Source organism: Leisingera sp. ANG-M7, from assembly GCF_000813965.1.
Taxonomy (GTDB): domain Bacteria; phylum Pseudomonadota; class Alphaproteobacteria; order Rhodobacterales; family Rhodobacteraceae; genus Leisingera.
In genome coordinates, this window is the sequence record NZ_JWLI01000013.1 from 1 (window position 1) to 55,768 (window position 55,768).

Genomic DNA, 55,768 nt, shown 5'->3' on the forward strand with positions numbered 1-55,768 from the left:
AAATATGAAACCGTGAATGGCCAGCAGGTGGAGTATTTCGAGGTCACCAACGACAAGGGCGTTGTCTACACCTACCGCGCCCTGGGCGCGATCAATGGGGACACGTCGTCGGGGGATGAATTTGATGCGCTGTTCCGGCGCAAGTTCCTGCTGACGGAGATCCGGGATACGCAACAGACTGCGAATACCGTCACCTACAACTACTTCTTCGCGTCCAAAGCCAATGCGCGGGCGCACCGGCCGGCGTCGGTCACCTATGCCAATGGCTACCAGGTGGTGTTCCGCTACGAGGTACAGTCCGAGCCGGTTGCGTCTTATGCGGTGGGCACGGCGGGCCAGTTCGGGCGGCAGTACTACCGGCTGAAGTCGGTGTTTGTGAAGGATGGGTCGCAAAAGATCCGGGCCTACAAGCTGCAGTATCAGCGCTCTGCGGTGACCCGGGCGCACCAGCTGTCGCGGGTGCGCCTTTACGGCAGCGATTACACGGTGGACGGGAATGACAATATTACCGGCGGCACACAGCAGCCCAGCCCACTGAAGGATCTCGCCTATGCCTCGGATGCGGCGGCGCTCCAGAAGAAGACATACTCAAACACCACTTTCCTCCGCAACGTCCGGGTGTTTGATGCCGACGGCGACAACAGGGATGAATTCGTGGTTCCGACGCGTCATGAACTGATGCCTGAAAAACCTGCAGTTGAGTGCATGATTTCTGATTACCAACGTTATGCGTCTTATCCTGCTCGTCAGTACACGATTTCAAATCAGCAAACTGGAGCATTGACGCAGCAGGCGCCTCACAGCGTATGGGATGATCTGGATATTCTAGAGCCCAATGAAACTGGCAGCCGGTTTGACATACACACTGTTCTCCCGGCGACTGCGGTGTCTGATCAAGCTGTGCTGGCGGCTGAGAAGACCACCCACGTGAGAGATGGTGACATTGTTCGCCCGTCACCTCCATTTCCTGAGTTGCAGTTCTTTGGCCTAAATGGTGCCAATAGTAATTTTAGGGAATTGTCTGCCTATACGTACTTCACCAAAAATGTTGGAAACTTTGATGCTGACGCTGAGTTGGAAGTTCTAATGTTTCCTAGGACTGGCGGGCAGATGCATCTGGTGGATTTGCACCCGGTTACCCAAGACAGTATTATTGGTCAAGGTGCGCCAAGCGCTCACAATCCCAGCGGTCAGAAGATCGATTTGGATGGAGATGGCATGAGCGAGCTCGTGTTTTTGCCATCCAGAGGCAGATACGGTTGGGAGGGAGTGCAAACGGGGTTTTCCGGTCCATATCTCAACGGTGGCACATCACAAGAAACTTGGCTATCGGTAGACTTCAGAGGCAGAGTACCGCACATGACGAACCTGCCGCCAATCGGGCCAGCGATTGCAGATCCGCACAATCCTCTGAACCCTGTTTTCTCAGGCCCTCATGTACCTGTAGACGTGAATGGCGATGGGAAACAGGATCTAGCGTTTGTTTCCGCGTCACTAGTGAACCCCGGGAAACGCGCTATCTTTGTCGCGGTTTCAACAGGTCAGGGGTTTTTATCTCCTGAGGAATGGGTCGATAGCTCGCAAACAGCCGGGCTGCGGGAGATAGCACAATCCAGTGGTTCCTATTCACAATCCTATGTGTCTTCTACTGGAGATGTGAATGGCGATGGTTTGGACGATCTAGTAATCAGCAATCCCTACATCCCTCAGGATCTGAAGTGTGGGAAAGGTATCCCAACTATCAAATACACGCCCATTTTCAGTAACAGCCCTGGCCGTGTTTTCTTGTCGACGGGCACTGGCTTTATTGCGCCTGAGGACAGCGGCATTCCGGAAATCCCGGGTTATGTAGAAACAGGTGACTTCGACGGCAACGGCTTACCGGATTTCATCTCTGAGGACCCGGACAACGGCTCGATCTGGTTCGGTGACGGTGACGTTGCGCACTTGCTGACGGGCCTGACGAATGGCCAGGGCGGCGAGACGGTTGTGGCCTATGCGCCGTCGACGGCGATTGGCAACAACAACAATGATGTGCCCTTCGTGCAGCAGCTGGTTGACAGCATCACTGTGAAAGACGGCCGCGGCCAGTCGCGCAAGACGCGGTTTACTTACGTGAACAACGCCTATGACTACGAGAACCGCCGCCCGCTGGGGTACCGGACGGTGACGGCTTACCTGCCGACGATCCCCGGAGAAAGCGAAGGGCTGCAGGTGGTGACCACCTATCTGAACGGCCACATCGGCGAACGCGGCCGGATCAAGTCTCAGCTGCGCAAGCAGGACGGGACCACCTACTCTCAGGTGATCAACGACTGGAGCGATGTGAATGCGGAGGCGAAAGGCCCTTACCGGGTGACCCGCAGTTCGACCCGCACCAGAACCCGCAGCGGCTCGAAGCTGATCGAGACCATGAAGGCGTTCACTTGGACGGTTTACGGTGCGCCGAAATCGGTAATTGATTACGGCTTCACTAGCGGCGGCACAGATCTGGATCTGTCTGATGACGTCACAACGATGTACTGGTACGAGGTCAATCTTGCGAAGTATCTGGTTTCTTTTCCGGTTCAGAAAAAGGTTATGGCGGGCCGGGATAATACTGGTGACAAGAGCAAGTGGCTTTCGGTGCATCAGTACAAGTATGAAGGTGCTGCAAGCGTTTGGGAAACCACACCCAGCGTGAACCTTGTTAATGTCCGGGATTGGGACGGCGATACTGCTTCCAGCACGAGCCGGTACAGAATAAACAATCAGTATGAATACGATGGCCGGGGTAATGTCACCAAGGAGACGGATGCCGGCGGCAATGCTTCTGTCTTCGCCTACGACACAAAGCGGTATCTGTTCCGGGTGAGGGAGACCAATGCCAAGGGGCATGTGACCGCGACGGCTTGGAACCAGAAGTGCCAGCAGCCGTCGAAAGTCACGGATCCGAACGGGCTGGCGACAACCTACACCTATGACAAGCAGTGCCGGGAGGACTATGCTGCGCTGCCGGGCGGCAACTACGTCGATACCAGGCGCCGGAACCTGGGGGATCCAACGGCCCAGTATATCGAGACGGTCTCACCATCTCCCTCCACGGCTTCAGGCAGCAGCACGCAGATAAGCCGGGAGTATTTCGATGGCCTGGGGCAGGTCTACAAAACCGCGGTGACCGGAACGACTTCCGCGCAAGCGGATATGATCACCACGGTGAAGGGTTTTGATCCGCGGGGCAATTTAAGGTGGGAGAGTATCCCGCTGTCCTTTGCTGATGGCAGCGATGTTTCTGCCATTCCGGCCGGGTCCAAAACCGTCTACAAGTACGATCCGCTGGACCGGGTGATAACCAAGTTTCATCCCGGCGGAGCCAAGGCGACGACGTCCTACGATCATCAAACCATTGGCGGCCTGTCGCATCCGCGAATGATCCTGCGCAGTGAGGAGTGCCCGCCGAGCGGCTTTGCCCCGAACTGCATCGAGGTGCGCCACACCTATGATGCGCGCGGCAACCGGGTGCGGATGGCAATGACGGATCACGAGAGCACCGATGTCGGCGCGTCCGGGATTCACCGGGCAACAATCTACAGCTATGACCTGCTGAACCGCCTGACCGGCGTCACCGACCCGGGCGGTGCCGCCTGGGCCTACACCTATGATGTGCGCGGCAACCGGCTTACCTCTGATGACCCCGGGCTTGGCTATTGGACCATGCGATATGACGCCAACAACAACCTGACCCGCCAGGTGGATGCCAAGGGGCAGGTGATCACCTTCACCTATGACGAGCTGAACCGGGTGACCGAGAAAAAGGTGACCTGGACCGAGGGCGGCAGCCAGGTCAGCGACGTTGTCACCTCGATCTATGATGAGGTCCCGGCGAACGGCTGGAAGACGGGTACCGGCTTCAACACCGGCCAGCTGGTGACCCAGGCGAATGGCGATCACCAGATCGACTACCGCTATGACAGGCAGGGCAATCCCTATTGGGAGCGCCACAAGCTCTTGAACAATGACGATGTATACATAGTTTACCGCAAGTTTCATGAAAGCGGAGCGCTGATCCATTCTGTTTTGCCGAAAGGCACGGGCACAGACAGGGAGGCGACGCCGGACTTCAATTACGATGCCGCTGGCCGGGTAACTGGTTTTGGTAGCTACATCACCAATGTCACCTACAACCTGCGCAACCAGCCGACCTGGACGGATTTCTCCAGCGGCGTGCGCGAGGAGGTGCAGTACAACAACCAGCGCGGCTGGATCAACAAAGTCCGGGTGCATTCGCCCTCAAGCAGCAGCAGCCAGTACCGCGGCCGCCGTACCTATACCCGTTCCGAATCTGGCCGGGTGGTCGAACAATGGGCGGGGAGAGAGACCCAGCGCTTCAACTACTGCTACGACTATGCCGGCCGCCTGCTGGTGGCCGCCGACCTGAACAAGGAGGATCTCACCTGTGCTACCATCGGCAGCTGGAACGGGGAGGGAACACATGCTCAGTTCTTCACTTACCGTTTGGACGGTTCAATGGTGTCGAACAGTGCAATCGGCGGCTACAGCTATGGCGGCCCGGTCAGGCATGCGCCTGCCTCGGTCGCAGGGCAGACCTTCGCTTATGACGCCAACGGCAATATGCTGACGGGCTTGGACGGCAAGGTAATGACCTATGATGGCGAGAACCGGCCGCTGACGGTCTCCAAGGCCGGCAACAGCACCACCTATGTCTATGCTGCCGACGGCACCCGTCTGAAGCGGGTGGAGCAGGTGGATGGGGAAATCACCACCTCGCTCTATGTTGGAGGGGTGGAGATTGTGAACCCCGGCGCCACCGGTCAGGAGGTGCATTGGTACCCGCACCCCAATGTCCGGATGGATTATGCGGACAGCGCGCTGGAAGAGGTGAAGTTCCTGCACCGTGACCAGCTCGACAGCGTCTTTGTCATCACCGATGAGAATGGCGGGCGCGATGCCCAGCGGGACTTCGCGCCGTTCGGCGATGAGACCGAGACGGTGCAGGAGCCGGAAATGGCGGGCTATCCGGAGAAGGAGGACTTCGGCTTCATCGGCGAGCGCGAGGATGAGGCGGCGGGGCTGATGTATCTGAACGCCCGCTACTACGACCCGGAGCTGGCGTCCTTCATCCCGGCCGATGCGCTGGCGGAGGGGGACGGCAATCCTGCCAACTTCAACGCCGCCCCAGCCGAGGCCCCGGCCCAGGCTGCAGCCCAGTAACCGCCCCGCGCCGGGCCGGGGCCTCCCCCGCCCGGCGCAAAGCCCATTGATCAAAAGACCTTCAGGAGAGCAAACATGCTCCGCACCTTGAAAACCCTGCTGCTGACCGCCTTCCTGGCCATATTCGCCACCCAGTCCGCTGCCATGTTCATACAGCCAGATTGGCTGGATACAACAGAGCCAGGCGTAGGAACGAACAGGTACAGTTATTCGTTCAATGACCCTGTTAACCTTCGAGATGACAATGGAAATTTTGCTGTTTTTGGCGCGATAGTGGGTGCTATCGCAGGTGTTGCCGTGCAAGCCGTTTCTGATGCTATAAATGGCGAGGTTAGTAGTGCGGGTGCATATGCTGGAGCCGCTACCGCGGGTGCTATCGCAGGTGCTACAGCAGGATTGGGCACAGCTGCTGCGATTGCCGGGAGTGCAGTTGGTGGAGCGGTAGGAACGGTAGCTGATGCAGTCGTTGACGGTGAGGATGTCACCGCGACGGATGTTGCTGTCGGCACAGTTACCGGTGCGTTAGGAGGGGTTGCAGGACAGGCTGCGGGAAAAGCAGTCAGTAGCGCGGTTGACAACTTGTCACCACATGCAAAGGGCCTAATTGGTGAAAATGTAACGCGTGCAAAAAATCTCGCGCAGGGATATGTTGATACAGGGCGATCAAAAGTGCCGACAGGTGGATTGACACCAACTGGGAAGCCTGCTGCCGCTCATTATGACCATAGAATGACAAATGTTGTCACACAGAGAACAAAGACGGTTGAAAGCAAGTTTAATAATGCAGCTTTAACCAGAAATCAGCGCGCTGCGCAGCAAAATGTTACTGATGACTTTGAAGTTTCTCGGACTACTTCGAAGGACATAGGTAATGCGGCTGCCGCGGAGGTTAGCGGGATTGGCGCTGGTTCAGATACTGATCATGATGAAGACTAAAATGGCGAAAAGAAAACCAGAAAAGAGAGCAGCAAAAATGGCTGCGTTTGAAAGCCTAAAGGCTGGTTTCGAAGCAAGAGTCATACCCGTTTTGCAAGAAGTTGAGTTTGAGAGATCTGTATTTTCATCTCACCACTTCGGAGGTGACAATAGAGAGCCGACATACACATTCATCTCATTGCAAGAAAAAGATTTGTTGGACTTGATTTATTTTCAGATTCGGTCGGATGAACTGTGTATCAAGGTGTATTACAATCGAATTAAGTTCAGTGATGGCCCACGAAGAGTAGATGAATTTCAGGGAAGAACCGGACTGTCGTTATTGCTGATGCCGGTTCGAAAAACGGAGAAGGAAATACATAGATGGCTCCCGATTCCGTTTCTTAAAATCCCAAGAAGCTATGTTGTAACTGATGTTAGGAGTGTGAAAGCGGCTGAAGAAGCCTCTGAAAAAACTATTGCTGAGCTGTGTGGCGACCTAATGAATTTTGACATAATTCGAGCCGAATGGGATGCTGAACATGATCCCGTTGAGGTGGAGTTTGCCACTTTGGCCTAAATCAACACGTTTTCAACTAGACCATCTCTTGTTGCTCTATGCACTCAAAGTTGTCTGAAAGAATTATCGTGTAAGTGCCTTCCAGCCGAGCGCCTCAGCCTTCTGAAACGCATCCCGGTTAACCCGTTGCAACCAAATCAGCTCCGCCCGCTGGTCCTCAGGCACATCCCCAGACCTCGGGAATTTGGAATAAAACTCCGCCTCCAAAATCCGGTAGGCCGCCGTCCCCTTCTTCACCAGCGCATAGGCAAACTGCGGATGGTTCTCCAGCAGCACATCCGCCACCGCCATCGCCTCCCGGTACGCCCCTCGTGCCATCAGACCGTCCAGCACAACCGCGGCAATGACGGCCATTGATTGCTCCGCATCAAGCGGCGCCAGATAGAGCCCGTTGGCCAGCGCCTGATCACTGATTGGCAGCAGGTCGCGGTAATGCTGATCCCGGGCCCGGCCTGCGCCGCTGGTGGCCTCCAGATTGTGCATCACCCCCTGATCGTCGGTGAATTTCACCAGCACATGCAGCGGCGCCAGCGCCGGCGCCATCTCCAGCCCCAGCCGCTGGCCCAGGATGATGAACAGGAACGGCATGGTGATGCAATTGCCGCGCCGGTCCTGCAGGTAGTCGCCCAGCAGCTTGTTCCTCACATCACGGCCATAGGGGTCGTCATGGTCATAGGCAAAGGCGCGCTGTGTGTTCCAGGGCCCGGGTTCGTAGATATAGCGGCGCAGTACTTCCACCTTGGCCCAGGCATCCGCATTATGCGGCAGCATCGCTTGCACTTCGGCTGCCATCCGGTTGATCCCGGCCAATTGCGCCTCAACATCGATGGACGGGTCGATTATACGGTCCACCTCCAGCTTGACCCGCGCCAGATCGGCTGTCTGCATCTCCCGGGCAAAGAGGCGCTGAACGTCTTCAACGGCACCTGCAATGGCAGCGGAGGGAAGCAGTAGAAGCGAAAGGTAGAAAAGAATACGGCGCAACATGCCGCAATCATTAGTGGAAGAGTTGGGCGAAGCAATACCCCTGCTGGCTGAAACGAACCAGCCGCAGAATTGTTTGCTTCGCTGGAACGGAGACGGGCTGAAAGGAGGGGATGAACAGCCTTGCGCTTGCCGCATTTCTGGTCCGGACTTCCTGCGACTTTCCGGTCTTCCTTCAGTGGGGTCGTAAATGCGCTAGGGGCAGGCGATTGACCGAGCTACCCGACTCGACCTACGATGCAGCCATGACTTATGCCTTCCATACGCTGCAACGAATATCCGCCTGATCTGAATTCCAGACAGCGGAAGCGGCGTAGTGCGGGACGGGCCTTATACCCCCTGTAGCTCCAAATCAGAGTGTACCCCCGGGTGCAAATCCCGGCGTTTCCACCAAGATTCATTGGAGGAAAGAGGTATGTCACGAGACGAACTGAGAAGCGCGACCGCGCGAGAGCTCTTGCAGGAGATCAGGTCCCGATTGAGGGAAACACACTCAGATCCCGTCGGCTTCATCTGGTCAAGATTGTTCCCGGACATTCAGTATGAGCCGTCCAACCGGGAACACCGCAAGCTGGTGGAAACAGCAACAGATTGGCTCGAAGCTGAGCTGGCCCTGCTTCATCGCTCGTTGAGCGCAGATCGCCCATTTAGTGTCGATGACGCGATCTCCTTGCTGCGTGACCGCGTGAATTACATCGAAAAATCAATGGCTCGCCCAAAGCGCAGACACTCTGGGAGTGGGCGTGATGACGGTTGAAGAGCGTGTAATCATCAAGATGCTCGTGGCATGGTCCGAAAGCCCCAACTACGCCCGAAGCTGGCTGATAAAGAAGCACGACGCATTCAACGGCAGACGGCCGATTGAACTCTGTAACAGTGGCGAGGTGTTTCGCTTAGCTCGTTACATTCGAGACTTGAAACGCGAAGCTTGGAAGATGTGAACTGTACCGCTGCTATGGGCTACGATAGTTCCGCCTGCCGAGAGGCAATCAGTCCTGGCCGACAAGCATCCCCAAGCAAGGCAAGGCACGGCCTCAACCGGCAGTGCCGCGCTTGGCGTAGACGAGGTTGCCCCCAGCATCGAGGCCTACTCCGCGGCCGAGTGATTGGCGTCGGCCAAAGAATTCCTCTTCAGCTTCCGTCGGATGCCCCATCTTTTTGGTGAATGTATCCAGCCACGTATTCTCCTCGTCATCATGCGGTCGTGTGAAAGCATAATTGCCTTCGAGCACGGTTGAGATGCGAGCGTAGTCGAAACTGCCGGAGCGCTCGATGGCCCGGCCAATTTTCAGCCAGTGGGTGACCTGACCAGTCAATGAGCGGCCATTCAATCGTGCCTCGCGGCGGACCAAGGCCATGATCTCATCAGCAAGTTTCACAGTTTGGGCCATATTCGATACCTGAACTGATTTATGGGCAGCGACAGGTCATCTTAGCCCCAAAAATTGGTCGTCGTCACCCTGGGGAAACTCGGCTGGGGCGGCGGGCGGGAAGCAGGAGTGTAGATGTAGAACACCCGACTTGATCTGCTTGCTCCTAACCGGGAGGCCCTGGTCAGATTTCCACCTCGGTGAGGGCCAGCAGGCGCTCTTTGATGCCAACTTCAATCATACCGGCAGCCTGTAGCAGCTTCTCTGACCACATCGGTCCCTGTTGAAGAGCCTCGTTCCAAACACGCTGAAGTTCATATGGCCGATCTTCGAGCAGCACTTCGATGAGTGCCTGGGCTTGAGCCAAGTCTTTGCGGGCTTCGGCCTGGCTCTGGTCCGTGTCTGTGCGCATGCGAGCTTCAAAAAGCTTATGCACAGCGTAGCGCTCAGGCGCAGGCACATTGACCGGAACACCGATACCGTGGAGGGCAACTGCGTTGACTTTCCCTTTGATGAGGAAACCCAGAAAACCGAGGATCTCGTCATCGCCCTGGATCACATTTCTCTCTGCAACACGGCAACGGCGCTCAGGGCCCGCAAGAGGGCGCAGGATACAGACTGAGAATTCTTCCTGAGTTCCAGAGCCGAGCACATACTTCAGGGATCTCGTTCTGTCGAACGCTTGAGGTGCAAGTCGAAACCTCTCGTCAACAATGTGCAGGTGGGGCAGCAGATCACCCTCAATTGGATCATCGACGTAGATAGAGATTGATTGAGGTTCGGCTGAATCGGAAGCCTGGGTAATTCTCTTGTTGAAACGAACGCCCAGCATTGGACCGTAGGTCTGGAACGCGAGGGTGCCAACGATGACGGCCTGCAGACGGGATACGCCCGCTTCACAGAGAGCCGAAAGAACTTTGCCGCTCATGGCATCTGGCGCCGGCAGCCCTGCTGCTCTCAGCGCGCGGATCATTGAGATGCGGTCCCTGCGAATGCGCTTGAGATCGCGCAACTCATCAACTCGCTGACGCACAGCGCCGGTGTCGGTGCCAAGATAGAGGTCCTTACGTGAACCAGTTCCAACAGGAGAAGTCTTGAAATACCAGTAATCGCGACCTTTCACGGATCGCTTGTATGGCGTGCCGCCAGCTTCGAGCAACTCTGCGTACGAGCCGCCCCAACTTCGGTCGACCACATCAGCATAGAGCGTCTGAAGTGACACGGGCAGCCATTCGGTCAAGGTTTAGCTCCCTGAAACAACGAGATTTACCGACAAAAACAAGAAAGTGTCTGTAACTTTCCAACGGCGAAAGCATGAATGCAAGTACGAAGAGGAGAGATAGTCGGCGGCGACAGCGAGGCGACTAGTATGCTGGGGGTGATTTCTTGATTGGTGTGACCGTTGAGGATGGCTGGCCCTAGCATATCCTTCCTAGTTGCTTCGCTGGTGTCTGGGTGTTCGGCGTCAATTCGAGCCTCAGTGGTGAGGTGCGGTGAAGCTTTTGGGTTGTACTTTGCGACAACTGGTGCACCATGCGTGGAGGTAAACTGCGTCACAGTTGATTCTGGGAAGCTTGCACCACTCATTCGAGCGACAGTTAAGCTGATCGTGCAAAACTATGGGCAAAAAGTGCAAAACTATGCGCAAGTGGCGCGCAATGTTATGGGCGAGTGCCTTGGAAATTTGTCAAGAAAATCAATGAGCGTGACGCAACTTTATGGGCAATCCTACAAAACTTTGTAGGATCGCCCAAAAGCGTGTTTTTGACCCATACTTTTGCGCAAATTGCCCATAGTTTTGGTTCTGGCACACGCTAAGGGGGAGGCAGATACTGAAAGCTGCGAAATCCTCTTGTCAGGGTTGATCACAGGGTTTCTCGCTCTGCTGGCTTTTTCATGATTGTCGTTCTGGTAGCTATAGTCTCCATGAGAGCGGTGAACTGTGGGCTGACGGCTAAAGAAGGTTTCAAGCACAAACAGGCCCTAAAGGACTTCCAGGAAGCCCCGTGCGGCTGAGATAGGACTTTCCCCTCCGCATGGTTGTTTTCTGCCTTCTAAGAGGCGCTAACGGTACTGCGTTGCCAAGCATCCCTCGCAGGTGTAGCAGGGGAGCATCGATGCAATGCAAGCGTTCGAGTCCCGGCTGCCTAAAGGCTGCTGAGCGAGACGCTGCTGCCGTCCGCTGCAGCCGCAACCTGGGTATTGGTCAGCGTCAGCTTCGCGGAGGAAGCGCCCTTTGCAAACTTGGCCGTTTGAAGCAACCAGGTGAGGTTTTACGCTGCGGCGCGGCCCGCCGTTCCGGTCGTTCGCTGCGACTGCGAGGTTTTGCAGCCGGTGAGCTCACACAGTGCGGGACGTTGCTGCCGTTCGCTACAGGCGCAGCCAGGTCAACCCAGCGCGTCCGCTTTGCGCAACAACGCCTCTGGCACGGCCCCGCTTTCGTTCAGGGCCTCCATGATCTCCTCCCATAGCCCCGCCAGCGTCCAGCGCCGGATCTGGCGGTAGACGCTCGACCACTTGCCAAACTCTTCCGGCAGATCGCGCCATGGCGCGCCGGTCCGGGCAATCCAGAATATCCCGTCAAGAACAAGGCGATGATTGGTAGGTTTGCGACCATTCGGGGCGCGGGCAGAATGGATGAAACGCTCAAAGAACGCCCATTCTTCGTTCGTCATTAGGTCTCGTGCCAAGCTGGTCTCCATCGCAGATACCAGCTTGAATCACGTTCAGCGCTGCCTGTGAATCCCTTTTGTCAACACGACCTAGGCTACAGGCTAGTTTATACCATTTGCCTTCTGCAGTTCCCGCACATACCGGGTGATGCCCTTAACGTCGCCATCCGTCAGCCCCTGCTGCGGAGGCATGCTGCCGAATTCCCAGTGGTGCGCCCGCACGCCATTTCGGACAGCCAGCAGGAAGGCAGCGTCGCCATGGTGCGAGGGTTCATAGATCTTATGAACCAGCGGCGGCCCCATGCCGTTGCGCCCCGCAGCATTCTCTCCGTGGCAATCGGCGCAGACCGCGTCAAAGGCGCGCTTGCCGATCAGTGCGGTTTCGCTCAACTCCGGGGGCAGCTGAACCGCCGTGAGCGGGGCGCCGGGCTCCAGAACGGCGCGCTGCGCGGATGCATCCTTCCCACCAGCGCTGCTGTAGACAAAGTAGGCAGCCGCCGCTGAGACGGCTGCGGCGGCTGCGATGGCCAGTTTTTTGTTCATGAGAGTGTCTTTCTTCTTTGCTATTCAAAGGGATCTTGGAGCCGGAACTCGGGCCAGACTGTGCCGCCGGCTTGCGGACGCCGGGCGGCGCTCCCCGCCGGAGCGCGCTGCATAGGACCGGATTTCCTGATAACGGATCCGCACATCCTCGCTTTGCTGATAGAAACGGAACAGATCCTTCAGCGGCGCGGAAAACTCCTTATGCGCGGCCAGCATTGCCACCAGCGCACCCAGCGAGACCCGCTCCTGCAGCACGAAGTAGCCGCCGAGGGAATAGAACAGAAATGGGGTCAGGGCAGTCAGGAAGTTGTTAATGGCCTTGGCCAGAAACTTCAGCCGGTGGATCTGCAGGCGCAGGTCCTGCAGGTGGCGGAAGCTGTGGGCGACCGGCAGCGCGCCCTGCCCTGCATCCCGCATTTGCCGGTCCAGAAGAACGCCAAGCTGGCGCATCGAACGGATGCGCTTGCGGGACACGGCATTCACCTGCCGCTGCAGCCGTGGCACGATGATCAGCTGCAGCGGAAGCACCGTCAGAGCGGCGGCAGCGAGGATCGGGTCCTGCACGAACATGAACAGAAGGATTGTTGCCAGGGTTCCGCCTTGCAGCAGCGGAACCGCCAGCAGTTCAGAGGCAAAGCCGCCGACAGGTTCGGCCTCGGGGCCGAGAACCGGCATGATGGCAGGCTGGCGCTGTGCGGGCTGGTCCCGCCGCCACTGGCGGTAAACTGCAAGGCGGAGACGCCGCACAAACCGTTCCGCCACCCTCCCTTTGCAGATGTTCAGCCAGTATTTATTAAGGCCATTGAGTGAAATTGCGGCCAAGTAGGCACCGCAAAGCAGGAACAGCAGAGAGATTTGTGAAACTTGATATCCCAGCATCATAACCGCGCCGTCCTGGCCTTCGAGGACACGGTTCACGATCTGTTTGGGCAGTTCGAGAGTGAGGTACAGGATCGGCATGGCGGTGAGGCTGAGCAGGACAAGGGCTGCCTGCTGCTTGCCAGTGGTGTGTATGATTTGCCGCGGCAGGCTGGCCCAATTGCCGGCTGTGGTCACCTCCGGAGGGCGAACGGTTGCGGAAGCCGCCTGAAGCCGCCTGCGCAGCAGCAGGGCCGTCTGGACGGCCAGGGTTGCCGCCAGCAGCGCGGGGGCCAGAACCAGCACCAGATGCATCATCGGGTGAAGCCAGGCAGGCGCACTGCTGTCATAGCTGAAACCCAGCGCCGCCGCCGCGTCATGCGCAAGAGTGTGGAATTCAGGCATCATTTCTCAGGTCTGAGTACCGGGAGGCGGGGGGTGCCCGCCTCCCATCCGGGATTACTTCAACGCTGTTACGGTCAGCTTGCCCTTGATCCGCTCGGCAGTGAATTCGATGGCGTCGCCGGCCTTCAGCTGGTCCAGCATTGCGTCGTCGGCGACCCGGAACACCATGGTCATAGCGGGCATGTCCAGGTCCACCAGTTCCTCGTGAATGATGGTGACCTTGCCGGTCTTGGCATCGACCTTTTTGACCGTGCCCGCGGTAAAGGTGCCGCCGCCGTCCGCCAGCACAGCAACCGGCCCATGCATACCGGATTCATAGTGGCCGGGGATCAGGCAAGCGAACTCAAAGGTGCCTTCGTTGGAGAAGGTCCAGACCACTTCGCCGCTGGCACCCGGGTCCAGACGCACCGAGTTCGGGTCGTCATGCTCCATCTCCATCTTGGCCATCATCTCCTTGTGGTGAACATTGCGTTCTGCCGTATCCAGCACGAATTCATGCTCCAGCTCGCCAGCGTTGGTGATCACGAATTTGACCGTCTCACCTTTGCCAAAGGAGAAGCTGGACGGTTCAAACAGCATCTCACCGTCGTCGGTTTCCTTCATGGTGACGGCGACTTCTCGGTCCGCGTGGGCCGCCTCGCCGGGTTTTCCGACCTCCATTTCATCATGGTGGCCGCCGCCGTGAGTGCCGCCGGCAAAGGCCGGAGCCGCGGAAAGAACACCAATAAGGGCTGCATATAGGATCTTGCTCATGACTGTTTCCTCGTCAGATTTGGATGGATTTGGATGGATTTGGATGGATTTGGATGGATTTGGGTGGGGGCCAAAGGGTCAGCCCTTGGCAGATGGTTTCGGGGTAATGCGGGTCTGCGCGTCTTCGGCGCGGGCAAAGTCCGGCAGTTCGCCGGTCCACTCATAGGCCTGGGTGCCGGGCGGGTTTTCGTACCAGCCCGGGTCGCTGTAGTCGTTTGCATCAATGCCCTTGCGCACCTTCACGACCGAGAACATGCCGCCCATTTCCAGCGGTCCGTGCGGGCCCCAGCCCGCCATCATCGGCACGGTGTTGTCGGGCAGCGGCATCGACATTTCGCCCATATCCGCCATGCCAGCGGTGCCCATCGGCATGTATTCGGGCTGCAGATTGCGGATCTGGCCCGTCAGCTTGCGCTTGTCAGTGCCGATGAAGGTCGGGACGTCATGGCCCATCGCGTTCATCGTGTGGTGCGACTTGTGGCAATGGATCGCCCAGTCGCCCGGATGCACCGCGTCGAACTCATAGGCGCGCATGGCGCCGACAGGAATGTCGATCGACACCTCCGGCCAGCGCGCGCTTTCGGGCACCCAGCCGCCATCAGTGCAGGTGACCTCGAAATCATAGCCATGCATGTGGATCGGGTGGTTGGTCATGGTCAGGTTGCCGGTCCTGACCCGTACCCGGTCGCCCTGGTTCACAACCAGTGGGTCGATGTCCGGGAAGATCCGGCTATTCCAGCACCACAGGTTGAAGTCCGTCATCTCCATCACCCGCGGCACATAGGAGCCGGGGTCGATATCAAAGGCGTTGAGCATGATCAGGAAGTCCCGGTCCACCCGCATGAAGTCCGGATCCTTGGGATGCACGATGAACATGCCCATCATCCCCATCGCCATCTGCACCATCTCATCCGCGTGCGGGTGGTACATGAAAGTGCCGGATTTGATCAGGTCGAACTCATAGACAAAGGTCTTGCCCGGCGGGATGCCCGGATGGCTGAGGCCGCCAACCCCGTCCATGCCCGAAGGCAGGATCATCCCGTGCCAATGCACCGAGGTATGTTCGGGCAGCTTGTTGGTCACGAAGATCCGCACCCGGTCGCCCTCCACCGCCTCGATGGTGGGGCCGGTGGATTGGCCGTTATAGCCCCACAGATGGGCAATCATGCCGTCGGCCAGCTCGCGCTCGACAGGTTCGGCGACCAGGTGGAATTCCTTCACCCCGTTGTTCATCCGAAACGGCAGCGTCCAGCCGTTCAGGGTGACCACGGGGTTGTAATCCGGCCCGGTCGCGGGGGACAGCGGCGGCTGGGTTGCTGCGCTGTCCATTGTGGCGGCTTCGGGCAGACCCATGTTGGCGGTCTTGCCCCAGGCCTGGCTGGACACCAGCGCCGCACCCGCGGCGCCGGCCCCAAGCAGTTGACGTCTGTTCATCATCTCATGTGATCCTTTCAATGGCCTGCACCGCCGCCGGCTGCGATTTCATTACTGCCGCCCTGCGGGGCTGATCCTGCGCCGCCGCCGTAGATCGCGGCGCTGACATTTGCCTGGGCCAGCCAGAAATCGCGCTTGGCATTGGCCGCCTCCAGAGAGCCCGCCAGTTTTTCGCGCACGTCGGTCAGCAGCTCGAAAGTGCTGGTGATCATGCCGTTGTAGCTGAGCAGCCCTTCCTCCTCGATTGTCCTGCGCAGCGGCACCAGCACGTCGCGGTAGTGGCGCGCGATCTCATAGGAGGAGTGATAGGCCAGCTCTGCGCTGCGGGCTTCGGAGCGGATATTGACCGCCCGTTCAGCCAATGTGTTGGCCGCCTGCAAATAAGCCAGCTCTGCCTTGCGCATCCGCGCCTTGCCGGTGTCAAAGACCGGAATGGCGAATTCCAGTTCCAGCTGTGGAAGGGTTTCTGTATGGGTTTCCCCATCCTCCCGCTCGCGCTCCGCCTCGGCGCCGGCAATCAGCTCCAGATCGGTAACCAGCCGGGTCCGGTCCGTCAGGCCAAAGGCACGGGCCTGCGCCTCCAGCCCAAGTTTGGCAACCTTCAGATCAACGCGGTTTGCTAGCGCTGCCTTTTCGATCGACGCCACCCGCGGCAGGGATTTCGGCAGGACCGGCAGAGCATCGGGCACATAAAAGCTGGCATCGCTGCCCCACAGGCCCATCAGGCGTGTGAGTTCTTCCTTGGCCAGCTGCGCCTCCAGCCTGGCACGGGCCACTTGCCCCGCGAGCTCTGCATTGAAGGCGAACTCCCGCGCCTGTCCCGCCTTGTTCAGCGCACCGGTCTTGCCAAGCTGGCTGGCCAGCTCGGCCCCGGCTGCAGCCGTCCCGCTGGCCTTGCGCAGATAGCTCAGCCGTTCAAACGCGGCCACGGAATTGATCCAGGCGGCCCGGGTCTGGCCGGCCAGCGCCAATGTATCGTTCACTGCGTTCAGCTGCGCCTGCTGAAACCGCGCCTCAGCCACCGCGATGCGCTGTTTGCGGGTCTTCACGTCCAGCAGGTTCACGGCAATGGTCGATTCCAGCGCCCGGTACAGGCCCAGTTCCGGCGCGCCGATCCCCATCAGGCCGATTGAGACCACGGGGTTTTCCGGCGTCATCTGCTGCCAGACATCAGCTGCCGAAAGGCCAACCGCGGCATAAGACGCTTGCAGACCCTTGTTGTTCAAAAGCGCCGCCTGCACCGCGGTCTCGGCAGAAATTGTCCTGCCACGAACCAGCTGCCGGACTTCCTTGGCCAGCGCTTCGTTCTGAGCCTGTGTCTGGGCAAAGGCCGTGCGTTTGCCGATGGCGGCCGAGGTCTGGCTGGAAACCTCTTCAAATCCGGTCTGCGGACTGGTGTATTTCTCCGGCACCGCGGCCGAACAGGCGGCCAGCACCAGGGGCGACGCCAAGAGTACGCGCCAAGTTTTCGCTGACATCAATGGTTCTCCTGCTGCTCGTTGACACGGCGCCACGACGCCGGGCCGCTTGGCTCGTAAGTTTCAAAACCCGCGAGGGGAGAATGGTAATTCAGGGAGCGGTAAGGTCCGGATTGCGCGGCGGCATTTTGCAAGGCTGAGGTGTCGGGTAGCGCTGCTGGTGTCCTGGCGCACGCCCCTAGCAGCAGGGCGCCCGCCCCGGCCAGAAAGAGAGATTTCATGTGGTGTTCCTGAGGAATATCTGCACGGTTCCTGCATTTGCATGCAGGAGGGTGTTAGTGCCCGTTCAAACGGTTAAGATGCCTCAGGCTTTCGGAGGGCGCAGGAGTGCGGGCTGCCCGCGGGACGGCAGCTGTGAATTTTCCTGTTTCCACTGTACAGGCTCCGCCAGGGAAGTTTTCTCCGGCAAGAAGGTCAGCACTGCATCCGCCATGCAGGAGCCTGAACAGCAGCTCCCGATGTCACCGGTCGGAGAATTATCCTGGCTATGGTGCGCGCCGGTCTGGGCTATGTCATGCCCCGTGCCATGCAAGTCTTCACTGGCGTGGCTCTGACCGGTTTGCAAGACTGAAACGTTGCCGTGATGGCCCGAGATGGTATGCGCGGCGGATGGCAGCGAAAATCCCAGCGCAAGGATCACTGCCAATGCAGCAGTCACCCTGATCAGTTGGAAGATATGTGCCACATAAGCCATGAGATTATTTCTCATGACAGGACCGCCGCGCGTCAAGACGGCAATCATGCATTCCGGGCACAAATTTGCGTTTTTCAGAGACGTTTTTCTTAAGTTTTCTGGTCTGAACGCAACCTGCTTATCGGCCCTGCTAACCTTCCTGTGCAGGAGGGTCGCTGTCAGCCGGGGAGGGTGATTCGGGGGTAAACAGGCCAGCATAGCAGGCAATCCTTCTGCACCGGAAAAGCCGGTTCTGCGGACTTGCAATCTCAGGAGACCTTTCGGTCCTTTCCTGCCGTTCGACCAGCAAGAGAAACGCTGCAGCGCGGCCCGTTAAACCTGACGTTGGCGCGTAGCGCAGCGTTTTCTTGCGGGGCAGATTACCTCAGGGCGATCTCCAAACGGGCGCGAATGGCCCAGACGTGTTTTGGCAGGAACTGCCGCTTCTGTCCGGCAACGCGCCCCTTGTGCCAGGCTGGGCGGCACGCGCGAATGGCGGGTAAATTGGCAATAGGCATGATAGGCCATCCGATCCACCACGCCCTGCCACGACACCAACCCGACGTTGGTGCATAATTCTAACATGCTGACCTAGCAGCGCGGCTAGTTGCAGTTAGATCAACCGAGCGATGAGCTGGGGAATTCTTGGGCCGAGAGTGTAGCTTGGAAGGTAGTGCCCTAGCCCGTGCCAGGATGAACGTCCGCAATTGATGGTTTGGCTGGCAAGCCTCGCACGTGCAACATCCAGCACCGCGCGCCTCATTCGGATGTCCGGTTCGGACTGTCCGCCGTCGTTCACACTGGATCTAGCGCGGCAGATGGCTGGAACGAGCCCAAATGCCAAGCTCTGCGGCACACCGGGACGGCAACTTTGGCAAAGTTCTCGGTTTGCTACATCACGCGTTCCGAAACGATCCCTGAATCATTTAGTTGAAACCAGCCAATAGACTCAGCGCGGCTCTACCCCAAACAAGTTGCGCTCCTTTGCCAGGTAGGCGAGGCGCGCGGTAGATTTGCAGCCGAACTTTTGACGCATCCTCAGGAAGCTGGTTTTCACTGCAGACAAAGAAAGCGAAAACTGCTCCGCGATCTCATCATAGGATAGCTCCTGCTGGATATGCAGCCGCAGCATCTCCAGTTCTTTCTCAGACAGGGACGGCGGCGGAAGCAGCGCGTCGAAAAACTCTGTAACAGTCATACCCAGCGTTCGCATCTCGATATCCGAAAGCTCCCTGTCGTGCCGGGCAACAAACACCATAGATCTTTTTGAACCCGTCAGAGCTGCAAACGCTGCACCATAGACCAAGCCGTACCGCTGAGATTTTTCGAGGATTTGCAGAGGGTCAGGCAGATCGACCGCCGACCAGCGTATGGCTCCTTCATTCTTCAGTGCCCAATTGAAAACAGGATCATGAAGGAAATAATTTTCCCGGTCATACTGTTCCTTCCACTTGTCATGGAAGGAGCATTCAAAGTGTTCGTAACCCATGATTGAAAAGTTGACCATGAGTGTAAAACCCGAAGTGCTTACTTCGTTGATCTCGGATCTGCAGGCCGAAAATGCCTCCGCAATTCTGGTGCTGTTAGCACCGTCAGAGGGCAGATTCGTTGTAATTACGGATTTTGGCATGTCTGACGACCACCTCCAATGATTTGCAACTTTGGTTTCTCCAGTGGTGACCGAGGTTGCATTGCCCGCAACTTAGGTCTCATCTGATGTGACCAGGGTTGCTATTAGCATGCCGCGATCCGGTAGTTCTGGACAACCAAAAAACTACCTCTAGATGTATTTGCTGAGTGGGGAAGATCAAAATGCGTACTGGAGATACACTGATGCGAAACGATAACGCCACCATGGTGGCGGCGCCCCACATGGCGATTGAAACCATGGTTGTCCAGTTCGCGCCCGTGCGGTTGCCAAAGGCGCTGAGAAGTCCCGATCAGGATGTGCTGGACGCTTTTATGTCGTTGCGGAAGAGCGTGTTTGCAGAAGGCAAAAACTGGCGCGTGTGGCTGTCCTGCCAAAGCGATCTGGATCAGTACGATCACTTGGACGCCTATTATATTGTCGCCTTTGATCCTGCCACGAACGAAGCGCTGGCCGGGGCGAGGCTGCTGCGCACAGACCGTGGGGGCCGCCATCCCAGCAGATCCGAAACGACGTACATGGTGCGTGACGCGGTCCGTGGCATGCTTCCAGGGCTGCCCACGGACCTGTGTGATGCCGAACCGCCTTGCGACCCCGCCGTTTGGGAGCTCACCAGGTTTGCATCAAATGGCACAGTGGGAGCAGGGCAGTTGGTGCTTCAGCGGCTACGGACATTCCTGCTGGAACAGGGAGGAGAGCGTTTCGTTTTCCTGTCTCCGCCAGTTGTTGCTCGGCTTGCCAAGTCTTCAGGCTTTGCAAACGTTGTCCCGCTTGGCCCGCTTAGCGGTGATCAAAGCGACAAATACCGCGTGTACTCTGCTGACGTTTCCCAACCAAGGAAACAAGAAGCGTGAAACACTTTCTTTCATGCCGCAGGCAGCGCGGCCGAGACGGCAACTATGGCACCAGGCAACAATCCGAGTAATCCCCCATGTTAAAGACTAGTACTCAGCAATGTGTTTTCGACTGGCGGATTCTGTCCGAACTTCAGGGTGTTCCCAGGGCGTCTCAATTCGTTGCAATGGGCGGCGAAGTCAGGCTGGCAAGCTGGGAACAATCAGCCGAGCCCGAAAACCGGTGGTCTGTTCACTTGCATGGCTATTCAGCACGCGGCGCCACGTTGCGGGATGCGCTGGACAGTTGGATTATGATAGCTGGACTAAGCCCCTTCAGCTTGCCATGAGTATTGGTCCTGCAGTTAATGCGCATTGGCTTGCGTCAATCAGATTGCGGATTACGATGGCGCTCTGGAAGCCATGCTGCGCAGCATTTCTTGCCGCTGTCTTAGGATTTGCCTTTCATCTTTCTCCGGCAAGTGCAGAAGCTGCAGCTCCAATCCCGGAAATCGACCAAAGGGTGCGCGATGTTCTAATGCGCAATCCTGAGATTATCTCAGACATGCGGGCTCTCCTTGAGAAAAGAGATGAAGCTACCAATGGCCTTGAGGATCAGAAGTTGATCGCTTCGCTGGCGAACAAACTGTTTGCTGGTCTTGAGCTGAAGGCACCAACCCTAGTTGAATTTTTGGATTATAACTGCAGCCAGTGCAGGAAGGCCCAGTTGTCCGTGGCTGAATTGAAGGCGCAAGTGCCGGAATTGCAGCGTGTGATAATTTTAGTACCTGTTTTGGGTCCTAGTTCTGAGTTTACTGCTAAGGCCGCATTGGCGCTAAAATCCCTGGAGGGGACAGAGGCTTTTTATGCGTTTTCCAACGCAATGATGAAGGTAGAAGGGCGGGCTACCGCGGTAACTGCCATCCGGGTCATAAGTGGGCTGGGCTATGATGCGGAAGCCGTCGCCACAGCAGTCAGGCAAGGTATCGGAGCAGGCGAGTTGCAATTGGCAGAAAGCTTGGCGGCTGCCCTCAATGCAGCGGATACTCCGTTTTTCGTTGGACCTGGAGGCATTATCCGTGGCCTCGCCTCCGCCAATAGGCTGAAGGCAATCTCGAAAACTGCAAACAGGTAACTGCAAAAAATAGATACGCCAAACAGCTCTATCTGTACCTGAGGAGAACGGTCGGCAGGTCCTGCAGCCCGTGAGATTGTGTCAGGCCAAGCCATGGTCAAACTGGATCGGCCCTTCATGTGATATGCGGCAACGTCTGGACTGAGCCGACTGCAGTAGTGACAAAATCTTGCTACGTGCGCACGCAGCATACCGATCCGCTGCACCGCCGGGTTTCACTTGCTGTATGACAAATGAAAATGCGGATATTCCTGCAGGTTGCCCCGGTTCCGGAGCCGCGAAGACTAACAGCGCGGGCTAACCGCCCGCGCCGCTGAGCGCACCTCAATGACCGTTTGCTCTGCAAACAGCCGGGCTGAGTTACAAATCAATCAGCGCGGCTCCTGACTGGGTCGTCCGGTCACCTGTGATCGCGTCCCGCGTAAAGGCCGAAGACAGCTCGCCAAGTTCTTCGGTAGCGAGCCTGACGTCAACCGCCCCGGCGTTTTCGATCGGCCGCTCCGGGTGGCGCGTTCCCGGAATGGGAACGATCCCCTCTCCCTGTTCCAGCAGCCACGCCAGCGTTACCTGGGCCGGCGTTGCCTGGTGACGGGCTGCGATGGTCCGCAGCAGGTCCACTGTTTCAAGATTCCGCAAGAGCGCTTCGGTGCGTAACGGGGATGGTCCGGTGGAAATCGACTGCGGGCAGGTCATCTGCAGATTGAAGTTTGCCGGTCAGCGCGCCGCGCCTCAGCGGGCTGTAAGGAACAAACCCGATCCCAAGTTCGGTGAGAAGCGGCAGAACCTCTTTCTCCGGGTCCCGGCTCCTAAGCGAATACTCCGACTGGATTGCTGTGACCGGGTGGGTTGCATGTGCGCGGCGGATTGTGTCCGGCGCAACTTCGCAGAGGCCGATGGCACGCACATTCCCTTCGTCAACAAGCCGCACCATTGCGCCCACCGTGCCCTCGATAGGCACATCCGCATTGCGCCGGTGCAGGTAATAGAGATCAATCGTTTCAACCCCAAGCCGGCGCATGGAGGCTTCGCAGGCCGCTGACACATACTCCGGCGAACAGTCGACGGGGCGCGCGTCCGGATCCGCGGACCGGAGGATCCCGAACTTCGTGGCAATTGTCACCCGGTGCCGGCGGTCTTTGAGGAACCCGCCGAGCAGCTCTTCGTTAGCGCCGTGGCCGTAGATGTCGGCGGTATCAAGGAAGTCGATACCGCGTTCGAGCACCGCATCAAGTGTCGCAGGGCTGTGTCCCTCATCGGAGGGACCATAGAATTCGCTCCTGCCCATGCAGCCAAGCCCAAGTGCGGAAACAGTCGGGCCTTTCCGGCCGAGAGTGCGCCGTTTCATGATTTTTCCTTTCTTGTACGGGCCACCGGGGCGCCTGCGTCAGCAGCCACTGCCGGGTGGTGGGACAATATGTGGCGGGCTGGAAAGGGCTGCGCGGCCTGACCAGGATCAGGTGGAGGCGATCGCGCGCATGCCCGGCCCTAAAGTTGGGGAGCAGGTTTTATCTGTGGGGGGGCTGCCTGAAGCGGCCTCGAACTTGCAGTTCATTGGTGCGCCAAGTCCGCACCCGTTCGGAATGGTTGCGCTGGCTAGCGGGCGGGGCCAAGCCGCTCTTTTGCTGCCGCAGCCACCGCCCGTCCCAGGGCATCATGCATTTGGGCCGTTATGTGGACACGATCGATGCTGTCGATTGTGACGGCTTCGGAAGCATCGAATACATCAAGGCCAGAGGCAGCCCCTGCCGCAATGATGGATGCCGACACAGCGCGGCGCCGCTCTTGCGACCCCTCGGTGACGCCGGAAATCGGCGTGGCGGAGGTATCCCCGATGGCAGGCGGTGCGACTACCAGGATAGATGGGGCAGGGTAGGAAGTGGCGACCCCGCCGTTGATTGAGCGGATTTCGTCCACCAGCCTAGCCATGTTTGCCCCGGCTGCAGCCGGGGCAACGGCGAGGTCTGAGCGGGCATCGTTGGTGCCCAGCATCACCACGACCAGGTTCAGCGGCAGCGCCGATGCAACCGCGCCTCTGACGTCTTCCAATCCGGAAAGGGCCGCACCCGGGATCCCGCTCTGCGCCTCCGGATAAGGCGTGTTGACGGTCCGGCCGCTCAAGCCGTCGACGACGATTGTGGCGTCGCCAACGGCATCCTCAAGCGCTGACTCCATCACGCCGGGCCAGCGCACGCTGTCCGGATGGCGTGTGGACGGGAAACCGGCCTCGGCGGGGACCCACCCCCAGGTGTTCGAGTCCCCGTAAACCAAGATCCGGGGTTCAGCTGCTGCAATGCCCGCGCTCAGCAAGGCAAGCGCCAAGGCCGTCGAGGGCGAATAGGTCATGAAATGTCCTTCGGGGTATCTGGAAATCTGTATGTGGCCGCCGGGATGATGGCCTAACGGAAGCCCCGCCGTGTCTATCATCCCGGATTTTAATGTCTTACGGCCAAATATGACGATCCATTTCCCGACTTCGAGAAGCGGCCATGGACTGGGATGATCAGAAGTTTTTCTGGCCGTCGCAAGAGACGGCACACTCTCGGCGGCGGCTGAACGGTTGCAGACGACACCTTCCCGTGTGTCGCGCCAAATCGAAGCGCTGGAACGGGCGATCGGCCTGGTATTGTTCCGCAAATCACTTGACGGCTACCGCCTGACTGATGAAGGACGGGGGCTGGTGCCGCGTGCGGAGGCTGTCGAAAGTGCGGTCCAGGCGCTTGGGGCCACGACGTCTTCCGGGGTCGAAGGCCGCGTTCGGCTGGCCACCACAGAAAGCATCGCCATGCACCTTCTTACCCGGCCGCTGCGTGAATTGCAGGATCGCTTTCCCGGTCTCCGGCTGGAACTGCCGGCAAGCTCCTCTGCCGTTGACCTCCTTTCGACGGAGGCAGACGTCGCGCTGCGGCTGGTGCGGCAGCAGGCCGGCAACCTGTCAGTGCGTAAGCTTGGGTGCCTTGCCTTCGCTGCGTACCGGGATGCTGACGGGGCCGGTGAGCGCGGCTTCATCTCCTGGATGTCCGGGATGGCAGATCTGCTGTCAGTGCGCTGGATTAAAAAATCCGGCGAACCGGTCGTCATGAAGGCCAGTTCGCTGAGCGTGTAGCATGAGATGGCGGCACAGGGGCTTGGCCGTGCGGTGCTGCGGTGTTTTCTGGGTGACCCTGATCTGCGCGTCGTGCGGACCGGCGGTGTGATCAGCGAGGCTGGACAGGATATCTGGCTGGTCATCAACCGCGACCTTGCCGACTTTGCCCGTGTCCGCTGTGTGGCGGAAGCGGTCGCTGCAGCAATCGAGGCCCGGCGCGGCCTGATTGAAGGGCGTGAATGCGAATGACCCTGTTCCAGGTTGAACGGCGGAGGCTGCATGTTCCCTGATAGGTGCCCGCCCGGAACCCAGTCCGGAAGCGGCAATTTCTTGCGGTGCGCTTGCGGCACGCCGATCCAGTGAACAGGCGAGCCGTTGACAGGATCACATGCGGTCCTCTGACCTGATGTGACGTTTCATCCGCCCAGACTAGCCTCAATGACCCAATAGGGTGTTTCGCGGCCGATCCGGTCCGCCAGGAAATCAACAAAAGCCCGGGTTTTTGCAGGCATGTGGCGCCGTTCCGGGAACACCGCGAACAAGGATTGTTCAGGCAGCGAGTAGGCTGGAAGCACCCGCACCAGACGGCCCGCCGCCAGATGAGCACCAGCCACAAAGATTGGCAGATGCCCGATCCCCAGCCCGTCAATCAGGCTGTACACAGCGCTTCGCTGTTGTTGACACACAGTCTTTCTTTCATGCAAACTCGTACGTCTCCCTCTGCACCACGAAGTATCCATTCTCTCGGGTCGCACGAATAGCTGTAATGCAGGCAGCCGTGCTGCAGCAGGTCTTCGGGGTGCTGTGGCGTGCCTGCCTGAGACAAGTACGCCGGCGCCGCGGTGAGAACACTGTGAATGGGCGCCAGCCTGCATGCAATCAGGGCGGAATCCGGCAGGGTGCCTGCCCGGATGGCCATGTCGAACCCGGCTTCAACCAAGTCCGCAACCCGGTCATCCATGGTCAGATCCAGTGTGATTCTAGGGTAGCGCTCCAGAAGATCCTTGATCAAAGGCGCTACATGCAGCCACCCGAAGGACATCGGCGCGTTGACCCAGAGCCGGCCTGCGGGCTGCCCCGCATGGCAGTGATAGCATCCTCCGCTTCTTGCGCCGACCCGAGCGCCTGCACCGCATGGGACAGGTCGATCTCACCGGTCTCGGTCGAAGACATGCTGCGTGTCGAGCGATGAAACAGCTGCAGCCCAAATGCGCCTCTAAGTTGCCGATCCGCTTGCTGACAGCGGACTTTGTGATCCCCAGCTGCCGGGCAGCGGCGGCAAACCCGCCGGCTTCTGCAACCGCAACGAAAACCAGAATGGCGCCAATCTCAATCATGCGGCTCTTTCCATTGTCAACTTCTGCTCACCCTGAAGTTTCCCGATTAGAGGATTAAAGCGGAAGCGGGAGCCAATTAGATCTTTGCCAACTGTCAGACTACCTGAGGCCGCCATGTCCAAAACGTGCATCAATGGAAGTTTGTGCGGCATGCCAGCATCCTCTGCCAGCCATCTTCTGGCACAAGCTGGCTAATCGCGAACGGAAAACTCCCTGGCGTCCTCCAGCGCCTCTCAACCTCAATCCAGGAAACACTCGAATGCAAATCACAGCTAAAGATACCAATGCCCATACTGCCCTGATCGACGGTCTTTATACTGCAGTGGACGCGATGAACGCCGAAGCGGTTGCCAGCTTTCTGACCGATGATGTGATCTTCCGGCTGGGCAACTTCGACGCCATTTCAGGCCGCAAACCCGTTGAGGACGCCAACGCCTCCTTCTTCACCACGATCAGCGCGATGAGCCACACAATTACCGGCATATGGTCGAGCGGTGACGCTGTGTTCTGTGAGGGATCTGTTCACTATACCCGCAAGGACCAAAGTGAGCACAAGGTTCCCTTTGCAACGCGCCTTGGCCTTCGCGGTGGCAAAATCGCGGACTACAATGTCTATGCGGATATCTCAGGGCTGTGAGCCATTCCGCAAGCGCGTGGCCGCCCTTCAAAGCGGGCACGCGCCCCGGACCGGTTGCTAGGGCAAAACGGGGAGCTGACGGAGCGCAAGCTCTGCCACGCTGTGCAATTCGTCAGCTGCTGCGCCGTCACGGGCCTGGGCTGTTAGCCCCTGTATCAGCACCGCAACGTATTTCGCCAGCAGATCCGGTTCAGTGGAGGCAGGCAAATCCCCTTCGTCAATACCGCGCCGGATCCGGTTTGCATTCATGGCTTCGCTGGCCTGCCGGTATCCGGCCGGCAGGTCCTGCGCGCCCAGACTGCCCTTTCCGCAATTGGTTGCGCCGCTGACGAGCAGACAGTCCCAGGGCCGGTCTTTGGCGGAAAAGGCACCGATGGCCTCGAACACATAGCGGCGCAGGACCTGCGCGGCGGTTTGTTCCCCGTCAAGGGCGCGGGGGGCGTAGGCTGCAACGCTTTGCGCATAGTGGGCGGCGCACCGTTCAAACAGTGCCTGTTTGTTGCCAAAGGCCGCGTAGATGCTGGGGGGATTTAGCCCCATGGCCGCGCTGCCGACCAGCCAGGTTGTGAAAATCGCCGGTACGGTTTCCTTCACCGCAGCGGCTGCGGTGCCTTTGACCGGCAGCACCGCGCTGGCGGCGCTTCAGGCGCTGGGCTTGCCGCCGGGCGCGTCTGTCCTGTTCAACAACCCCAAAGGGGCGGTGGGGGCATGGCCGCTGCAATCGCGCCTCTTCTGGGGTTTGAACTGGCGGCACCGGGGGCGCAGCAGGTGGATGGCGCCATTGATGTGCGCGGCCGGGACCATGCGCATCAGGCCTTTGCCGCGGTGAAGAACGGCGTGGCCTATGCAACCATCGTGCCTGAGTGGTGGAAGCCCGGCGGGGTGTTTACTGCGGCGCGCGGCATCACCCCGGTGACAGTTCAAAATCCCGCCAATCAGCAGGTTCTGCTGCCTTTGGCGGATTGGCTGGCCCGGGGCGTCTTGGATCCGGGTATTGAGCAAATCATGCCGCTGGACCGGATCGCAGAAGCGCACCGCCGGCTGGAGGCGCCCGGTCACTCCGGCAAGTTTGTCCTGGACAATATTTGCTGACACCTGCAGCGAAAGGCACAGGCGGGGCCGTCCCAGCTTGTGCCGGAATTTGTGCTGCCGAAGGGTTCCGGATAGTTACTCGGCCGCGTGCCCGCCCATTGCCGCAGCCGCCCGGGCCAAACACTGCTGCGCGTCTTCCATGAGGTCCGCGAGAATGCGGCCCGCAGGTGCCGCCGAGCGGATCAGGCCGATGCCTTCGCCAGCGAAAGCCGTTGCCACTTCCGGATCACCCGCATCCAGAGCCGCCGACCATTTTGCGGCTTCAGCATCTGCTTCCTTCCTCAAGGCCGCTTCGGAGCCGTGCCATTTCTGAATGAAGGAATTGCGCAGCACGCGGCCATTGTAGCGGGCGGGCCAGTCATAGCCGCGGACCACGTCGACCACCTTGGTGCGAATCGTATCGTCACCGGTTGCCGCCAGCGCGCGGTCCAGGATGCGCGGATGCACCAGCGCCTCGTGCGACGCCCAGAACCGGGTGCCGATCACCGCCCCATCCGCGCCCAGCATCAGGGCCGCCGCCAGGCCGCGCCCGTCGGTGATCCCGCCGGCGGCGCAGAGCAGCGCCTGGCTGTTGCGGCGTGCGATGTCATCCGCGATTTCGGGAACCAGCGCAAAGGTGCCGCGCGCCTCGCCGTGACCGCCGGCATCCGCGCCCTGAGCCACGAGGATGTCCGCGCCGCAGTCCAGCGCCTGCCGGGCATCGCGCAGGGTCTGGACCTGGCAGATCAGCGGCACGCCGGCATCCCGGACCGCAGGCGCAAAGGGCGCCGGATTGCCGAAGGACAGGAATACTGCTGCAGGATCCTGCGCCAGTACCAGATCAAGCAGATGCGGCTGTTCCGCCAGCTTCCAGGTGATCAGCCCGCAGCCCGCGCGGGCCCCCTCGGCGGCGGCGAACTGCTGTTCGATCCAGCCGGCATCTCCATAAGCCCCCCCGATCATGCCCAGCCCGCCGGCCTGGGTGACGGCGCGGGCCAGCGCGCCGCCCGCAGCAAAGGCCATCGGCGCCTGGATCACCGGGCAGGCAATCCCCAGCGCCTCTGTCAGCCGTGTCTTCATTGCGCCTGCTTCCGGTACTCCTGAACTGGCAGGCCGCCCACGCCCCAATCCTCCAGAGGAACCTCGTCGATCACAACAAATGTGGTTGCCGGGTTCTTGCCCAGAATGTCCTGCAGCAGACCGGTGACCCCGGTGATCAATTGCGCCTTCTGTTCTGCGCTTGGGCCTGTCCCCTCAGGGCCGCCCTCACGGGTGACTTTGATATTCACATAGGGCATCGGTTAGTCCTTTCGCGGAACATAGGAGAAGACTTTCGCAACGATGCGCCATTCGGCACCGTGGCGGACAAGGGTCAGCAGATCGTGGAAGTCCCGGCCCATCATGGTCATCCGGGCGCTGACATGGGCCAGCCGGTTGCTGGCAAAGGCGATCTCCAGGATCTCCTCTTCGCGCGGGTCGCCGCGTTTGGACGGCGGCTCGCGTCCGTCGACCCGGGCCATGTAGGTTTCCAGATCCAGATACAGCTCATCATCTTCAGTGGCGCAGACATAGGCCAGCTGCGGGTGAAAGACCTTGCGCAGCATGGTGCTGTCGGCGTGATGGAGACCCTCGAAATAGGCCTCCATCAGTGCGCCGACCACCTTGTGATCGGCAGGCGTCATTGGATCAGCCCCTCTGCGCGCATTGCGGCCTGGGCGGACGGGCGATTGGCGCTGCGGCTTACAAAGGCGGCCAGATTGGGCCAGCGGGAGAGGTCGATGCCGGTGAAATTGGCCCAGTTCGAAACTACGAACAGATAGGCATCCGCCACTGAGAACTGATCCTCAACCAGCCATTCGCGGCCATCCGCCAACTGCGCCTCGATCAGATCGAACTTGCCTGCAACTGCGGTGCGAGCTTCGTTTTTGCCGGCCTCGGACGTACCGTCTCGGAACAGCGGGCCAAAGGCCTTGTGCAGCTCGGTTCCGATCCAGTTGAGCTGTTCCTGCATCCGTGACCGGGCCAGGGTGCCTGCGGCCGGCGCCAGGCCCGCCTCCGGGTGGCTGTCGGCGATATACTGCAAAATGGCCGGCCCTTCGGTGAGGATGCCGCCGTCCTCCAGGTCCAGGGCCGGAACATAGCCCTTGGGGTTGATTGCACGGTAATCCGCACCGCCTTCGGTCCGGCCTGCCGCGGTATCGACAGCCTCGATTTCAAACGGGCGGCCGGTTTCATGCAGGGCGATGTGGCTGGCCATCGGGCAGGCGCCGGGTTTGTAGTAAAGTTTCATGACAGTCTCCTGTGTCGGTGATGCCCTCTGGATACCGCCTAGAATGATTTATTGATAATATTGTGTTTTCAGCATAACGATTGAAAAATCAGATCATGTTGAGACCCGATGAAACACGACCAGCTCCTTGCCCTGGAGGCGATTGTCTCCACCGGAACCTTTCGCGGCGCGGCGGAGCGGCTGCATAAATCGCAGTCCGCCGTCAGTCACACCATCCGCCAGCTGGAGGAAGAGCTGGAACTGGAACTGTTCAGCCGCGAGGCCTACCGCCCGGCGCTCACTCCGGCAGGTGAAATCTTCTACCGCGAGGCGTCGCGGGTGCTGCGGCAGATGCAGGGGCTGAGATCCACAGCGGCCCGGCTGCGCGCCCGGGAAGAACCGGAGCTGACCGTGGCTGTCAGCGCGACGATGGATCTGGACTCCTTGCTGCCTGCCCTTGCCGACACCGGGCGGTGCCACCCGGCGACCCACCTGCGCTTGCGGATGGAGATGATGGGCGGACCGATTGCGCGGCTGATGGAGGGCAAGGCGGATATCGCGCTGGCCTCCCTGGACGGCGTGCCCTTGGACGATGTGGAGGCGGAGCCGGTTGCCGAGGTCACGATCCGGCCGGTGGCAAGCCCCGGCCTAGGCCTGCCCGCCGGGTCCCGCGCCTTGTCAGCTGCCGAAATGCAAAGCCATGTTCAGGTGGTCGCGGCCGGGACTGGCGGCGCGGCCCATGAGCAGAGCCGCGACTTGCTGCCAGGCGGGCTGAAATGGACCGTCTCCGACCTCGCGGCCAAGAAAAAGGTGATCCTCGCCGGGCTTGGCTGGGGCGGTCTGCCGGATCACATGACAGAACAGGAGCGGCGCTCCGGAACGCTATTTTCTCTGAATCTGGAAGGGTTTCCCCTTCGCCGGACAATGATTTTCAAAATGAGACGGAGGGACCAGCCAGTTGGTGTTGTTGCCGATGAACTGTGGAGTAAAATCGGGCCTGCTGAGCTGGCATAGCGCCGAAAGCTTCCAGCTCGGCGGCCCCCGGTCCTAGAAGCCAGCCGCAGCGAAATGGCGGTTTCGCGGACCCATTGAGTTGAACAACTGCGAAAGATCCGTGAGGTGCCGTTGCCGCGCCGCCATAGACAGATATGTTGTCTACTCTCGGGTTTCGACGGAACAGCAGGGGCGGTCCAGCCAGGGGCTGGAAGCACAACGGGCGAGACGCGGGCTATACTCGTATTCATGCCAGAAGATGTGCGCCTTGGTTTCACCGGTGCTCGTCTGGAAGCGATCTGCTCCATTGAATCTGATGGTGAGAAAATCCCCCGCGGTCTGCAGTTTTCCGTCCGCAATTTTGATCCAATCCGCCACATCCTGTAGGAGGCTTTGGGGACACAACAGCTAGTCATCCCCACGTGTCTGTAGGTTTTCGATCAGCTCTTTCGTCGAAGCCATGTTCTTCAGGTAAAAGCGTTCCAGCTGATCTACCGACGTGCCAGCATTCTTGGCCAAGGTGGAGGAAAAGCCATTCGCGGCAAGCGCTTGAAAATTAATCTCTTTTTCTAGAAAAATGGTGCCCGGGGGCGGAATCGAACCACCGACACGAGGATTTTCAATCACATTACCAAAAGTGATTTCAAGTAGTTAGATGATGTTGCTGAATTTTGTGTAAAACTTTTGCTCTGAAGATAGTTCAAGCATCTAGAGGCCAGAAGTTCAAAGACGCAATTATACCACCTGGAAACCAGCCACTGTAGATCACACACAGCACCCGCTGGGTGAACGCTAACCCAGGTAATGCTAGCAAAGAAAACCCGAGTGCGAACAGTACTAGCACTAAATAAACCCAAAACCGCGAGGTATTACGGTCCTGCGCGCTGTAGTAGCTACTAAGCACGTCCATCTTTAGTTGGCCGTCATCATCTTTCCGCAAGCCATCTGAGGCAGTTTTTATGCTTTTCGAGCGGTCCAGCCACGGAGCTCTTTCAACAAGAGCTTTTGCTGCACTTGGTCGCCGAGACTTAATGGTTACGTACATGGCCCTCAGATTTCGAGCCGAAACGCTATCAAGAGAAGTCGTCACATAGTCTTGTTTGTCACTTGCGCTCTTTACCACTGCTGGGGCGAAGACTCTAAATGCGATGACCCCAAGGCCCAAACACATCAAGCCAAGATAGAGTACGTTCAAACGAGTAGAGAAATCGAACCATGGGCTACAGACTTGCGCAGAAGCCTGCTTTTCTAGCAGCCCCCCAAGACCACCTAGATAGTTTTCAATCTCGGCATGGTAGAGGACTAAGTACCCAATAAACGGCGCGGACATCGAAATTGTCGCCGGGGCGCTTTGACCAAAGCCTCGAAGCAAGTGCCAATTGATGACACGTTTTCTCCACCCCTCAGGCGTCCAACCCACATTGTTTTTTTCTTTTCTAAATATCAAAAGAGCGTCATCCGACATTCAAATTCAATGTTCTATTTTCGTGAGTGTAAAAATCGCCGACTGTTATCCCTGGCTTGTTCAGCTCATCTGCAATCATAGAGGTAGCGATAATAATCTGGTTGCTAGAGGCGGCATTGATAGATTTCTCATGCAATATCCTCTGGAAGTTTTTACTGCGATCAGGCTCCATCCCCTTATCCTCGACAGTATCCATCAGCATGAACCGAGGATGTGAGAACGAACGTGAATTCGCAGCTGCTACGGCAAGTGATGCAATGAAACTGTTTCGAAGATACACCATCGAACTCGCCGAAAAGAAAGATTCTCCATTAACATTCAAGCGATCACCATCAAATTCAAATCCAACAGTTTGCGCATTCGTAAAGGTAGATTGACGCTCGAGATCTCTCCTAAGGAAATCCAGAACCTCGCTTTCAACAGTTCGCCTAGCACTAGATATTTGCTCGCGATTTCGCCGCTCTGAAACTTCGATAGTTGCTTTTGCGTCATCAATCTGCCGTTGCAAATCATCCCTACGCTCCTGCGCCTCCCTCAACTCGGCGATGGCAGCCTTGCGAGTCGCAAGCTCTTCGAGCTTTCTTTGCGAGTACCCGGCTTCTCGGTTGAGTTTACGAAGCTCTGTACGCAGTTCAGTAGTCGGGCTTCGAACAGAAATTGTATAGTGACGCCCCGCTTGTTCCCACAGCTCAGTTTTTGCAGTTAACTTAGCCCGGAGATCCGTTATTTTTTGATGCCTCGTGACCTGCAAATCCAACGAGCTTTGACGCTGGCGGGCATACTCATTTATTAGCCGAAGAGCCCGTTCTTTAGTCTTTTCGTGATCGGTAGCTTGCTTACATAGTGAGCATGCACCTTCAACTTCAACTTCGGTCACGGGAGCAAAGCATGCGGGACAGAAATCAAAAGCGAGGGCATTCAACTCATCGACAATGAGTTTGGACTCATGCAAAGCGTCGAGCTTCTTTGTTAAAGCTTCGATAAATTCATCAGAGTCTGCGGCATCCAGCTCTACAGCCTGAAGCTCAGATGTAATATCGGCAATTTCGGCTTGCAAACTTTGCAATCTTGCAAAGGTCTCTTGCTGGTCGTTGAGTGACAACCTGTCCTCAAATTGAGCCGAGAAGATCCTAGCTTCGATTCCTTCGATTTGAAGGTTCAGCTTGTTCAGATCATCTTCAAGGCGCTTTTGCTCCTGATTCACCCACTCCAAAGTAAGAGGATGGCCATCCCTTCCGTGCACACGAGTGAGTGTAGAGATACGTTCCACAGCCCCCTTAATCTCGGCCTCAAGTGCTTTTAGCTTAAGGCGAGCAGAATAATACTCTTGACTATAGGCACCAAGAAGTAGGTCCCCAACTGTTTGCCTAGTTATAGCGTCGTCGAAGGGTTGGTTTCTGAAAACCTTCTCAACAGTGCTAAGCTGGTCAGAATACAAGAGTCTTAAAACTTGATTCATTGTAATTTTAGTATTGGTCTCACCGTACTGAACCTCTGGGAGACCAAGGAGGCGGAATATGACTTGCGAAAAGCTCTCAGATTTTCCTCTTCGAAATGAATATCGTTCCCAGCCTTGTTCCGCATATTTATTAGCGTCCTCCGCAGGGCCAAAGAAAATCTTCATAGGCTGTGAAGACTTACGCTCAACCTCCCTTCGGAGCGTCAACTCCTTGCCGTTGAGCTTCACTCCCAGAATGACCACATCGCAAAGAAGAGCCGCCTCTCTCCATTGGTTTTCTAGGAGATCACCCCCCAAACCAAAAAAGATGAAGTCCATAATCGTTGATTTTCCGGAACTGTTCTCACCTCTAATGATGTTGAGCCCAGTGTGGAATTTCTCATCAAAGACAGCTTGCCCCCGACGGAGCACCGTAAGAGACGCTATTTCAAGGCTGGGCTTATACGATATCATAGCTATAGTCACCTAATCTCGTCCGCGCGAAGATGCCGTCTTTTCCGCGCTCATCTATTTGCGGAAGCTTAGTGGATAAGAAATCCACAAGAGATGCATGCGCACTAGTAAATGTATCAATGGCTTCTTGCATTCGCCCACTAATTGAATCTCGAACCAACCGGATTTCCTCGTTTTTCAACTCAGTCGCGTCGATCATTTTAGCTCCCGATAAAGCACTTACTGCAGCAGCGTGAATAATCTCCATTCTTTCAAATACCACTCGGTCGCTGGGAACGCGTTCGTATGAACTAGGTGTGTAGTTCTTAACAAGCGAGTTTCGATCCCTCGCAAATCCTTGTACATTTCTGGGAGCTTTCAAATCCTGCAGTGCCCAAGGGAAGCATAGGAAAAAGTCGGCCACCCTGGCGGACCGATAAGAGAGCTGAGCACCCTGAGCAGAGTTCAGAAGAACAAGGTATCTAAACACCGTGTGATAGGGGTCATAGGCGGACGTGTAGGACAACGAAAACATTATTTCCACCTCACGAAACACCGGTCGGCAAGCCAGTATATCATGCCTCGCACGTGCGCATGATTGATGGTGAAATGCTCGAAACCTTCCCCCATATCCTGGAGGGTGGGTTGAACAATCTTTTCCTCAATAATCCCGTCGACAGCCCTCCGATCCATTCCGGCCTCGCTCGCGTGAGGGGTGATGTGATGTTCGAAAACGTCATTGATCCTTGCAAGAAACAACGCAAAAATTCGCTGTGCAGAAGGGTAATGCTGCATCCTAAGAAGAAGCTTGGCAAACAACTCCTTCTTTAGTTCAGCACTTTCAATTTCGTCTTCACGTTCAGCATCGGTCAGCTTGTCTTTCAAACCTACGACACCCGAAGTTGAGCGATGATCCTGGAACATTTGCAGGTCATCGATGAAACCTTCTACTCCAGGGCCGCCCTCGTCGATTTCTTTACCCAGACGCCTCAAGAGACCGGGTATCTGTGAATGGTTGCTCAAACGGATAACCTAACTGCGTCGTCTTTTGGCCATTGGGCAGAATCAACCTAAGGCACAACTAGCTAGCGTGCAATCAATCAAATAGAATTTTGCATCTGGTTTTTTCCTAAGGCCGGGATAGCTGCTCGTGGTGCAAGTGTGCCAGGAACGCCAGCTAGGACCACCTAACCTTCCGATCGTCACTCAAGAAACTAGAAGCTCTTCAGCTTCACCACATTAGCTGCTACGACTGCTCTCGACATGGCAGACGCGGCCATGTTGGGGCGTGGAAACCCCTCTGCAACTAGGCCGTAAACTCGGCTGAACACCTTTGACCTATGGTCGGGGTGCCTGTGTTATACAACAGGCTCCGGCTAAAGGCACAGGGTCCGTGTTGCAGCGGATTTCCAACACCCCGATCACCAGTCAACCGCGAGGGCGCTCGCTGATCGGGGCGCTATGCAGGCAAACACACCAAACCCTAGCCGGATGGCAGGCATGGCGGTCAGCAATACGGATCGGTTTGTCCGTGATGTGTGCTGCAAAGCCGTCCCAACTTTTCCAACGTCAGCCCATTTGAACCTGTTGGCCTTCAGCCGTTCAGGAGGGATCGCCTTCTGGCCAAGGAGCGGAATTACCCAAAACACGGCTGGCCCTCGGCGGGCCAACGGCTGCCAAGAAATTACGGAGGTCCGGTGTGACTGAAGCGACAACAGAATGGTTTTACATCATCGGCGGTGAGCGTCTGGGGCCGGTTACCTTCCCTGACCTGAAAGCACGCTACGAGAACGGCGAACTGACGGAAAAGACACTTGTCTGGACCAAGGACTTTGCCGACGACTGGAAAAGGGCTGCCGAAGTTCCTGGGATGCGAGAGCCGAGTGAACCGCCGCTGATACCGGCCACTGAGATACAAAACCATTGGCTGTACATGCTGATTTCAGTCCCTCTGGTGATGGCCTTCGCCGAGGTCATTTTGCTGAGGCACGGCACGGCTTCCTTCAACACGGGTGGCCTGCCTGGACTGTCGTTCCTGCTGTTCTTCTTTGCCAACACGATCTGTGCGCTGCTCGACCAAAACGCTGTTGAACGGAGTGGTCGCAGGGATGCCGTGAACGGCTTGTTGCTTTGGATTCTCCTGCTCGTCCCAGCATATATCTACTTGCGCTCGAAGCGGACAGGTCTGGGCAGCGGGCCATTAGTCGCGTGGATTGTTGCCCTGGTGCTAGGCGGCTTCATTACAGCGGCATGGCCAGGAGGCGTCTATGCCGGGGCGGGTTTGCCGAAGTGCGACAGCAAGGCATCCTTGAGCATGGTTGAGGACCTCTACCCTGACATCCCGATCAACTTTGGTAAGGCCAAGGCGGTCAGCATCACTGGTGTTGAGCAGGTTTCGCACTCAGAAACGCTTGGCCAGCGAAAGTGCCGGGCCGTCGTGACCAACACCAGCGGCATCGACACACCAATCGCCCTCACGATCTCCGAGCAGGACGGTCAGTACTATTTCCACGTGCGCTTTGATGGCTTCTAGGCGCCCGGGTACCCACATTTCTAACAAAGAAAGCGCTCCCTCTATGACAAGATTTTTTAAACTCGCCGCAGCAACAGCAACACTCCTGACAACACAGGCATGCATCCCGGCATCGGTCCCTATCAGAAACGCTGATGGAGAGGCGTTGATGGTATGGTTTTACCCGGGCGGCGAAATGCTACCCGACCTTCTGGTGATCAATGACGTCAACTACTTCGGCAAAGCCCAGTACCAGTTTGACGACAATCTAGGGGATATCGGGTTCCGCTTCAAAACCGGTGAGCGCGTCCGGGCTGAGTGCATTGAGGCCGGGAAGGACATACTCGGCCAGGACCAGTGCCTCATGTATAAGGTCTTCTGGAGCGACTTTGACCTGTTTCCGGTGGGTACCATCGCTCCCAATCCGATCATCTGAACCGAAGGCCCAGAAAGCGATGGCGCTGTCAGGTTTGAATTTCTCTGGCGGACTTGGGCAAAATTCCCAGGGGCGGCAGAAAAGCGATGCGCAAGTAGGCTTTAGCAGCCTTTGCACGAACGCTGGCATTCCGGGGGCCGCTGGCTCACCTCGTCGCCGGTTTGATATCCAGGAGCTTTGTGCCGTTAAGGCAGTCCAATCCCCGAACCCCTAGCTTGCCCTCTGCAATCCATTGAATCGGCACTGTTGAGGCCGCTATTGGGTTGGGCCGATGCGGTGAACGAAGGGCGAATGTGCCAACCTCTCTTCCGTCAGCACGCGGTCCGTGCGCTTGAGTGACCAGAGTTCTGTCAACACCCTCGAACCAATACAGCAAAAGTACCGATTGGCCCACTCGCAGACCGTTCAGGCCGGGTGCAAACGCTGCGTCCAAGATGACCTCACATTCAGGCCCATCCGACTGGGTATTGTTCGGACAATCTTCCAGTCGCTTGTAGGGCGTTTTGATACAGCCGATCTGGTTGAGTTCAGCCATAAGCCTCGCCTCCATAATCATACTTTTGAGTTTGATTATCTTGTGCTTGAGCTAAGGTCAACATTTTCATACTAATGAGGATGATTATTCGGAGGCTAGCTTTAGCACTATGGGTAGAATGGAAGAAAAGAGAGAAGCGAAGCGCCTCTCAATCTTGAACGCCGCGCGGGAAGAATTTCTCTCAGCAGGCTATGAAGCCGCAAACATGGACAGGATTGCGTCACTCGCGGCCGTTACCAAACAAACCGTCTATCGCTATTTCCCGTCCAAGATCGAGCTGTTCGAAGCTACTGTCAGGTTTGTGGGGCAATCAAGCAATGCTGACTTCGTGCGTCACCTGAAAGATCCTGACACCCGGGCAGCGTTGGAGGGCTTCGCCCAGGGATTTATACGCTGGCACATTGCAGATGAGCCCTTGCGCATATTCAGATTGCTGGTCGCCGAAAGCGCCAAGTCGCCTGAGATCATAGAGAGCTTTTTTGCCGTGGCGCCGGATGAGACGAGTGCGGCTTTGTCACAATTTCTGAAGGAACGGCTATCCGTTGCCGATCCAGATGAGGCTGTGCTTCTTTTTACGTCGATGCTTTTCGCGTTCCGGGATGACGTTCTGTTCGGAAGAGGGCGACCGGACGAACAAGAAATCGTCCGGCTCGCTGAGGCCGCTACACGTGTGCTGCTGGCCGATCTAAAAAACGGCTGATCAAGCCGCCGAGCTTGAATGCAGGCTGGCTGCGATAGCATGGCTTCGCAGGATTTTTTCAGCCGATCTTGCGTCGAAGTTCTCTACGACGGAGGCTTGCACCGACGGTCTGTCAAGGATGTTCATTGACCACCTTGCGACATTCGGCAAAGCGTCAAGAATACCCGCAGCGAACTGGCCATCAAGCAAGGCGATGGACCTGAACACGGGTGCAAAGGCCCCATCAATCAAGCTGAAAACTGGGCCATTGAAAAATGTGTTCTCGCCAATCGTTTCATCGAGGGCACGGAGCTTCGTTCTCAGCTTCATTTTCTCAGCGTGGAATACATCCTGGCTATCCGTGGTTTTCAGCTCGTAGATGTGATCCAGCAGATCATAACTGCGGCTGATCCACATACGGTTTTGCGCTTTCAGGAAGGCATCTCCAGGATGCAGGTCGTCGCTGGTTGCCTCGTTGACGAATTCATTTATGGCAGCGGATTCAAAGAGAACCTTACCGTCCGCCAACAGAAACGGCGTCATGCCTTCCGGTGAAACCTGGCGCACCCAGTCCGGCTTTTCGCCGGGCTCGATGTAGGTCACGGTGAATGCGGCACCCTTTTCCACCAAGGTAACAATCGCGGGCTGGATGAAAGGGCAAAAGTCATAACCCACGATTTCAAGTTTGATCATGGCAGCCTCTTAGTTCTGGATTTGGTCAGGATGATCAGTCAGCGCTTGCTGTGCGTGCAGCAGGGCGCACAACGATGCCGAGCGCTTACCCGAACCGCAGAAGGCTAAGACCGGGCTTCCGAGATCACTTAGCGCTTTGACGAATGCCGCCACATCGCTACTTGAAACCGCGCCAGGCTGAACTGGCACATAACGCAATTTCAATCCGATTTTGCTTGCAGCTATTTCAAGGTCAGCAAACCTGGGCTGATCCGCGCTCTCACCATCGGGCCGGTTGCAGATGATCCCCTTGAACCCTGCGGCCTTAACTGCCGCCAGATCACTCACTGAAATCTGCGGGCTCACACTGACCTTGGATGAGATCCGTTTAATGTCCATCTAAAGCTCCTTGTCAGAAAAGGCGGTTGCAGGCGGAGAGAGCTGAAGCCTGCCAGCTTCAGCCTTCCTCTCTGGTTAGATGCAGTGTGTAGGCCACGATCGTGACCAGGATGATGGCACCGCCGACCAAGCTGTTGGCACCCGGCACCTCAGTGAAGAAAATGAATGCCCAGATCGGAGCCAAGACAGTTTCCAGCATCAGCGTCATCGACACTTCGGTCGCAGTGGCATAGCGGGTTGCGACCATCGACAGAACCCGGCCAAACGGAGCGGTAAGCAGGCCCATCGCGCCCATGATCAGCCATGTGTTCAAGCTGAAGGCCGATGGCTCGGTGAAGAAGAACATTGTCAACGCCAGCAGGAAGCCTCCAACACCCACTGCCCCCATGCGGCTCACGTCGGGAAACTTGCGTAAGAGTGTCATCATCAGGGCGAGGCACGAGACCGCAAACACAGCCAGCATGTCTCCGAACCAGTTGCTGGTGCCGGTCGAGCCAGACACCACAACTGCAATGCCGGCAAATACGCCGACAATGGCAAACAATGTTTGTCCGGACACTTTTTCACGCAGGAATATCCAGCTGAACACCGCTGCAATCGCTGGTGTCGTGCTGAAGATCAGGAACGTGTTTGCGACAGAGGTGTTCTTAATCGCGAATACCAGCCCGCTGGCGCTTCCCAGCATTAAGATACCTGCTGCCAGCAAGGGCCACCCGCTTTCACGCAATACCTTAAGAACACCTCTCTTGTCTTTCAGCTGAATGACGACAGCCATTGAGATCGCGGTGAAGAGGCCGAAGAGGAACGAGGTTTCAAGTTCTTCTACGCCGGAAAACCGGATGAAAACCGGATCGAGGCTCATCAGCGCTGCCCCAATGAGCGCGATTCCAATGCCTTTGAGCCGCACGTTCCGGCTAGGTTGGATGCTTGTTGTTTCAGACATTGCCATACCCTTCGTTTTGCAGGAGGGGCCAACGATGTGCGGGCGCCCCAAAATCATACTTGCAAGTTTGATTATGGGGATTCGGGTCGCTAGTCAATAAAATCATACCACGTAGTATGATTTTTGTGGTACGGTAAACCCAAGCAGCAATAGCAGTCGCTCAGGAAAGTCGCAGCATCTCGCAGAAAGGGCTCGGACCACACCTTCGCGGCGATTTACACCAATGCCTGTTTTTGAGCGAGAGCAACAGCCTTACAGCCTCAACCAGTTGAACTCCCCGCCAACCTCCCGGACGCCGTCTAAGACAAACCAACGTTTGTCGGCTACGGAGGGAGCGGAATGGCAGAATATGTTGTCTACTATCGGGTTTCGACAGAACGGCAGGGACGGTCCGGCCTGGGGCTGGAAGCACAGCGGGCGATGGTTGAGCAGTTCCTTCAACCCGCCGACAACGTGATCGCCGAGTTTACCGAAATCCAGTCCGGCAAACGTGACGACCGGGCCGAGCTGTGGAACGCGATCAACCTCGTCAAGAAAACCCGGTCCAAGCTGCTGATCCCGAAGCTGGACAGGTTCTCCCGGAAGGTATCGTTCATATCAGGGATCATCGACCAGGGCATTGAGCTGACCGTCTGCGAACACCCGAACGTGTCGACCTTCTTCCTGCATCTGCTGGCCTGCTTCGCCGAGGAAGAACGCCGCCAGATCTCTGAGCGCACCAGAGCCGCGCTCAGAGCCGCCAAGAAACGGGGAACCGTGCTTGGCCGGAACGCCCAAGCCTTGGCGGCTCAACGGCGTTTAGAGAAGCGAGATTTCTTCGAGACAATACGCCCTGAGTTCGAGCAGGCGGTTGCCGAGGCGGGGTCGTTCTCGGGCGTGGCACGGTTGTTGAATGAGCGGAGGGTGACGACATACAAAGGTGGCCGCTGGCATCCCCAGACGGTTAAGAATTACGCTGTATTCACGGACGGCAAAAAGTTGGGGATTCCCTGATTTGCTTACGGAAAGTGACCACCGTTAAAAATCTATGCGTACTGGAATCACTCACTTTCGAATGAGATATGCCTCTCTTGTTCGAGAACGGGACCTGCGCCCCGCACATGAGGGTTCCTCCAACTTATTCCTCCCGCTCGATTTCGCATGAAATGGCCTTGGACCCAGTGCGCACGACGTCTCGCTTTGCTCTGCTCATCGCTGGAATTTGTTTCTTGAGACGCCTGAACTTGGCGTTTTCCCAGATCACCGAGCTTAACTTTTATGATCGTTCTGTTTGGCAACGTCCGGCCTGACTTTTGCGCGCGGCGCCTTTCAGCTCGGGGGTACGCTGGCACTTCTTCTTTTTCCAGCATGGCTTTGCGCTCGAACAGTATCGACATACCGACGGCTATGCTCAGAAAATCAAAGCAGAGGGATTTCTCTTGCTTAACTGCAGCGTCGTCGGAGATGGCGTCGCCGCTCGCACGGGCGAGCTTCAGCGTCGGCGAATGCAAAATGTCAACCGAAGCCCCCTGAGACTTGAAAACAAGAAGATTTGGTAGCAAGCCGCCTTTGTTGGCATGATACACTTGAGTGTAGAGGGTGTCTTCGTCTTGGGTGACCAGCGCAGCGGGCCACAAGCCTGTTGCAGGTTCAGGTACCGTCAAGAGCATTGCTGGAAAGGGCAGCCGAACACTACTGAACATGCTGTCGAGGCCGTCATTCTGCATTTGAGCTGACAGGCTACGGAGCATCAGTTCTGCCTGCTCATCAATTTGATATGTTTGCGCGATATCGAAGATTTCTCGCTGCCGCTCCCCATGGAAATCAAGCTCCTGAAGAAGGTCAGAGGCGAGAGCAGCGCGTGACATGCCTTTCAGAGAAAGCAGGATTGAGGGATAGTGGTCATAAAAATTCAGAAGATTGGCGAGCATGAATCAAACCCCAAAATGTGCTGTGCAAAGCACCGTACATTCTTAGAGACCCGAGCCAAGGTCATTGGCCGTAAATTTGTCATCACCGCTCTGCACATTCCACCTCTTTGACTAAAGCGCCAATTGGCCCCAGCACGTGGACCAAAGGGGGCAAAGACATATTCGCCTCCACCGTTTCCAGGCTGAACGCCGCCTTCAGGGGCAAGAGTTGCTCAATCTCCAACTGCAGTGATAGCGCAAGTTTCACTCTCCGGCCTCACAGATTACATCTATTTGACTGTCTAAGTTTCACATATTAGTTCTCTATCAAGGACAGGCACAAGGAGCTGCAAAATGACCACTACACTCGAGGAACTGGAGAGGCAGAAAATCGAAATCGAAGCTGCCATCGAGCGTGAGCGCGGCAAAGAGGAAGCGAAGAAGAAGCTTGAGGCGTTGGCTGAAAAGCTGGGCTATTCGATTGAAGAGTTGTTCGTCTCGACAGCAGATGGAGAGCATACGAAACAGCGCCGGGCTAAAGCTAAGCCGAAGTACCGTGACCCTGAAAACCACCGGAAGAGCTGGGCAGGTGAAGATTCCGGGCGTCCGATGCCCGACTGGCTGCGGGAAAAACTGGACGCTGGCCACAAGCTGGAAGAGTTCCTTATCAAGGAATGACTACAGGTCGGCTCCAACACAGACAGGGCGGGGTTCCAAGCCCCGCCCTTGCTGTTTCTGCATACTTAAACTCCTACACGCCGAATACACAGGCATTAAGAATACTTCGAACACACAGTTACCTAAGCCGATACTAGACACGTCCGCAGCCTAGTAGACAAAAGGGCGGTTCAGAGTGATGTAACGTGACAATACCTCGGTCAGTCCATGCAGTACTAAGGTATCAACGGCCGCTGCTCGAACTCCAGCACTTGTGGCTCCCGATTTTGCATTAGCGCCGAGAAGATCGAAGCTGCTGACAAGTTCCGGATTACTTTCACAAACAAAGGTGACGACTGCTTGTTCATTCAGAAGGCACAAGTGCCCTTCAAAGGCAGTCAGAAGATCTACACTCTTTTCAACACTAGTTACAACGGGGTCAATCGCGATGTCATCTAAGGGGGGGCATAGTGCGCTCACTCCTTTAAACCAAGCACAACAAATCAGAACCAGAACGGCTACTCACAGTTCATACGAGAACACGAACGCCGCCAAAAGGAAGGTCTTCCTGCTGACTGCGCGATTCGTGTTCATGGTCATCAGCACTACGAATATTACCGCCTCTGATCTAGTATACACTTACATAATTCTCTAAAGTGATACACGATGGTTTCATATTATAGCTTTGCTTTTCTGTTATCAGTTCTCCTTTTGAGGTTGACTGCTGTGGAATCATATGATCAAAGCGATGATGTGACGCGATGAGGGTCAACGCCCTCTAGCGCCATTCTCAAAAACAAACCACGAAACAAGCCCTTTCGAGGGCATTCTACACCTGTGACTTACAGGAGGGGTACTGAACTTTGACCAGCATTCTCACATCAAAATACCTAATGACTCTACGGGAATATGTCGATTCCATCGCCAGGATGGCCGACCTGAACGTGAAACCGGACTGGTTCTTGGAGGAATCTAAAAAGTGTGACGGCAACGAGCCAATGCATTTCTCAAAATCGTGGGACAACATCAATGCGTTCTGCCACAAAGGTCGTTTTGCAACTCCAAGAGAGCAATTCGACGCTTGGTACTGGTGCAGGGTCGCCATGTTCCATCTCCTTCACAAGACAGGAGACGTCGAAAACTGTGTGAAGTTGGAAAAGTTTGGAGACGGGCTGAACCAACATTTGGACTGCCTCACCAAACCCCACTGAACAACACAATACAAAAGGATAGCAACATGAACGAAGTTTACATCTACGATTGTTCGATTTCAAAGTCCAACCGCAAGGCGTTCAAGAAGTTCGTCAAGCGAGCGGACTTGATCAAACCCGCCAAGTGGTATCTCGACTTGATGGTAAAACATGCCAAGAAATATGAAAAAAAGCGTACCGAAAAACACGTACTTGGAGCTGAATCGCTTGTGTCTCTGGAGTCATATAATGATTTCGGCATGGCTCACAACCTCGACAAAAAGGGTTATTTGGGACCGTCAACACCGTTTTACCAAGCAGTAGAGCGGATCATGGCACTTTACATGTTCAATTACGATGGAAAGGGCGACTTCTCTGAATGTTGCAAGGTCTTCGACGTTGAGGTGGAGAAGATGTATCGCACCTGTATCAAAGATTGGTTGAAGGTTGACCCGATTGCAGTCGCTCACAAGCTGAAAGGAGGGGAAGTTTGTCGTCTGATTTCAGAAGGCATGACTTTCAGAAACTAAGAGGAAAAGAATATGAAAGGCTTTCCCCACAAACGTATCCATCCTTCAGGTGAAAGGGTTCACCACTTCGCAGCGAAGTTGAAGACAGGAGAGTTTGTCAGCATCCACGTGATCAACACGACACTCCCGTTGGAAGTGGTTGAATTCGGTTTTCCCAAAAACCAGCCGTGTTTTCACGTCTACTTCAACCCAGAGACTGGGCAAGCAGCCTTTTCTAGCCTTTACGACGACGAGTTGCACGAGAAGGTCCAGAAGTACGTAGACGCAAATATCTGCGAGCTAATCGCCCAGTCACACAACTGAACCAAAACAACAAAAAACAACAAGAGAGTACTGTATTGAACGACATTGAAGTCATCAAGTTCACCCCCTCGAAGGTAAGCGGCTCCCGTTCTGAAAATCGTCTGGCCCTCAAGTGGATGCGAGAGAACGGCAAAGACCCGTCAAAGAAGGTCATGTTTGAGGGTATTGGAAGAATGGGAGGGAAGAGCATCCACTTCGCCCTGATCAGGGGTGTGTCCGCTGCTGATGTGAAAAGACTCATCAAGGAGAAGAAATCTCAGTTGAAGGAAGGGACGTGCTTCTACTGGGCATATTACCCAGCGGATAGTCACGGCGATACGATCGCAGATGGGGTGGACAGTTATCAAGACCACCTTGACGACGTTCTTTTTGGACTCGGAGAGCGTGTCTTCGTGAAAGAGAATTCTGACAACGGCTTACTTTTTAAGCGTCCCCCAAAGGAAGATGTGTGAGGGGGTCGAGGTTTGATTGTGAACAACCACGAGGGCTGCCATTCGGCGGCCCTACGTTTGAGAAATGAAAAAGAGCCAGAGTGGCTATCCAGAAGTCGCCACACTGCTGAGCAGTAAAGGTATAGAGGCGTCAAAAGTATCGAGGCTACTCACCGAATGATGCGACCCAATCCTTCATAGGATCACGCGGATGCCGCGTCATATCAGCATCCGCCGCAGCCAGACTGAACGCGGCCTCCGGCGTCAGGAACTGACCAATCTCCAGCAGCGGAAACAGCTCCCGCCGCACAGCCTCAAGCACCGAAACCGTCTCGGTGGTACGTGGCACCTGATGCGGCGTAAACACAGTCTTCTTGCGGGCATTGTCCAGGTCGGTCTTTGTACACGGCACACCCAGCTCGTCCGCAAGGAACTCGGCAAGCTCCTTCACCTTCAGCTTCGAAACCTTGGCCAGATGCTCCCGCCCGAAGGCCTTTGGCTTCAGCTCATGCGTGCCAGCCTTCCGCAGCTTGTGGGCAATCGCCAAGTCCCGGCGGAGCCGCTTCAGCGGGCCGTCCGCCTTGGCCAAGTACCTTCCGGCATCCCCTTGTGCGGCCAGCTTACCTTCGAAGTAGGCGGCGAATGCTTGGTAGTCCTGTAAGGTCTTCAAGCAATGCGGAGCTTCCTTGTTGTACTGGGACCAGATCGCGCGGACCGTGTTGAACTGCTCCACTGAACCCCAGGGACCGGTCGAGAACGCCAGATGCTTGCAGGTTTTATCGCTGCCGTATGACGCCGACACCTCACCCGCCTGGGCAGGCCGCCGCTTCCAATCGAACTCCATGGACAACCGCCGATCCATCGTCTTGTCAACGAAATCCATACCCTGTTCATACATCTCGCGAATTCCAGCACCCATGGTGACCAGCAGCTTGTCCGTGGGCTTGCGCTCGAAGAACAGGCGGGTGATTTCAGCGTTCTGCTCCGACTTGGACAAGAGGCCGTCGAGCTTGATGCCGCCCTTGGCTAGCACCACACGTTCGTCCTCTTTGGGTACCATGCCGGTCTCGTCCCAATCGGAGGGAACCGAAGGCTGCAATGTTGCTTGCCCTCTCGTCCGCCACCCCACGGGCTGACGGATGATGTGCTTGATCTCGTAGATGCCCCATTCCCCAGCAAGCATACGGCGTGCATCCAAATACCTGCGCCCAAGAGGCCCGAATGCTGCCGCCCGCATTTGCTTGTCTGTGGCCGTTGTCAGAAAGCCGTCGGTAGTGACGCTGAAGATCTGCACCTCCGGCGGCAGGGCATTCATGATTTCCCCCAGGACGCCCCTGCAAAAGGCGGTGATGAATGCAGCAAAGACCGGGTTGGTGATCTTGCTTGGCTCCAAGGGTTTCGTCTCGGCATCCCGCAGATCGTATATGCGGCGCTCCCGCAGGCCCTGTGCGGTCTTGCCATAGGTCGAATTCACCAGCTCCTTCCAGAACAAGTTATCCAGGGATTTCTTGGGATGCTTCAGCCGCTCGTTGATGCAGTTGCTGGCAAAACCGATGAACGGCCGTTTCGCTGGGGCATATTCTTCTGTCCGGCTGATGATCCTGTCACAGTCGATCTGCCGCCCCTCAACCAGGCTGATCTTGCAACCAAGCTGCTTGGCCAACAGGATTTCGCTGATGTGGGTCGTGCTGTTGCCTTTACGGGGAAACAGCAGGCCGTTTTCTGTCCGCACTGGCAGAACAGGATACCGGACGTCCTCCGGGAACTCGAAGTCTACGTTGGCAAAGGCCAGATCGTCAGGCGCAAAGCGGGTCAGAAGTTCGTCCGTGCTGCCGATGGCCCTGATCGTATCCCAGTGCGGAGCACCGATCAGCGCCATTGCCGATGGGTAGGCGCTAGCCAGATCATAGTCATACCAGACGCCCTCCGGGGCCGGGCCGAACCAGAACTGCTCATTGCGCCCGCCATGATAGCACTCGGTGAAAAAGTCCTCGTTCCAGTGCAATTTTTGCGTGGAGACAATTTTCTTCCGTGTTTTGGACCGGTTGAGCTTCTTGCTCCAGTAGGTTTCCTCCACCTCTTCCTTTGCCACGACCGCCAGCGGATCGAGGCCTTGCCCCTCCCAGTAGTTCCGGATGAGGTCGACCCCGATGGACGTCAGGGTAACCGGCAATTTGAACTTGCCGGTCTTATCGCAGTACAGTCGGATGATCCTGGATGTGTACTGGGCGCAAATCTCTGCATCGCGGATGGCATATTCCCTGAACAGCCGCCAATTCGCCTCCATGAACTCGGCCATGTGCTGCTTGTAATACAGCTCCTTGTCGGGATCGTCGGACAGCTTCAGCTTTTCGAAGCCCAGAATGTCCCCGAGCTGGGCAAGGCTCTTTGCCCCTGTCGGAGCCAGGGCAATTGTGTCCCGGATTTTCACCTTCAGCCGGATAGGTCTGCTGCCACCGACCCGCTTCAGTTTCACGTCGATGTCCTCGCTGACGTTCATGAACAGGTTGCGGACGTTTTCGAGGTTCATGGCCTTGCGGGATGCTTCGTCCTTGAAATCACTGAAACCCGGCACGTCAGCGCGTGTGAAATGCGCCACCAGATAGACATCAACGGGCACCTTCAGGTTCGGCAATGCCCGGAACCCAGCGGTGAGGGCATGTTCCACAAATTCCGTCACTGTCAGCCTTTTGTCATCACCGCGTCCCTTGGGCAGCACAATGCCGGACCAGTGCGGCTCGTTGTCAGCGTTATCCGGCGTGATGACTCGGCAGCTGTACTGATAGGAAAGCACCTGGTTCCGCAGCTCGACCTGTCCGTCGGCGTTGGTAACCGTCTCCCTCTGGTACTCGGTGTCGAAGCCGATCACGAGATAGCGAATGTGCTTCGAGCTTTTCCTGTTCTTGGGATAAAACTGATCAGGTCGAAAATTGACTACGGCTTGCATGGGACCCTGGATCTAGGTGAGGCAGTGAGGTGAACGTGCCGCCATGGCAAAATGGTAAATGTTGTTCCACTACACCCGTACGGAACTTTTACTATTTTTGCCAGCCGTGATGACAGCCAACGCATGCCGCTGAGGTCGTGGGATAATCTGCCCCGTTCCCCGGTGTTCGGGGGACATTCTCCCTTTTTCACCAAATCGCCCTGAAATTCAGGGAACCCACAGTCCCCGACGTATAAATAACCCCACACACAGACACACACCGCACACACAGCCATATTGAACACAGCTCGCAGCTCTCTCGTATCAGGAACGCGATACAGACAAACACATAGACAGCCCGAAGCGTCATGCGATCAGAAGGTAATCTCCGCCGGATGGTGCCGAACCGAATCCAGTAGGTCAGCAGACAGGACGTCATCGAATAGTAGGGTCAGGGGACAGCGAAAGCGGGGGAAAGGTGAAAGCCCCCATCAGAGAGCCAGAGCAAACAATTGTCATCACGAGACGGGGGAGTGCCGTCGCCGAGCTAGCCGAATTGCCGTCCACGTAAAGCTAGCACATCGGTCCGCTGTTTGAGCAGCACGTAGGCTGAGACCGGATAACCGCCAGCCGCGCTTTGGAAAGCAATCGTGTGTGGATGGTTTGTCAGGCCTTCGGGTCTCACAGGCTTCTCCTTAACGGATAGGAGAAGTATGTCCAAAATCCAAGAATACCAAACAGATACAAACGCAGTTCTTGATCACGAAGTGATCAAGCGATTGGCCAAAGATTGGCTATGGCTTCACTTCGTGAAGTGCTTCGCATGTGCCATAGGATTTGCTGGCTGGTTGGGCCGGGCGGGCTGAGTTTAGAGTTCGGCCTTTGGCCAAACTGGTTCTGCAGCCCGCCTGCCGTCTCATTTGCCGAAGCGGCTGCGGATGGCCGAGGCGGCCCCTTCCAGCACATCATCCAGCTTGCCTTCGCTGGCGAGGGTCTTCAGTTTCTGAAGGTTCTCGGCCGCGTCCTTGGCACCGGTGCATTTGATAGCGTTCAGGCCTGGGGCCAGCTCAAGCGGTGCCTTCCCGTAACGGGGTGAGATGAACCAATCGCCCTGATCCGATTTCCACACCCAAGTGCTTTTGATCGTGGCGGCATCACCATCCGGCATGCCTGCCAGCTGCTTGTCGATGGCGGCAATAAATTTCTGACGGCGCTGGCTCGACGGCTGGCTTGCCTTCGGCTTCTCGGCGGCTTCAAGTTTGAACTGTTTCTCAAGTGCCATTGGGGTCTCCTTTGCTACCCCAAAGGCGTCCTGCAGGTCATGTGGTGAGGACAACGGGCTTTTCCAGAATGGAGAATGTTCAACGGTTGCATACTGTGTGTCGCACCCAAGTAGGGGATAGGTTGAACGAGGCAAAGCCTGAATAAACACTATCTACCTACTACTGTCGCCCGGCACATTTCGAGCAAAATGATGCTGTGAAGCCAAGAGCTTTCCAAGCACTTGCAATGAGCCATCGGCAACAAGCGCCTGAACAAGGATTGCAACCCTTGCTTGTGCCTTGCCAACGGCATCAGCAGCGGCATCAAGCTCATCAACTAGCTGTGTTGCCGAATCGCGCTTCAAGCTTTGCTCCCTCTCTTGACGGTTGGAAGCAGCCTCAAATGTTACGCAAGCTTGTGCATAATCCTTAGCAGCTGAAACCAGCTCTGCTAAATCTTCCTGTTGTTTTTTTTGAGATTTGAAAATTTTAGCATTCATTTTGAGAACACTCCGGACTTCAGCATTGGTAGCAGACAGGATGCCGAGAACGCTCTCCACATGCCGCGGCCTAGCGTTGAACGACAATCAGATAGAATTAAAAGTCTAAGAAGCAATCTTTTCCTTCTGGGTTATAGCTCTATACTTCTATCTTCGTGCACGCTAAGCTGGGTGAGATATACTTTTAATTCCAAGATATAGACATATAAAGCGGAGTGAGGTGCGAACTTGGCCGGGGATGATGGGAAGCTTGAGCTTTGGAGGCAACGTCTACGCGAGGCGCTGGACATTCGAAGGCTAGACTACGGGGAGGTTTCGGAAGCTGCTGGTAACAACGTGGAATACGTCAGTAAGGTGTTGAACGGGCGTTTTAATCCCACGGTCATCCGGATTATGAGAATCTGTGAAGTTGCTAACATTGACATGGCATTTCTTTTCACAGACGAGCCGCACTCAGTTGATCGGAGCGTTCTAAGCAGGGCTGTAGACCTGACCGAAGACGATGCAAAGCTAGTTAGTCGGCTTATCAACAGTGCACGCTCGAGCTAACTCTATCCTCTCAGTGATTTTTTTGAATAGATGATCCCCTAAGTTTGGTTTTGCTCGATTGGCGACTACAACTGAGTGTATGAGCGCTTCCAGCGTAGCTGCCGTGACTTTGTCTTTCTGCATTTCTCCAGCTCCGCGAAAGAATTATCATTTGTGATACTCGCCTCATGCGGTATGGTTGAGTCAATCTGCATACTATGCGTGTGGTTCACAATATGAGAAGTGATATTCGAGGCGTTCTTTTACGGTCGTTGGATCAGTTGTCAGAATGCGGCTACTCAATCGGCATTGGGTTCAATGGGATTGAGCCTGTCTTTGTTCACAGTACCTACAGCCAGCGCTGGATAGATCGATATGTCGATCAAGGTTACCTGCTTGTTGACCCGACAATTCAGTTCGGGTTGAGCAGCACAGGCCAAGTAACCTGGAGGGAGCTAGAACGTCTTTTTCCTTCTTCCAAAACATTCTTTGAAGATGCTGTGAACTATGGGCTGCACCACGGAAATACGTTGGCGATTAGTGCTGACGGGAGGGTCTCTGTTTTGAGCTGTTCTGGGCCGGAATGGAGCAGCGGGGATCTGCGGATCGCCCGTGCAGCCCTACACGCACTTCATGCTCTGGAGTACGAACCGTCAAACCCAGTTACGCTGACAGAGCCGGTAAGGGAGGTCCTCCGGTTGATGTGCAGCGGGTGCAAGGATCAGGAAATTGCGGACCGCTTGGGCGTTAAGCTGGAAACAGTCCGGGCAAGAAGAAGAACAGCACAGCATGCGTTTGAAGCGAAAACAAGCGCGCAGCTCATATCACAAGTGATAAAATTCGGGCTTATCTGACAGAACAAGATTCCAAACGGTTAATGCTGTTTGAACATGGCGCTGCAACTAGGAGGGCGCCATGCAGTTACATGTCTTTTCATTCGATCACCGATCCGCCTTTAATGACGAGTACCAAGGTTTTCTCGCCTTACGAAAGCAAAAGCTAGTGGATGAGCTCGGCTGGAAGCTGCATCACGATGGGTCTTTTGAGCGAGATCAATACGACCGGCCGGGGGCCATTTATTCCCTTGTCACAAGAAAGAGACAGGTGATAGCCGGTGCCCGCGTCGCGTCGTGTGGTGATAGCGATGGCTATTGGAGCTACATGCTGAAAGACGCAAGAGATGGGAAGATCGAAGGCATTCCTGGAGATCTTCTCAGCGTGTATCCGGAAACAAATCGAACTTGGGAATGCACTCGCTTTGTGATGGATGAAACTCAGGCAGATACAACGCAGCCGTCCATAGAAACCAAACTTGTCGTCGCTGGGCTTTGCTTGGCGGCTTACAACTTTGGGGCCTCCGAATTGATGTCGCTGTCGCCTAGAGGTCTGGGACTACTGCTAAAGAGGTTCGGATATAAGGTCCGGAAGGAGACGGCTCGCTACATTTGTGGTGATGACGGGCGTGAGTACCGGCCTTTCTTGATGGCCTGCAATCCCTCGGTGAACCTGGAATTGGTATCGCTCTACATTTCCCCTGATTCGATGCCTGTTTCGCGGCATCAGCTTCAGGGGGCGGCGTAGAAACAGTCAACGGCTTAGGGAGCTCTTGCTCCCTTAGTCACCCCCACGAGTCTGTAGGTTTTCGATCAACTCTTTCGTCGGGGCCATGTTCTTCAGGTAGAAGCGTTCCAGCTGAACCGGAACTTCCTTTAATCACATTGATGACATGTTGAGCAGCCAGTGCAGGCTGCTCGGAAGAGGATCGTCACTCGATCCTTATAAAACAATCTGCAGTATAGGCTGTTCCATCAGTTCCAATCGTAACTAATCTTGTCCCACTGCGCGCATTTTCAGGAATGGTTACTAGCGTTTCTCCAGCTCCTGATCCATCCGCGACACCTTTAGCCACCTCATCAGGGCCAAATAGAATATGGACTGGCTTGTCGGGAACAAGACCTTGATAGCTTACTGATACTTGTTCACCTGGATTGTGCCAGCCGGCTTCTACCGAACAAGTCGGCCAGTCAGGAACAACCGGAGACACCGAGGACACTTCAAGCCTATCGACAACGCCCCTCTTTGGGTCGAAGGAGAAGACTTGGATTCTTTGCTCGTTACCTGGGAAAGTAGGCATAACAGACCGCGGCACAACGAAATCAATTGAGGACGATACAAGCCTCGGTTCTCGAACTGGCAGGTTTTGCGCCGCAACGTTCCCAGAGCTATCAATCTCAGGGGAGGTCGCCTCGGAAACCCTCGTTACAACAACTTGGAATAACTCAAGCAGGTCTTCGGGGTCGCGCGCTGCAAAGGCAAAGCCATCAAATACATACTGCCGCCTAGCACCAAGCCTGTAGTCGCTTTCTAGAGCAACAACCGCCGCGAAGTCTACGCCTTCTAATACAGTCGGAGGTGAACCTATTTTAGCTAGCTCCACATCCCCGCCACCACTTGATGCATCAGAGTCTGCATCAATCAAAACCCAAAATATTGTAGGTCCAGGCATATCACCGACATTACCAAGCAGGTTCACGCGGATTATCTGCGCTGGACCGCCCGCATGTGGGTCATGCGCCGATATGAATACGTCTACCCCTTTAATGTCCTGATCTGGTCGTAAAGACGGGAACTCTCCTTGAAGATCGAAGATTTCGAAGGATGCAACATCAATAACTTCAGTTTGCTGACCAACGGTTGCCGCCCCGACAACATTACATGCATTTAGCCGCATAATATTCTTCTGTGCTGAGACAACAACGTGGTTATCAGACAGTCCGTCTACATTTTGATCTTGAGCATTTGGAAACATCAAATTTGCAGCATCCGATTCATGCCCCAGTGTAAGTGCGTGTCCAACTTCATGAGCAAGTGTTTGACCATCTGGATCAGCCAGCCACGTCTTACAATTGGGAGGAGTTCCACCATCAAGACAGCGATTCGGCGATGACGGATGCAAATAGCTATTGTCGGCAACTACGACACGCCCACGGTAGGGAGAAGAACACTGGCCTTGCAATGGGCCTGTTACATAAATTGGACACCCACCTAAACCGGTTGTATTTGTTCTCTTCCCTGCTGGATCAACAAAATGATTTGCATTTACCGCCACAAGGCCAACGTTGCCAAGGCCTAGGCTCTGGTAGGCTGCTCTGCAACTATCGACCATTGCGTTAAACTCAATACCGCCATCATCTCGTTGAAGGTCTCCAGTCTTTCCAACTGTCGTGTCCGGATCAGGTATCACTGGGAAACTCAAGCCTCCGCCAAGAATGCCAGATCGAAGTGTTATTAATGCTTGAGGGATCAGGATCCTATCTGACGGCCTTTCGTGGCGGTTCCAAAGGAGGTCATTGGTGTTAGTAGCACCAGCGATGTTCGGCGAAGTGGCAGCTCTTGTGCCCTCGATCACGCACCAGGCCATCGGCAACGAAATAAGCTCGTTACCGCAATGGTTTTGGGACCATGCAGAGGAAGGAGAAAAGCAAGTGTAGAACAAAAATGCGGCAGTAATCATTGATTCCTTTACAAACATAACTTCCTCCATTTAACACCTAGGCACCACTCATTCCCGAAGCTTGCTCAGCCCAGAGGGCATTGGAAGGCTGGTTCCGCAACTAGAGCAACTCTTTTCTCTTTCCAGAAAAATATGTGAAGAATTTTCTTTTGGATCCAAACTGGCATTGTTGCAGAACCCAGCAACTGAGCGAGTTTTCCCTTTCCCATTGAGTTCAGGCCACGCGTTCGATCTCGGCCATGCCGAGTTCGTTGAAGCGGTTCATGAGAGCGATACGGATGTGGATTTCGGCGGTCTGGCGGTCGGGGTCTCGTGAGGCGATGCGTTCGCCGAAGGATTTCAGACATCGCATCTTTGCCTCGATCCGACTTCGGGCATGATAGCCGTTCCATCGCTTCCAGATGGCTCGCCCGAGGTGCCGGGTGGCGCGCAGGATCTCGTTGCGAGCCGTCGCGGCCGGACAGTCTTCTTTCCAAAGGCGCCCGTTCTTGCGAATGGGGATGACGGCGGCGGCGCCTCGATCCAGGATGGCCGTATGGCAGCGGCGCGTGTCGTAGGCGCCATCACCGGTCACGGTGCGGATCTGTTCCCCTGGCGGTACCTGGCTCAGCAGTTCGGGCAGGACCGGACTGTCGCCTTGTCGCTGGAGGTGAACTCCACCGCCCGGATGTCGCCGGTGCCGGTGTCCATCGCCAGATGAACTTTTCGGTATTGGCGCCTGCGATGGGTTCCGTGCTTGCGGGCCAGCCACTCGCCATCGCCGAGGAACTTGATCCCGGTACTGTCTACCAACAGGTTCAGCGGGCCTGCCGCGCGACGGCCCGATATCTGGACGGTGATGGATTTCTGGAGGCGGCTCAGAGTGGAAAAGTCGGGCACCGGCCAGTCCAGCCCGGCCATCGTCAGGATGCTGCCCACCATCCCGGTCGTTTGCTTCAGCGGCAGGCCGAACAGCACTTTCACCATCAAACAAAAACTGGATCGCCGCATCCGAGAAAACAGCAGGGCGACCGTTGCGACCGGCCCTGGGTGCCAGCCACACCATGTCCTTGTCCAGCCAGATCAGCAGCGAGCCGCGCTGCTTCAGCGCGTCGTTGTAGGCTTCCAGTTCGTCGTGCGGTAGCGGGCGGGTCCGGGCTTGCTCATGCGAGCCTCTTAACCCACCGGATTCTCAAGGTGAATCCTCATTGGTCAAGTTCTGCAACAACGCCATCCAAACTCACCCCCGCTTCCCAGGGATGCAATGGCGCGATGCACGCACGATTCGCAGAGAATGAAAAATCCCAACTTGGAAACGAGGATTTTCATCCCGACATTGATTTTGCACGCACCGGGGTCTTTGCGTGCAAAAGCCAATGTAAAGCTGATTGCACACTCGATTAGAACGAAGCGCGGCGTGTTTATCGGAGACACAGCACTTAATTTCAATGACGGATTTCAATAAATCGCCCTCAACGAATACGCCAATACCGGCCGTTTTGGCACAGGCGACACGCTTATCAAAACTCTTGAAATAATCTTGTGCCACAAACCTTTCGCAGAACTGACCTTGATTTCAGCACGTTGTTGGCCGCAGCTTAAGAACCGGACGTTCGTGCGAGGTGCAGCATCAATAAATTGGG

57 protein-coding genes, 1 tRNA gene and 3 pseudogenes are annotated in these 55,768 nt (G+C 56.3%); 25 read left to right on the plus strand and 36 right to left on the minus strand.

The genetic code is table 11. The features are described 5' to 3' along the window. Nucleotides 1-12 precede the first annotated feature (12 nt). The 3 genes from RA26_RS15490 to RA26_RS15495 all read left to right on the plus strand — a co-directional run bounded on the left by RA26_RS15490 (nt 13) and on the right by RA26_RS15495 (nt 6,706). Entirely contained in the window at nt 13-5,211 is a 5,199-nt protein-coding gene (locus RA26_RS15490; RefSeq protein ID WP_206540435.1) for a toxin TcdB middle/N-terminal domain-containing protein, read from the plus strand. A gap of 75 nt (nt 5,212-5,286) precedes the next feature. Next, nucleotides 5,287-6,147, plus strand: a complete 861-nt coding sequence (locus RA26_RS22700; RefSeq protein ID WP_152612628.1) for a hypothetical protein — start codon at nt 5,287-5,289, stop codon at nt 6,145-6,147. Beyond that, entirely contained in the window at nt 6,134-6,706 is a 573-nt protein-coding gene (locus RA26_RS15495; protein WP_152612629.1) for a hypothetical protein, read from the plus strand. Before RA26_RS22700 ends, RA26_RS15495 begins: the two co-directional genes overlap by 14 nt. Before the next feature lie 63 nt (nt 6,707-6,769). Here the strand turns inward: RA26_RS15495 and RA26_RS15500 are convergent, their stop codons facing one another. Beyond that, nucleotides 6,770-7,594 carry a transglutaminase family protein gene (locus tag RA26_RS15500; RefSeq protein WP_193747626.1) on the minus strand — a complete coding sequence of 275 codons (825 nt, stop codon included), beginning with the start codon at nt 7,592-7,594 and terminating at the stop codon, nt 6,770-6,772. A 400-nt stretch (nt 7,595-7,994) separates the two neighbouring features. Between RA26_RS15500 and RA26_RS22705 the strand changes: the two genes are divergently transcribed. The 3 genes from RA26_RS22705 to RA26_RS15510 all read left to right on the plus strand — a co-directional run bounded on the left by RA26_RS22705 (nt 7,995) and on the right by RA26_RS15510 (nt 8,631). Further along, a tRNA-OTHER gene (locus tag RA26_RS22705) sits at nt 7,995-8,083 on the plus strand. 22 nt (nt 8,084-8,105) lie between these two features. Further along, nucleotides 8,106-8,447 (plus strand): hypothetical protein, encoded by a 342-nt coding sequence (locus RA26_RS15505; RefSeq protein WP_039185066.1) that lies wholly within the window; start codon nt 8,106-8,108, stop codon nt 8,445-8,447. Next, nucleotides 8,437-8,631 carry an antitoxin Xre/MbcA/ParS toxin-binding domain-containing protein gene (locus tag RA26_RS15510; protein ID WP_039185068.1) on the plus strand — a complete coding sequence of 65 codons (195 nt, stop codon included), beginning with the start codon at nt 8,437-8,439 and terminating at the stop codon, nt 8,629-8,631. The genes RA26_RS15505 and RA26_RS15510 overlap by 11 nt, the downstream gene beginning before the upstream one ends. Nucleotides 8,632-8,724: 93 nt before the next feature. Here the strand turns inward: RA26_RS15510 and RA26_RS15515 are convergent, their stop codons facing one another. From RA26_RS15515 to RA26_RS15560, 10 genes and pseudogenes are all read right to left on the minus strand, one after another. Continuing rightward, nucleotides 8,725-9,081, minus strand: coding sequence for a TA system antitoxin ParD family protein (locus RA26_RS15515; RefSeq protein WP_039185070.1), 357 nt, complete (start codon nt 9,079-9,081; stop codon nt 8,725-8,727). A 163-nt stretch (nt 9,082-9,244) separates the two neighbouring features. After that, the gene (locus RA26_RS15520) at nt 9,245-10,300 is read right to left on the minus strand and encodes a GSU2403 family nucleotidyltransferase fold protein (RefSeq protein WP_052272445.1); all 1,056 of its coding nucleotides are present in this window, start codon (nt 10,298-10,300) and stop codon (nt 9,245-9,247) included. A 1,174-nt stretch (nt 10,301-11,474) separates the two neighbouring features. Then, nucleotides 11,475-11,762, minus strand: a pseudogene (locus RA26_RS15525) (transposase); the annotation flags it as partial. 72 nt (nt 11,763-11,834) lie between these two features. Continuing rightward, nucleotides 11,835-12,275: a c-type cytochrome gene (locus tag RA26_RS15530; RefSeq protein WP_039185071.1), complete on the minus strand. Its 441-nt coding sequence runs from the start codon at nt 12,273-12,275 to the stop codon at nt 11,835-11,837. 24 nt (nt 12,276-12,299) lie between these two features. After that, nucleotides 12,300-13,538, minus strand: a complete 1,239-nt coding sequence (locus RA26_RS15535; RefSeq protein ID WP_152612630.1) for an ABC transporter ATP-binding protein — start codon at nt 13,536-13,538, stop codon at nt 12,300-12,302. 54 nt (nt 13,539-13,592) lie between these two features. Further along, nucleotides 13,593-14,291, minus strand: coding sequence for a copper-binding protein (locus RA26_RS15540; protein WP_039185073.1), 699 nt, complete (start codon nt 14,289-14,291; stop codon nt 13,593-13,595). 78 nt (nt 14,292-14,369) lie between these two features. Next, a complete protein-coding gene (locus RA26_RS15545) occupies nt 14,370-15,728 on the minus strand; it encodes a multicopper oxidase family protein (RefSeq protein WP_039185075.1) in 1,359 nt (452 codons plus the stop codon). Nucleotides 15,729-15,742: 14 nt separating this feature from the next. Then, complete coding sequence (locus RA26_RS15550) at nt 15,743-17,203, minus strand: TolC family protein (RefSeq protein WP_039185078.1); 1,461 nt, start codon at nt 17,201-17,203, stop codon at nt 15,743-15,745. A 304-nt stretch (nt 17,204-17,507) separates the two neighbouring features. Then, nucleotides 17,508-17,945, minus strand: coding sequence for a hypothetical protein (locus RA26_RS15555; RefSeq protein WP_152612631.1), 438 nt, complete (start codon nt 17,943-17,945; stop codon nt 17,508-17,510). 880 nt (nt 17,946-18,825) lie between these two features. After that, nucleotides 18,826-19,506 carry a helix-turn-helix transcriptional regulator gene (locus RA26_RS15560; RefSeq protein WP_082015846.1) on the minus strand — a complete coding sequence of 227 codons (681 nt, stop codon included), beginning with the start codon at nt 19,504-19,506 and terminating at the stop codon, nt 18,826-18,828. Between the two features lie 203 nt (nt 19,507-19,709). Between RA26_RS15560 and RA26_RS15565 the strand changes: the two genes are divergently transcribed. Continuing rightward, nucleotides 19,710-20,378: an acyl-homoserine-lactone synthase gene (locus tag RA26_RS15565; RefSeq protein WP_039185081.1), complete on the plus strand. Its 669-nt coding sequence runs from the start codon at nt 19,710-19,712 to the stop codon at nt 20,376-20,378. Nucleotides 20,379-20,763: 385 nt separating this feature from the next. Then, entirely contained in the window at nt 20,764-21,492 is a 729-nt protein-coding gene (locus tag RA26_RS22710; RefSeq protein ID WP_193747627.1) for a DsbA family protein, read from the plus strand. Nucleotides 21,493-21,852: 360 nt separating this feature from the next. Here RA26_RS22710 and RA26_RS23360 read toward each other — a convergent pair whose 3' ends face one another. The 3 genes from RA26_RS23360 to RA26_RS22155 all read right to left on the minus strand — a co-directional run bounded on the left by RA26_RS23360 (nt 21,853) and on the right by RA26_RS22155 (nt 23,835). Then, nucleotides 21,853-22,110 (minus strand): aldo/keto reductase, encoded by a 258-nt coding sequence (locus RA26_RS23360; protein WP_206540436.1) that lies wholly within the window; start codon nt 22,108-22,110, stop codon nt 21,853-21,855. A gap of 4 nt (nt 22,111-22,114) precedes the next feature. Next, nucleotides 22,115-22,837: an aldo/keto reductase gene (locus tag RA26_RS15575; protein ID WP_206540437.1), complete on the minus strand. Its 723-nt coding sequence runs from the start codon at nt 22,835-22,837 to the stop codon at nt 22,115-22,117. A 248-nt stretch (nt 22,838-23,085) separates the two neighbouring features. Then, nucleotides 23,086-23,835 carry a GDSL-type esterase/lipase family protein gene (locus RA26_RS22155; RefSeq protein WP_052272449.1) on the minus strand — a complete coding sequence of 250 codons (750 nt, stop codon included), beginning with the start codon at nt 23,833-23,835 and terminating at the stop codon, nt 23,086-23,088. 169 nt (nt 23,836-24,004) lie between these two features. On the opposite strand from RA26_RS22155, the gene RA26_RS15585 reads away from it, so the two are divergent. Together RA26_RS15585 and RA26_RS15590 are read left to right on the plus strand one after the other, a co-directional pair. Continuing rightward, entirely contained in the window at nt 24,005-24,595 is a 591-nt protein-coding gene (locus tag RA26_RS15585) for a LysR family transcriptional regulator (protein WP_275041646.1), read from the plus strand. Nucleotides 24,596-24,601: 6 nt separating this feature from the next. Continuing rightward, the gene (locus RA26_RS15590; protein ID WP_039185087.1) at nt 24,602-24,826 is read left to right on the plus strand and encodes a hypothetical protein; all 225 of its coding nucleotides are present in this window, start codon (nt 24,602-24,604) and stop codon (nt 24,824-24,826) included. Between the two features lie 167 nt (nt 24,827-24,993). Here RA26_RS15590 and RA26_RS23445 read toward each other — a convergent pair. Further along, nucleotides 24,994-25,619: pseudogene (locus RA26_RS23445) on the minus strand (substrate binding domain-containing protein). Beyond that, nucleotides 25,558-25,914: a helix-turn-helix domain-containing protein gene (locus tag RA26_RS23220; RefSeq protein ID WP_241482661.1), complete on the minus strand. Its 357-nt coding sequence runs from the start codon at nt 25,912-25,914 to the stop codon at nt 25,558-25,560. The pseudogene RA26_RS23445 and the gene RA26_RS23220 overlap by 62 nt, the downstream one beginning before the upstream one ends. A gap of 259 nt (nt 25,915-26,173) precedes the next feature. Here RA26_RS23220 and RA26_RS15600 point away from each other — a divergent pair, with 259 nt between their 5' ends. Further along, nucleotides 26,174-26,551 (plus strand): nuclear transport factor 2 family protein, encoded by a 378-nt coding sequence (locus RA26_RS15600; protein ID WP_039185089.1) that lies wholly within the window; start codon nt 26,174-26,176, stop codon nt 26,549-26,551. 57 nt (nt 26,552-26,608) lie between these two features. Here the strand turns inward: RA26_RS15600 and RA26_RS15605 are convergent, their stop codons facing one another. Next, nucleotides 26,609-27,178 (minus strand): TetR/AcrR family transcriptional regulator, encoded by a 570-nt coding sequence (locus RA26_RS15605; RefSeq protein WP_241482662.1) that lies wholly within the window; start codon nt 27,176-27,178, stop codon nt 26,609-26,611. Nucleotides 27,179-27,259: 81 nt separating this feature from the next. Between RA26_RS15605 and RA26_RS15610 the strand changes: the two genes are divergently transcribed. Then, nucleotides 27,260-27,643 carry a zinc-binding dehydrogenase gene (locus RA26_RS15610; RefSeq protein ID WP_039185091.1) on the plus strand — a complete coding sequence of 128 codons (384 nt, stop codon included), beginning with the start codon at nt 27,260-27,262 and terminating at the stop codon, nt 27,641-27,643. A 75-nt stretch (nt 27,644-27,718) separates the two neighbouring features. Here the strand turns inward: RA26_RS15610 and RA26_RS15615 are convergent, their stop codons facing one another. The 4 genes from RA26_RS15615 to gstA are packed head-to-tail and all read right to left on the minus strand — an operon-like array spanning nt 27,719 to nt 29,912. Further along, on the minus strand, nt 27,719-28,702 hold the full coding sequence (locus tag RA26_RS15615; protein WP_039185092.1) for an NAD(P)H-dependent flavin oxidoreductase: 984 nt from the start codon (nt 28,700-28,702) through the stop codon (nt 27,719-27,721). Next, nucleotides 28,699-28,920 (minus strand): tautomerase family protein, encoded by a 222-nt coding sequence (locus tag RA26_RS15620; RefSeq protein ID WP_039185094.1) that lies wholly within the window; start codon nt 28,918-28,920, stop codon nt 28,699-28,701. Before RA26_RS15620 ends, RA26_RS15615 begins: the two co-directional genes overlap by 4 nt. Before the next feature lie 3 nt (nt 28,921-28,923). Then, nucleotides 28,924-29,304, minus strand: coding sequence for a nuclear transport factor 2 family protein (locus RA26_RS15625; protein WP_039185096.1), 381 nt, complete (start codon nt 29,302-29,304; stop codon nt 28,924-28,926). After that, a complete protein-coding gene (gstA, locus tag RA26_RS15630; RefSeq protein ID WP_039185097.1) occupies nt 29,301-29,912 on the minus strand; it encodes a glutathione transferase GstA in 612 nt (203 codons plus the stop codon). The genes RA26_RS15625 and gstA overlap by 4 nt, the downstream gene beginning before the upstream one ends. Before the next feature lie 108 nt (nt 29,913-30,020). Between gstA and RA26_RS15635 the strand changes: the two genes are divergently transcribed. After that, nucleotides 30,021-30,905, plus strand: coding sequence for a LysR family transcriptional regulator (locus RA26_RS15635; RefSeq protein WP_039185099.1), 885 nt, complete (start codon nt 30,021-30,023; stop codon nt 30,903-30,905). Between the two features lie 387 nt (nt 30,906-31,292). Here RA26_RS15635 and RA26_RS23225 read toward each other — a convergent pair whose 3' ends face one another. The 5 genes from RA26_RS23225 to RA26_RS15660 form a co-directional block, all read right to left on the minus strand. Beyond that, nucleotides 31,293-31,511 carry a hypothetical protein gene (locus tag RA26_RS23225; protein WP_039185101.1) on the minus strand — a complete coding sequence of 73 codons (219 nt, stop codon included), beginning with the start codon at nt 31,509-31,511 and terminating at the stop codon, nt 31,293-31,295. A gap of 73 nt (nt 31,512-31,584) precedes the next feature. Continuing rightward, nucleotides 31,585-32,349: a hypothetical protein gene (locus tag RA26_RS15645; protein ID WP_152612635.1), complete on the minus strand. Its 765-nt coding sequence runs from the start codon at nt 32,347-32,349 to the stop codon at nt 31,585-31,587. After that, nucleotides 32,339-34,126 carry a hypothetical protein gene (locus tag RA26_RS15650; protein ID WP_039185105.1) on the minus strand — a complete coding sequence of 596 codons (1,788 nt, stop codon included), beginning with the start codon at nt 34,124-34,126 and terminating at the stop codon, nt 32,339-32,341. Before RA26_RS15650 ends, RA26_RS15645 begins: the two co-directional genes overlap by 11 nt. Before the next feature lie 121 nt (nt 34,127-34,247). Then, a complete protein-coding gene (locus RA26_RS23390) occupies nt 34,248-34,775 on the minus strand; it encodes an ABC-three component system middle component 5 (RefSeq protein WP_039185108.1) in 528 nt (175 codons plus the stop codon). Then, nucleotides 34,775-35,263: an ABC-three component system protein gene (locus RA26_RS15660; protein WP_152612638.1), complete on the minus strand. Its 489-nt coding sequence runs from the start codon at nt 35,261-35,263 to the stop codon at nt 34,775-34,777. Before RA26_RS15660 ends, RA26_RS23390 begins: the two co-directional genes overlap by 1 nt. 676 nt (nt 35,264-35,939) lie before the next feature. Between RA26_RS15660 and RA26_RS15665 the strand changes: the two genes are divergently transcribed. Continuing rightward, nucleotides 35,940-36,773, plus strand: coding sequence for a DUF4339 domain-containing protein (locus tag RA26_RS15665; protein ID WP_039185113.1), 834 nt, complete (start codon nt 35,940-35,942; stop codon nt 36,771-36,773). Nucleotides 36,774-36,921: 148 nt separating this feature from the next. Next, on the plus strand, nt 36,922-37,188 hold the full coding sequence (locus RA26_RS15670) for a hypothetical protein (RefSeq protein WP_039185116.1): 267 nt from the start codon (nt 36,922-36,924) through the stop codon (nt 37,186-37,188). 145 nt (nt 37,189-37,333) lie between these two features. On the opposite strand, the gene RA26_RS15675 is transcribed toward RA26_RS15670, so the two are convergent. Continuing rightward, the gene (locus tag RA26_RS15675; RefSeq protein WP_241482663.1) at nt 37,334-37,723 is read right to left on the minus strand and encodes an SAM-dependent methyltransferase; all 390 of its coding nucleotides are present in this window, start codon (nt 37,721-37,723) and stop codon (nt 37,334-37,336) included. Between the two features lie 118 nt (nt 37,724-37,841). Between RA26_RS15675 and RA26_RS15680 the strand changes: the two genes are divergently transcribed. Next, entirely contained in the window at nt 37,842-38,423 is a 582-nt protein-coding gene (locus RA26_RS15680; protein WP_193747628.1) for a TetR/AcrR family transcriptional regulator, read from the plus strand. Here RA26_RS15680 and RA26_RS15685 read toward each other — a convergent pair whose 3' ends face one another. The 3 genes from RA26_RS15685 to RA26_RS15695 are packed head-to-tail and all read right to left on the minus strand — an operon-like array spanning nt 38,424 to nt 40,416. Further along, nucleotides 38,424-39,095 (minus strand): glutathione S-transferase family protein, encoded by a 672-nt coding sequence (locus tag RA26_RS15685; RefSeq protein ID WP_052272450.1) that lies wholly within the window; start codon nt 39,093-39,095, stop codon nt 38,424-38,426. It abuts the gene before it with no gap. 9 nt (nt 39,096-39,104) lie between these two features. Continuing rightward, on the minus strand, nt 39,105-39,473 hold the full coding sequence (locus RA26_RS15690; protein WP_052272451.1) for a TIGR01244 family sulfur transferase: 369 nt from the start codon (nt 39,471-39,473) through the stop codon (nt 39,105-39,107). A gap of 58 nt (nt 39,474-39,531) precedes the next feature. Continuing rightward, entirely contained in the window at nt 39,532-40,416 is an 885-nt protein-coding gene (locus tag RA26_RS15695; protein ID WP_152612639.1) for a DMT family transporter, read from the minus strand. 339 nt (nt 40,417-40,755) lie between these two features. Between RA26_RS15695 and RA26_RS15700 the strand changes: the two genes are divergently transcribed. After that, nucleotides 40,756-41,409 (plus strand): recombinase family protein, encoded by a 654-nt coding sequence (locus tag RA26_RS15700; protein WP_039185125.1) that lies wholly within the window; start codon nt 40,756-40,758, stop codon nt 41,407-41,409. Between the two features lie 47 nt (nt 41,410-41,456). Here the strand turns inward: RA26_RS15700 and RA26_RS15705 are convergent, their stop codons facing one another. After that, nucleotides 41,457-42,326 carry a hypothetical protein gene (locus tag RA26_RS15705; RefSeq protein ID WP_039185127.1) on the minus strand — a complete coding sequence of 290 codons (870 nt, stop codon included), beginning with the start codon at nt 42,324-42,326 and terminating at the stop codon, nt 41,457-41,459. A gap of 333 nt (nt 42,327-42,659) precedes the next feature. Here RA26_RS15705 and RA26_RS15710 point away from each other — a divergent pair, with 333 nt between their 5' ends. The 5 genes from RA26_RS15710 to RA26_RS15730 all read left to right on the plus strand — a co-directional run bounded on the left by RA26_RS15710 (nt 42,660) and on the right by RA26_RS15730 (nt 45,437). Beyond that, nucleotides 42,660-42,983: an H-NS histone family protein gene (locus RA26_RS15710; protein ID WP_039185128.1), complete on the plus strand. Its 324-nt coding sequence runs from the start codon at nt 42,660-42,662 to the stop codon at nt 42,981-42,983. A gap of 842 nt (nt 42,984-43,825) precedes the next feature. Next, the gene (locus tag RA26_RS15715; RefSeq protein WP_152612640.1) at nt 43,826-44,173 is read left to right on the plus strand and encodes a hypothetical protein; all 348 of its coding nucleotides are present in this window, start codon (nt 43,826-43,828) and stop codon (nt 44,171-44,173) included. A gap of 26 nt (nt 44,174-44,199) precedes the next feature. Continuing rightward, nucleotides 44,200-44,682 carry a hypothetical protein gene (locus tag RA26_RS15720; RefSeq protein ID WP_039185133.1) on the plus strand — a complete coding sequence of 161 codons (483 nt, stop codon included), beginning with the start codon at nt 44,200-44,202 and terminating at the stop codon, nt 44,680-44,682. A 12-nt stretch (nt 44,683-44,694) separates the two neighbouring features. Further along, on the plus strand, nt 44,695-44,985 hold the full coding sequence (locus RA26_RS15725) for a hypothetical protein (protein ID WP_039185136.1): 291 nt from the start codon (nt 44,695-44,697) through the stop codon (nt 44,983-44,985). A 35-nt stretch (nt 44,986-45,020) separates the two neighbouring features. Continuing rightward, nucleotides 45,021-45,437, plus strand: coding sequence for a hypothetical protein (locus tag RA26_RS15730; protein WP_152612641.1), 417 nt, complete (start codon nt 45,021-45,023; stop codon nt 45,435-45,437). A 145-nt stretch (nt 45,438-45,582) separates the two neighbouring features. On the opposite strand, the gene RA26_RS15735 is transcribed toward RA26_RS15730, so the two are convergent. From RA26_RS15735 to RA26_RS22730, 3 genes are all read right to left on the minus strand, one after another. Next, a complete protein-coding gene (locus tag RA26_RS15735; protein ID WP_241482664.1) occupies nt 45,583-48,285 on the minus strand; it encodes a DNA polymerase in 2,703 nt (900 codons plus the stop codon). Nucleotides 48,286-49,258: 973 nt separating this feature from the next. After that, entirely contained in the window at nt 49,259-49,624 is a 366-nt protein-coding gene (locus RA26_RS15740; protein WP_039185144.1) for a hypothetical protein, read from the minus strand. 153 nt (nt 49,625-49,777) lie between these two features. Further along, a complete protein-coding gene (locus RA26_RS22730) occupies nt 49,778-50,104 on the minus strand; it encodes a hypothetical protein (RefSeq protein ID WP_152612642.1) in 327 nt (108 codons plus the stop codon). A 228-nt stretch (nt 50,105-50,332) separates the two neighbouring features. On the opposite strand from RA26_RS22730, the gene RA26_RS15745 reads away from it, so the two are divergent. From RA26_RS15745 to RA26_RS15755, 3 genes are all read left to right on the plus strand, one after another. Continuing rightward, the gene (locus RA26_RS15745) at nt 50,333-50,653 is read left to right on the plus strand and encodes a helix-turn-helix domain-containing protein (RefSeq protein ID WP_039185147.1); all 321 of its coding nucleotides are present in this window, start codon (nt 50,333-50,335) and stop codon (nt 50,651-50,653) included. Nucleotides 50,654-50,868: 215 nt separating this feature from the next. After that, nucleotides 50,869-51,486 carry a helix-turn-helix transcriptional regulator gene (locus RA26_RS15750; protein ID WP_039185150.1) on the plus strand — a complete coding sequence of 206 codons (618 nt, stop codon included), beginning with the start codon at nt 50,869-50,871 and terminating at the stop codon, nt 51,484-51,486. Between the two features lie 61 nt (nt 51,487-51,547). Next, nucleotides 51,548-52,213 carry an acyl-homoserine-lactone synthase gene (locus tag RA26_RS15755; RefSeq protein WP_039185153.1) on the plus strand — a complete coding sequence of 222 codons (666 nt, stop codon included), beginning with the start codon at nt 51,548-51,550 and terminating at the stop codon, nt 52,211-52,213. Between the two features lie 184 nt (nt 52,214-52,397). On the opposite strand, the gene RA26_RS22735 is transcribed toward RA26_RS15755, so the two are convergent. Together RA26_RS22735 and RA26_RS22470 are read right to left on the minus strand one after the other, a co-directional pair. Further along, entirely contained in the window at nt 52,398-54,176 is a 1,779-nt protein-coding gene (locus RA26_RS22735; protein WP_152612643.1) for a hypothetical protein, read from the minus strand. A 184-nt stretch (nt 54,177-54,360) separates the two neighbouring features. Then, nucleotides 54,361-55,292: pseudogene (locus RA26_RS22470) on the minus strand (IS5 family transposase). Nucleotides 55,293-55,768 lie beyond the last annotated feature (476 nt).

Excerpts from the sequence above, each read along its gene's own strand:
- RA26_RS22700 (WP_152612628.1), top strand. The coding sequence starts at position 5,287 with ATGCTCCGCACCTTGAAAACCCTGCTGCTGACCGCCTTCCTGGCCATA.
- RA26_RS15495 (WP_152612629.1), top strand. The coding sequence starts at position 6,134 with ATGATGAAGACTAAAATGGCGAAAAGAAAACCAGAAAAGAGAGCAGCA.
- RA26_RS15500 (WP_193747626.1), bottom strand. The coding sequence starts at position 7,594 with ATGCAGACAGCCGATCTGGCGCGGGTCAAGCTGGAGGTGGACCGTATA.
- RA26_RS15505 (WP_039185066.1), top strand. The coding sequence starts at position 8,106 with ATGTCACGAGACGAACTGAGAAGCGCGACCGCGCGAGAGCTCTTGCAG.
- RA26_RS15510 (WP_039185068.1), top strand. The coding sequence starts at position 8,437 with ATGACGGTTGAAGAGCGTGTAATCATCAAGATGCTCGTGGCATGGTCC.
- RA26_RS15515 (WP_039185070.1), bottom strand. The coding sequence starts at position 9,081 with ATGGCCCAAACTGTGAAACTTGCTGATGAGATCATGGCCTTGGTCCGC.
- RA26_RS15530 (WP_039185071.1), bottom strand. The coding sequence starts at position 12,275 with ATGAACAAAAAACTGGCCATCGCAGCCGCCGCAGCCGTCTCAGCGGCG.
- RA26_RS15535 (WP_152612630.1), bottom strand. The coding sequence starts at position 13,538 with ATGCCTGAATTCCACACTCTTGCGCATGACGCGGCGGCGGCGCTGGGT.
- RA26_RS15540 (WP_039185073.1), bottom strand. The coding sequence starts at position 14,291 with ATGAGCAAGATCCTATATGCAGCCCTTATTGGTGTTCTTTCCGCGGCT.
- RA26_RS15545 (WP_039185075.1), bottom strand. The coding sequence starts at position 15,728 with ATGATGAACAGACGTCAACTGCTTGGGGCCGGCGCCGCGGGTGCGGCG.
- RA26_RS15550 (WP_039185078.1), bottom strand. The coding sequence starts at position 17,203 with ATGTCAGCGAAAACTTGGCGCGTACTCTTGGCGTCGCCCCTGGTGCTG.
- RA26_RS15555 (WP_152612631.1), bottom strand. The coding sequence starts at position 17,945 with ATGATTGCCGTCTTGACGCGCGGCGGTCCTGTCATGAGAAATAATCTC.
- RA26_RS15560 (WP_082015846.1), bottom strand. The coding sequence starts at position 19,506 with ATGCCAAAATCCGTAATTACAACGAATCTGCCCTCTGACGGTGCTAAC.
- RA26_RS15565 (WP_039185081.1), top strand. The coding sequence starts at position 19,710 with ATGCGAAACGATAACGCCACCATGGTGGCGGCGCCCCACATGGCGATT.
- RA26_RS22710 (WP_193747627.1), top strand. The coding sequence starts at position 20,764 with ATGGCGCTCTGGAAGCCATGCTGCGCAGCATTTCTTGCCGCTGTCTTA.
- RA26_RS15575 (WP_206540437.1), bottom strand. The coding sequence starts at position 22,837 with ATGAAACGGCGCACTCTCGGCCGGAAAGGCCCGACTGTTTCCGCACTT.
- RA26_RS22155 (WP_052272449.1), bottom strand. The coding sequence starts at position 23,835 with ATGACCTATTCGCCCTCGACGGCCTTGGCGCTTGCCTTGCTGAGCGCG.
- RA26_RS15590 (WP_039185087.1), top strand. The coding sequence starts at position 24,602 with ATGGCGGCACAGGGGCTTGGCCGTGCGGTGCTGCGGTGTTTTCTGGGT.
- RA26_RS23220 (WP_241482661.1), bottom strand. The coding sequence starts at position 25,914 with ATGATTGAGATTGGCGCCATTCTGGTTTTCGTTGCGGTTGCAGAAGCC.
- RA26_RS15600 (WP_039185089.1), top strand. The coding sequence starts at position 26,174 with ATGCAAATCACAGCTAAAGATACCAATGCCCATACTGCCCTGATCGAC.
- RA26_RS15610 (WP_039185091.1), top strand. The coding sequence starts at position 27,260 with ATGGCCGCTGCAATCGCGCCTCTTCTGGGGTTTGAACTGGCGGCACCG.
- RA26_RS15615 (WP_039185092.1), bottom strand. The coding sequence starts at position 28,702 with ATGAAGACACGGCTGACAGAGGCGCTGGGGATTGCCTGCCCGGTGATC.
- RA26_RS15620 (WP_039185094.1), bottom strand. The coding sequence starts at position 28,920 with ATGCCCTATGTGAATATCAAAGTCACCCGTGAGGGCGGCCCTGAGGGG.
- RA26_RS15625 (WP_039185096.1), bottom strand. The coding sequence starts at position 29,304 with ATGACGCCTGCCGATCACAAGGTGGTCGGCGCACTGATGGAGGCCTAT.
- gstA (WP_039185097.1), bottom strand. The coding sequence starts at position 29,912 with ATGAAACTTTACTACAAACCCGGCGCCTGCCCGATGGCCAGCCACATC.
- RA26_RS15635 (WP_039185099.1), top strand. The coding sequence starts at position 30,021 with ATGAAACACGACCAGCTCCTTGCCCTGGAGGCGATTGTCTCCACCGGA.
- RA26_RS15645 (WP_152612635.1), bottom strand. The coding sequence starts at position 32,349 with ATGTCGGATGACGCTCTTTTGATATTTAGAAAAGAAAAAAACAATGTG.
- RA26_RS15650 (WP_039185105.1), bottom strand. The coding sequence starts at position 34,126 with ATGGACTTCATCTTTTTTGGTTTGGGGGGTGATCTCCTAGAAAACCAA.
- RA26_RS23390 (WP_039185108.1), bottom strand. The coding sequence starts at position 34,775 with ATGTTTTCGTTGTCCTACACGTCCGCCTATGACCCCTATCACACGGTG.
- RA26_RS15670 (WP_039185116.1), top strand. The coding sequence starts at position 36,922 with ATGGTATGGTTTTACCCGGGCGGCGAAATGCTACCCGACCTTCTGGTG.
- RA26_RS15675 (WP_241482663.1), bottom strand. The coding sequence starts at position 37,723 with ATGGCTGAACTCAACCAGATCGGCTGTATCAAAACGCCCTACAAGCGA.
- RA26_RS15680 (WP_193747628.1), top strand. The coding sequence starts at position 37,842 with ATGGAAGAAAAGAGAGAAGCGAAGCGCCTCTCAATCTTGAACGCCGCG.
- RA26_RS15685 (WP_052272450.1), bottom strand. The coding sequence starts at position 39,095 with ATGATCAAACTTGAAATCGTGGGTTATGACTTTTGCCCTTTCATCCAG.
- RA26_RS15690 (WP_052272451.1), bottom strand. The coding sequence starts at position 39,473 with ATGGACATTAAACGGATCTCATCCAAGGTCAGTGTGAGCCCGCAGATT.
- RA26_RS15695 (WP_152612639.1), bottom strand. The coding sequence starts at position 40,416 with ATGTCTGAAACAACAAGCATCCAACCTAGCCGGAACGTGCGGCTCAAA.
- RA26_RS15700 (WP_039185125.1), top strand. The coding sequence starts at position 40,756 with ATGGCAGAATATGTTGTCTACTATCGGGTTTCGACAGAACGGCAGGGA.
- RA26_RS15705 (WP_039185127.1), bottom strand. The coding sequence starts at position 42,326 with ATGCTCGCCAATCTTCTGAATTTTTATGACCACTATCCCTCAATCCTG.
- RA26_RS15710 (WP_039185128.1), top strand. The coding sequence starts at position 42,660 with ATGACCACTACACTCGAGGAACTGGAGAGGCAGAAAATCGAAATCGAA.
- RA26_RS15720 (WP_039185133.1), top strand. The coding sequence starts at position 44,200 with ATGAACGAAGTTTACATCTACGATTGTTCGATTTCAAAGTCCAACCGC.
- RA26_RS15725 (WP_039185136.1), top strand. The coding sequence starts at position 44,695 with ATGAAAGGCTTTCCCCACAAACGTATCCATCCTTCAGGTGAAAGGGTT.
- RA26_RS15740 (WP_039185144.1), bottom strand. The coding sequence starts at position 49,624 with ATGGCACTTGAGAAACAGTTCAAACTTGAAGCCGCCGAGAAGCCGAAG.
- RA26_RS22730 (WP_152612642.1), bottom strand. The coding sequence starts at position 50,104 with ATGAATGCTAAAATTTTCAAATCTCAAAAAAAACAACAGGAAGATTTA.
- RA26_RS15750 (WP_039185150.1), top strand. The coding sequence starts at position 50,869 with ATGAGAAGTGATATTCGAGGCGTTCTTTTACGGTCGTTGGATCAGTTG.
- RA26_RS15755 (WP_039185153.1), top strand. The coding sequence starts at position 51,548 with ATGCAGTTACATGTCTTTTCATTCGATCACCGATCCGCCTTTAATGAC.
- RA26_RS22735 (WP_152612643.1), bottom strand. The coding sequence starts at position 54,176 with ATGGAGGAAGTTATGTTTGTAAAGGAATCAATGATTACTGCCGCATTT.